We start from the raw sequence: 56,695 nt of genomic DNA on the forward strand, positions 1-56,695 counted from the left end.
GCCCTGTTCAGACGTGCGGACATGGGGGGGTTGGCTCCTTCGGTCTGGGGACGTGAACCGATCGGGGCCCTTCAGGTTAGGTAGACCTCATTATTACTTGCAAGTTCAACATATTCCCAACTGGCTGAAAGTGGTCACCTGTTCGACGTCAGTTCGCGCTCCAGGACCGTCTCCAGCTGCGCGCCTGTGGGCCGTTGTCTGGCCTGAACCAATGTCAGCGCAGCTTTCCGGCCATGCAGAGTGAGGGCCATCAGCTGGTTGCCGAACCAGGGTCCGCCCGTCCTGCGCCAGCGCATCGGCGGCGCTCCCGTCCGGCCGTGGAGCGCCAGCGCGCGTCCCAGCCACCGGCCGGGCGTGCTCCAGCCGAAACGGAACCCGACTCTTATCGTGGCGGGGATCGAGTTGTGCACGGGGGAGCAGGTCAGCTGCAGGATGCGTGCGCCGGGAGTGGCGCCCGGTACGGAATCCGGCCAGTGGGGTTCGGTGATGTACGCATGGTGCACATCGCCCGAGAGCACGCATACCGTGGCAGGGGCGTCCGGCCCGTCGGCCACCTGCCGCAGCAGCTCCGTCAACTCGTTGAAGGATTCGGGGAAGGCCGCCCAGTGTTCCAGGTCAGAGGCGCGGCGCACCTTCTCCCCGAAGCGCGCCCAGCGCCCGTCCGGGCCGCCGCGCTCGCCCCGGCACAGCGCGGCGTTCCAGCTCTCCGCGTCATGGATGAGAGGCGGCAGCAGCCACGGCAGTGAGGTGCCGATCAGTAGATGGTCGTACGCATCCGGGTCGGCCAGGGCCTCGTCGCGCATCCATCGGGCCTCTTCGGCGTCGAGCATCGACCGTTGCTGCTCGCCGAGGACGCGGGCCGCCCGGCTGTCCACCATCAGCAGCCGTACTCGGCCGAAAACACGCCGGTAGCTCCACCGGGTGTGTGTGGGATCGGCGTCGGTCCGGGCGGCATGGTCCCGCAGTACTTCGGTGGCGTCCGGGACGGCGCGCACCGCCGCGTACAGCGGGTCGGCCTCCAGGGCTTCGGGGGAGAGGTTGCCGAGGTGCTGGTACACCCAGTACGACATCAGGCCGCTGACGATTCGTTCGTGCCACCAGGGCGTGCGGCGCATGTCCTCGAGCCAGGCGGCGCTGGTGTTCCAGTCGTCGATGACGTCGTGGTCGTCGAAGATCATGCAGCTGGGGACCGTGGAGAGCAGCCACCGCACGTCCGGGTCGCCCCAGGACTCGTCGTAGAGGTGGGTGTACTCCTCGTAGTCCGCGACCTCCGCGCCGGGCGGCTCGTTCAGATCGCGGCGTGCGGCGATCCGGCGCCGGGTGGCCTTCGACGTCTCGTCCGCGTACACCTGATCGCCGAGCAGGAGGAGCACGTCAGGGCGTACGGCCGTGGGGTCGGCGGCGAGCTCGACGGCCAGGGTGTCGAGGGCGTCCGGGCCGATGGCGTCCCCCCTGTTCGAGTGCAGCCGGGAGCGCGGGTCGCGCTCCTGCTTCGGCGGGGCCGCCCAGCGGCAGGAACCGAAGGCGATCCGGACGGGTCCGGCCTCCTCGGGCTGCGGGACAGGGGGTGTGGTGATGGTGCTCGCGGGGAAGGGGGAGTCCTCGGGCGGCCAGACGCGGCGGCCGTCGAGGAACACGTCGTAGGCCGTGGTCGAGTCGGGCGTCAGGCCCGTGACCACCACCAGCGCGTAGTGATGCCCCTCCACCGCGAAGGTCGGGGTGGAACCCGACGCACCGTCCGCGCAGCGGACCTCGGCCGTGCAGGGTCGGCTCGCCTCGACCCAGACCGTCGCCCGGGAGCCGGACTCCCAATCGACATACCGCAGCAGTGGTCCCAGGCGTAGCCCGGCCATGTGTGCCCTCCTCGCGTCGCCGTGACCGATGGCTCCGTACGGTACGGGTCGCCGTGACCGGCTCCGTACGGTACGGAACGACGGAGGAGGGCGGGTTGGTTCCGCTCCGCGGGTCCGGGGCCCTGCGGCAGCCGGCCGGGGAGCGGCTCCGCGGCCGCTCTGTGTCAGCAGCCGTTCAGTACGGACTGCAGCGCGCTCTTCTCGGTCGAGTCGACGCTCATGCCGTAGTAGTACTTCACGTGCACCCAGGCGCGTGCGTAGGTGCAGCGGTACGCGGTGCGCGACGGCAGCCACTCGCCCGGGTCCTGGTCGCTCTTGGACTGGTTGACGTTGTCCGTGACCGCGATGAGCTGGGGGCGGGTCAGGTCGTTGGCGAAGGCCTGGCGCCGGGCCGTGGTCCAGCTGCTGGCTCCGGATCGCCATGCCTCGGCCAGCGGGACCATGTGGTCGATGTCCAGGTCGGAGGCGGCGGTCCAGGTGGCGCCGTCGTACTGCGAGTACCAACTGCCGCTGGTCGCGGCGCAGGCGGAGTCCTGGACGACGTTCGTGCCGTCGCGCTTCAGGACGACTTCGCGGGTGTTGCAGGCGCCCGACTGGGTGATCCAGTGCGGGAACTTGTCGCGGCTGTAGCCGGTCGAGGAGCCCTCCGCGGAGACGGTGAGCTGGCCGAGGTACGTGCGGGCGGTCGACGCGCTGACCGGGGTGGGCATGGCGGCCTGGGCAGCCGGGGCGGAGAGGAGCCCGGTGGTGGCGGCGAGTGCGGCGGAGGCGGCGACGACGGCTATGCGACGCGCGTAGATACCGGACATAAGAACTCCCTTGATGTGGGGGGTACTCGGGTGGGCGACCTGTGGGCCCGGCCATCGTGACGGCGCCGGGTTTCCAGGGGATGGTTGCCAGGTAACAGAGTGGCGACATGCGCACGTCACATCAAGAGGTTGGACGGCTCGGTCTGACGTCCGGTCCGAAGTCTGTTCGGGGAAGGGATCTGACGGCGGGACGGCTCGGCCGGGCGGGCGCGATTCGCTCCGGGTGGTTCGTGGTGGTGTGAGCAGGTGGGCCGCCCTAGGGTGGCCGGGTGCTGCTTCCGGTCACTCCCGCACTCGGTGTCGCCCTCGCCGTACTTCTGGCGTTCGCCGCCACCGTCGCCGCAGGGGCCTCGCTCGGGCGCGCGAGGGAGATCGTCGTCGCCGGGCTGCGGGCGGCGGTGCAACTCACCGTCGTTTCCCTGCTCATCGGCTGGGTGGTGCGCTCCGCGGGGCCGCTTCTCGGCTTCCTGGCGCTGATGTTCGCGGTGGCGGTGTGGACGGCCGGGCGGCGGATCACCACCAACCGCACCTGGTGGTGGGCGGCGCTGCCGATCGGTGCCGGAGTCGTCCCCGTCGTCGGTGGGCTGCTGCTCACCGGGCTCGTCCCGGTGCGGGGCATCGCGCTGATCCCGGTCGCGGGCATTCTCGTCGGGGGCGCGCTCACCGCGACCGTGCTCGGCGGGCGGCGCGCGCTGGACGAGCTCGGGACCCGGTGGGGGGAGGTCGAGGCCGGGATGGCGCTCGGTCTGCTCGACCGGGACGCGAGGCTGGAGATCGCCCGCCCGGCGGCGTCGGACGCGCTCCTGCCGGGGCTGGACCAGACCCGGACCGTAGGGCTCGTCACGCTACCCGGTGCCTTCGTGGGCATGCTGCTGGGCGGCGCCTCACCCGTGGAGGCGGGCGCCGTGCAACTGTTCGTCCTGGTGGCGCTGATGGCGGTGCAGGTGGTTGCCGTCGCGCTGGTGCTGGAACTGGTGGCGCGGGGGCGCCTGCACCGCGGATGAGGCGTGCGGCGGAGGGGGTGTGCGGGGTGAGGCGCGCCAGTGATGCGGGGGTGCGGGCTATCGGGCCTCGATGTGCAGGCGGATCGAACCGTCGTCGGCCGCTTCCACCCGGAGCTGCGTCAGGTCCTCGACGTGGGCGTCCGGGGAGAGTGCCGCCGCGCGCGGGCCGATGCCCACGATCCGCATGCCGGCCGCCCGGCCGGCGGCGATGCCCGCCTCGGAGTCCTCGAAGACGATGCAGTCCGCCGGGTCGAAGCCCAGCTCGGCCGCACCCTTGAGGAAGCCCTCGGGGTCCGGCTTGCTGGCGCCGACGAGCTCGGCGGTGACGCGGATCTCCGGCATCGGCAGTGCCGCGGCCGTCATCCTGGCCCGGGCGAGCGCCGCGTCGGCCGAGGTCACGAGCGCGTGCGGGAGGCCGGCGAGGGACGCCATGAAGGCGGCGGCGCCCCCGATGGGCACCACGCCGTCGATGTCGGCTGTCTCCTCGGCGAGCATGACCCGGTTCTCCGCGTAGTTCTGCTCCATGGGGCGGTGCGGCAGCAGGGCGGCCATCGTGGCGTACCCCTGGCGTCCGTGGACCACCTTGAGCGCGGCCTCGGGGTCGAGACCCTGCTTCAGCGCCCAGCGCCGCCAGCAGCGCTCCACCACCGCGTCGGAGTTCACGAGGGTGCCGTCCATGTCCAACAGGAGGGCGCGGGCTTCGAGGACGGTGGCCGACATCGGCAGGCTCCAGAGCGCGGGGGGTGCGACCGGCACGGGGCAGGTCAAGAGAACAAGCAGCCCCGCCCGCCGGTCAGGGGAAACGGGCGGAGGCTACTTTGTTCCACCACGATACAAAAACCGTCGGCGGAACGCCAATCCCGCAGGCGGGGCCGCCCTGTCCACCCGGCCCGGTGCCCCTTCCCGTACGGCAGGGCCGGCCTTCCCGTACATCCGCGCGTCAGGACCGCCGCCCGTTGCCGGTCGTCTGCGCCTCCAGTGCGCGACGGGTCTCGGGCCCGTACACACCCGGGGGATCGGTCCGGACCGACACCCAGGTCTGGAATTCGCGGACAGCCCGTTCCACGCGCTCCGAGTACTCCCCGTTGTCCGGCTCCCGGTACACCCAGATCTCCTGCAGCCGGCGCTGGAGCTCGGCGACCTCCGGGCCCTCGTCACCGCGCCGCAGCGTGGGCCCTGCGATCTGGGCGGGCGGCGCCGACGTCTCCTCCGCGGACTGCGTGGCGGTCGCCGAGGGCGACGGTGTCCGGGAGGCGGTGGCGGAAGTGGACGCGGACGGGCTCTTGGACGCGGAGGCCGAGGGGGACGACGACGGCGACGCGGAGGCGGACCGGGAGGGTGTCGCAGAGGGGGACGCGGACGGCGACTCCGACACGGAGCCCGCAGGCCCGTCGCTCGCGTCCGGGACACTCGTCGCGACCTCGGGCAGCGCCTCCTCCCGGCTGTCGTCCCTGTCGAACAGGCCGCCCGCGAAGGCAGCCGTACCCACCACCGCGGCCACAGCCGCTCCCGCGGCGAGGACGGCGAACGGCCGCCGACGGCGCGGTTGAACCGGTTCGGGGCCGCCGCCGGCGTAGGCGGCGGCGGTACGCCGACGGGTCTCGTCCGCCGGGTCGGCGTCGGGCAACGGGCCCGCGGCGCCTCCCGTCACGCCGGCACCCGTCGGACCGGCACCCGCCGCACCGCCCATGAAGATCGGCATCGTCGTGGCCGTCGCGGGTGCGGTGTGCTCCTGCCCGGCGTCGCTCGACAGCGTCACGTACGGCCGGATCCGCAGCGGATCGAAGTCCTCGGCCGCGGCCATCTCGGCCGAGCGTGCGGCCCGGTGCTCCTCACCCGGCAACTGGGCCGAACGGGCCCCACAGGCGCACCGGTGCCCCGTGCTCCCGGGGACCGCGCCCCCGGGTCCCCGTCTCGCGCTCTGCTCGCCGCCGCACTCCGGGCATATATGTCCGGTCATCGTGGGTCCCCTCCCCTTTGAACTGCTGTGATTATGCAGGCCGCCGCCGGGAAGCCCAACGCCCGCACCACTGCTCGGCAGGCCATAACGGGACACAGCGGCCAGGATGGGGGAGAAGCGGACCCGAGGAGACGTTCATGGCCCAGCAGCTGAGCCCGCCGCCCCTTGCACCGGGCGAGGGCAGGTCCCGGCGAAGTGTCCTGGTGGCCATCGGCGCACTGCTCCTCGGCATGCTGCTCGCCGCACTCGATCAGACCATCGTCTCCACCGCACTGCCGACGATCGTCAGCGAGCTGGGCGGCCTGGACCACCTGTCCTGGGTGGTCACCGCCTACATGCTTGCGGCGACGGCGGCGACCCCGCTCTGGGGCAAGCTCGGCGACCAGTACGGCCGCAAGAAGCTCTTCCAGACGGCCATCGTCATCTTCCTCATCGGCTCGGCCCTCTGCGGCATGGCCCAGAACATGCCGCAGCTGATCGGCTTCCGTGCACTCCAGGGACTCGGCGGCGGCGGACTGATGGTGCTGTCCATGGCCATCGTCGGAGACATCGTCGCGCCGCGAGAACGTGGCAAGTACCAGGGCCTGTTCGGCGCGGTCTTCGGTGTGACCAGCGTCCTGGGGCCGCTGCTGGGCGGCTTCTTCACCCAGCACCTCAGCTGGCGCTGGGTCTTCTACATCAACCTGCCCGTCGGGGTCGTCGCGCTGCTCGTCATCGCGGCGGTGCTGCACATTCCGGTCCGCCGCACCAAGCACACCATCGACTACCTGGGCACCCTCCTCATCGCCTCCGTCGCCACCTGCCTGGTCCTCGTCGCCTCACTCGGAGGCACCACCTGGGACTGGGACTCCGTCCAGATCATCGCCCTCGCGGTCCTCGCCGTGGTGCTCCTCGTGGCGTTCATCCGCGTCGAGAGCCGGGCGGCCGAACCCGTGCTGCCCCTGAAGCTGTTCCGGATCAGGACCTTCAGCCTCGTCGCCGTCATCAGCTTCATCATCGGCTTCGCGATGTTCGGCGCGATGACGTATCTGCCGACCTTCCTCCAGGTGGTGCACGGCATCACGCCGACGATGTCCGGTGTCCACATGCTGCCGATGGTCTTCGGCATGCTCATCACCTCGACCGCCTCCGGACAGATCGTCAGCCGGACGGGCCGCTGGAAGGTCTTCCCGCTCGTCGGAACCGCCCTCACCGCAGCCGGTCTGATGCTGCTCCACCAGCTCTCGGAGACCAGCTCCACCTGGCAGATGAGCATCTGCTTCTTCGTCTTCGGCGCCGGGCTCGGTCTGGTGATGCAGGTGCTGGTCCTGGTCGCGCAGAACGCCGTCAGCTACGAGGACCTCGGCGTCGCCACGTCCGGAGCGACCTTCTTCCGTTCCATCGGCGCCTCGTTCGGCGTGGCTGTCTTCGGCACCATCTTCACCACCCGGCTCACCGGCAAACTCGATGACGCGCTCGCCGGGCGCTCCCTGCCGCCCGGGGTCGACGCCGAGGCACTTGCCGCCGACCCACGGGCCATCAGCCTGCTCCCCGCCGACCTTCGCCCCTCGGTCCTCAGCGCGTACTCGACCTCGATCACCGACGTCTTCCTCTACGCGGCCCCCGTCGTGGTCGTCGCCTTCGTCGTCGCCTGGTTCCTCAGGGAGGACCCCCTGCGCGGTTCGGTGAGGGCCCCCGACACCAGCGAGACCCTGGCGTCGAACCCGGTCCAGCGCTCCTCGTACGACGAGTGCGCCCGCGCTCTTTCGGTGCTCGCCACCCGGGAGGGGCGCCGGGAGATCTACGAGAAGATCACCGCCAGGGCCGGATACGACCTGCTGCCCGCGTCCAGCTGGCTGCTGCTGCGGATCAAGCGGCACGGCACCGTCGAACCCGCCAGGCTGGCCGAGGCCGCCCCCGTGCCACTCCACGTGATCCTCGCGGCGGCCCGCCAGGTGGAGGAGCGCGGCCTGGTCCGGCGCGAGGGCCTGGAGATGGTGCTGACCGATCTGGGTGCCGAGGCCGTGGTCAAGCTGTCGAATGCCCGTGAAGAGTCCCTGGCGGAGATGCTGGGGGACTGGTGGGGTCCGGAGCGGCCCACCGACCTGGTGCGCCTCGTCGCGGAGCTGACCGCCGAGGTGAGCGGGTCGAGCAAGGAACGGCCGCACATGCCCGAACCGCCCCGCGACCACCTGGCCTGACCCCGCGCGACCTGCCCGACCCGCCTGACGGCCTCACCGGCCCGAGCGCGGGCGCGTTGCGCGGACGGCGGGCTCACAGCTCCTTGGCGAACCAGTGCTCCGCGTACGGCCCTTGGTTGAACGCCGGGACCTCCCGGTAGCCGTGCTTCGCGTAGAGCCCGCGCGCCTCGACGAGGTCGTTGCGGGTGTCCAGCCGGATCTGCCGCACTCCCAGGGAACGCGCCGCACTCTCGATGGCCGCCAGCAGCAGCCCGCCGCCCCCGGTGGAGCGGAATGCGGGGCGTACGAACACCCGGGTCAGCTCCGCGGTCCCCGCCTCGGCCAGACGCAGGCCCGCGCAGCTCGCCGCCTTGCAGCCGTACCGGCCGACGAGGAACTCGCCGGTGGGCCGCGCGAGGAGTTCGACGCCGTCGCCGGTCAGCCCCTCGTCGATCTCCCCCGTGGTCGCAGGCCGTCCCCAGTAGCGGCTCGCCACCTCGTCGTAGTAGTCCCTGCGCAGGAGCTCCGCGTCGGGCGTGCCGAAGTGTTCGGGGGCAACGATCCAGGTCATTGGTTCATTCTGGCTCCCGTACGAACCGGATGACGAACCCATTAATACGTACAGGGGGCAGCGATGGTGCAGGACTCGGACCCGGCGACGCGGGCGGCAGCGGTGCGGAGGCTCGGCGAGCAGTGGATACGGGAGTTGGCGGGGCCCGGTCCGCGAGAGGGCTTCGTCTGCTCGCCCGCCGGACTGTGGCTGGCGATGGTCGCCGTCGCGACCGGAGCCCGCGGGGCGACGGCCGGTGAACTCCGCTCGGTGCTCGGGGTGGCGGACGAGGAGGCGGCCGCCGTCGTGACGGAGGCGGCGCGGGAGTGGGGGCGTACCGAGGCGCTGCGGGTGGCGACCCGGGTGTGGAGCAGGGTGCCTGTCCGTCAGGAGTACATGGACGCGCTGCCGGACATCGGCTTCGGGCCGGTCGACACGGACGAGATCGACGCCTGGGTGCGCGAGAGGACCGGCGGAATGATCGAACGGCTGCCGTTGCAGCTCGACGGTGTCGCTCTCGCGCTCGTCAACGCGCTGGCTCTGAAGGCGCTCTGGGAGACGCCGTTCGACGTGAACCGCACCCGCGAGGTCCCGTTCACCGACGCGGCGGGCAGGACCCTCCCGGCGGCGACGATGCACGCGTCGGTGCGGCCGCAAGACGTGTGGGCGGTTTCCGGCGCGTACGTCGTGGAGCTCCGCTGCCGTACGGAGCCGGGCGGGGCGGATCCGGCACGGGTCAGGCTCGTCCTCGGCGAGCCCGGCGCGGGGGCGGCGCAGGTCCTGCCGCTCGCGTGGGCACCCCGGGACGAGGGTGCCCCGCTGGATGCCGACCAGGTGACCATCGGGGTTCCTCGATTCACCCTGCGCACGAACGTTCAGGTCACCGAACAGCTGCTCGCGCTCGGTGTGCGGCTTGCGACGAGTGGGGCCGAAGCGGACTTCTCGGGACTGTCGCCCGAGCGCCTCCACATCTCGGAGGTCGTCCAGGAGGCCGTGCTGAAGATCGCCGAGGAGGGCGTGGAGGCCGCGGCGGTCACGGTCGTGGCGATGCGGCGCGCCGCCGCGCCCCGGCCGCAGGTGGTGCGGCACCTCGCGTTCGACCGGCCGTTCGGGATCGTCGTCCTGGACGGCTCCGCGGATGTTCCCCTGTTCGCGGGCTGGCAGGCGGACGCCCCCGCGGACGAGGGCTGACGGGCAACCGGAACGCCCGACTCCGGGCACCGCGCAGGGGCGGCTTTCATGTTCTGAGCATTCTTTCGGGCAAAAGCGTGGTGACAGTCAGGTGAAGAGGGGGTGATTGTGTCTTCGTGACGGGGCAATGCGAGGCTTCATCCGCACCCACCCGGGTCGAGGGGACGGTGCACGAACGGTGGGAGGGGCGGCGCGCGTGGCAGAAGCGGAGCGCAGTGTGCGGGGGAACGCGACGGCGGACCTGGGGGCGAGGACCGGAGCGGCCAGGATTGCGCTCTGGCTGCTCGTGGCCGTGCTGGCCGTACGGCAGATGGCGGTGGTGCTGCGGCAGCCGCCCGGCGAACGCCTCACCGAGCTGGAGACCTGGATCGGTGAGAACGGGGTCCTGCACGTGGCCGGATCCGTGTACGACTCCGGCCGGTTCACCGGCACCCCCTTCGCGGGGCTGGTGCTGAAGCCCTTGACGGCCTCGGCCGAGCAGACCCTCGGCGTCGTGTGGACCTTCGGGTCCCTGCTGCTCGTCGCGGCGCTCGGCCTGGTCGCCGCCCGCGCCCTGCCCACCCCCGTGAGCCATCGCACCACGTTCCTCGCGGCGCCCGTCGCGATCGCCCTGCTCATGCTGTCGCTGCCCGTCCGCAACACCCTGTACCTGGGACAGACCAGCATCCTGCCCGTCCTGCTGGTGCTCGTCGCCTGCTTCGCCGTGCGCGGCGAACGGCTTCCCGGCGTGCTGATCGGCATCGCCGCGGCCCTCCAGCCGACCGTCCTGCTCTTCGCCGGGCTGCTCTGGCTCACCGGCCGGAGGCAGGCCGCCGTGACCGGCGGTGCCGCGTTCGCCGCCTGCACCGCGCTGGCCGCGGCGGCGATGCCGCACGACTCCTGGACCTACTGGGTCCACCACGTAGCGGGCGCCGGACTCGGCGACAGCCCGGACAGCCTGGCCAACCAGTCCCTGCACGGCGCGCTGCTCCGCCTCGGATTCGAAGGCCCCCTGGAGATCGCGCTCTTCCTCGTCCTGGCCGCCGGTGTCACCTTCCTCGGGCTGCGGCGCGCGGTGCGCTACGCCCAGGACGGACAACTGCTCCTCGCCGTCGCCGTCACCGGCTGTGTGGCCGTCGCCGTCTCGCCGACCGCCTGGCAGCACCAGCTGCTCTGGGTGCTCCTCGCCGTCGTCGGACGGGTCGGCACCCGGGCCTCGGACCGGCTGGTGTGGCCGGCCGTCGTGGTGCTCGTCCTCACGCTGCCCGGGAAGATGCTGCTGCCGAACATCGGCGTGCTCCTTCCCGTACGCGACAACGTGCTGCTCATCGCGGCGCTCGGGGCGGCCTGCGTGGCTCCGTTCCTGTCGCGCACCTCGCCGCACTGGCAGCGGCCGGTTCCCACGGACTACGCCGAACCCGTCGCCTCGCGCTTCGGCCACGTGCCGCTGCTGCCGTTCTGGCGGCGGGTGCTCAGCCGGCCCAACCTGCTGCTGGAACTCCTGCTGATCAGGGTCGTCTACTCCGCGTACGCGAAGGTGCGGCTGGCGGCCACCGCGGGCCGCTCGACGGCCGAGGAGCACGGCCGGCAGATCCACTCCCTCGAGCAGTGGCTGCACATCGACATGGAGCACTGGGCCAACCACGCGGTCGTGGAGGTCTCCTGGCTGCGGGACTTCTTCGACTACTACTACTCGACGTTCCACTTCATCGTGCCGCTCGCGATCCTCGGTGTGCTGTACGTACGGCGGCCCACGGACTACCGCTGGGCCCGCAGCTCCATCGGCTTCGCCACGGTCCTCGCCCTGATCGGCTTCTGGCTCTACCCGCTGGCCCCGCCGCGGCTGATGCCGGGCCTCGGCTTCATCGACACCGTCCACGGCGTACAGGATTTCGCCAAGCCGGACTACGGGACGCTGACGTCGATGACCAACCAGTACGCGGCGATGCCGTCGCTGCACTTCGGCTGGTCGCTCTGGTGCGGTGTGGTGATCGTGATGCTCGCACCGAAGGCGTGGATGAAGGCACTCGGCCTGCTGCACCCGCTCTTCACGGTCTCCGCCATCGTCGCCACGGGCAATCACTGGGTGCTGGACGCGGTCGGAGGCGCGGCCGTCGTGGGCATGGGCTTCGGCCTGACGTACGTCCTGTCCGGGCCCCGCACGCTCCGGCCCGAGCCCGCTGCGCCGAAGGGTCCCGCGGCCGAAGTCGGACCCGCGGAGGATGCCGGGAGCCCGGTGGGGGAGCCGGTGGGCAGCAAGCACTGAGTCCACCCGGACGGCGAGGCAGTCCTCGCCGGCGCCGGGGCTCAGTCGGTGGAACAGCACCACCTCAGTGCCTGTCTGCAACACCCCATGGAGCACTGTCGGGGGCGTGTCGTACATCTGGCACACCCCCGGTCCGAGCCTCCGATCGGAATGTGAAGAGAATGTGGATCGAGCGAATCGCTGAGGCCACGCGCTGGGAGCAGGCTCGGCTGGAAATTTCCTGGAACGGCGTTGAGGAAGAGCTCGGTACGGCACTGCCCGAGGACTACAAAGAGCTTGCCGAAACGTTCGGCAAGGGAGAGTTCTCGGAGTTCTTGCGCATTCTCACCGTCGATGCCACACGGCAGTTCGACCTGGTCGGGATCTGGAGGACGTTCCTCGACGGCGGCCCGGAGAGCGGACCCGATCCCGCCCTCATGCCCTACCGGATGTACCGGCCTGGTCAGCGCGGTCTCATTCCCTGGGCGTTAGGTGAGATGAAGTGCAGCTACTTCTGGCTGGCATCCGCCGAGGAGGATCCGGCGAACTGGCCCATCGTGACGCAGGGCGACCCGTATCCCTGGCAAGAAGTGAGTATGTCCACCGGCGAGTTCGTCCACCGCGTACTGACGGATCCCGAGTTCGAGCCGTTCTCGATCGCGAGGCTGATGCCGGAGCCGGACTTCTACTCGATGGATCACTGACAGGATGCCCTGCAGGCAACCACGGTCGTCCAGTGGCAGCCGGCTGGGACGCCGCTGCCTGACCGGCAGCAACGGCTCGATCCGCCTCCACAGGTCAGACGGCACCACCCACGGCGGACCGCCTTCCCCATGACCCGTTCAACAAGCCGGCCAGGAGGGGGATATGGCTACGACCAGGCTTACTGTCGCTGCTCTAAGAACTCCTAACGAAATGACACTTTGGGGTCGACTCCTCGTCGTGGGATGCCGTCGGGCAGCATGGGGCGATGGACTTCGAACAGCCGCTGCCTCGCGAGCTGAAGGCTGTCGATTCGGCCTCGCTGTTCAGGCTGGAGGAGCGGGCGTGTGACCTCGGTCTGAGTCAACGGCTGGACCCGGCGTGGGTGCGCGCGAATGCGGCGCCTGACGGCACCCACTATCTGTGGCCGGCCCTGTGGCACACCTTGTCCCACCGCCCGGACGTACCACGTCACGTGCGGTGGGAACTGCTGATCACTCTGCGTACGGGAGACCGTGTGCTGAGCCTGCTGGATGTGATCCCCGACGACTTCGCCCCGCTGCCGAAAGTGACCTCACGCGAAGAGGGCATGCAGGTCAGGCGGCTCCTTGACCGTGCTCCTTCGGTGCGGGAATGGCTACTGCGGGAGGGCGAGGGCCCGGGCCGCCTGTGACAGGCGTCGCCAGCAGATGAGTGCGCATCCGAGAGTGAGGAAGGCTTCGTGGATGTCGTCGCGGATCTCCCAGCGGATCCGCAGGCTGCGGAACCAGTGCAGGTGGGCGAAGGCGCGCTCGACGACCCAGCGTTGGGTTCCGAGTCCGGAGCCGTGCTCGATGCCGCGTCGTGCGATCAGTGGCTTCACACCGAGCGCGCGGACGAGGCGGCGGTATTTGTCGTGGTCGTAGCCGCGGTCACCGAGCACGACGTCGGGGCGGCGCCGAGGTCGGCCGCGCTTGCCCCGTACGTGCGGCACTGCCTGGAGCAGTGGAATGAGCTGGGTGACGTCGTTGCGGTTGCCGCCGGTCAGGGTGACGGCGAGCGGGATGCCAGTGGCGTCCGTGATGAGGTGGTGCTTGCTGCCCGTCCTGCCCCGGTCAACAGGGCTTCGTCCCGTCTTGGGGCCCCTTTTAACGCCCGGATGTGGGAGCCGTCGACAGCTGCCCGCGAGAAGTCCAGGGCGTCCGCGCTCCGGAGTTTGGCCAAGAGTGCTTCATGAAGCCGGGGCCACACGCCGGCCTCGGTCCACTCGGCCAGGCGGCGCCAGCACGTCATGCCCGAACCGAAGCCGAGTTCCTGCGGCAGGTGTTCCCAGGCGATCCCGGTATGCAGCACGAACAAGATGCCCTGAAACACCTGCCGGTCCGGATGCCGCTTCCGTCCCGGATGCCGGTACCGACGCTCAACCATCGGCAGCAGCGGCTCGATCACCGCCCACAGCTCGTCATCGACATCCCACGGCTTCCGCCGAGCCACTGCGCACCCCCAGATCAACGGCCTTGGAGTGATCCAACCACCTTGAAGATCATTTCGTTAGGAGTTCTAAGGCGCCGGGGCGGCCCGTTTGGTGTACGAGGTGATCAGCACGGTTTCCATGCGGTCGACGCCGTCGAGTGAGCCGATGCGGTCGGCGAGATAGGCGTGAAGGGCGTCGGCGTCCCGGCAGACGGCGATGGCGAACAGGTTGTGGGGGCCGGTCGTGCTTCCGACGAACGCCGCTTCGGGATCGCCGGCCAGCTCCCGGGCGACGCCGCCGGTCCGGGCGGGCGTGACGGTCAGCCAGAGCAGGCACTGCACGGAGAAGCCGAACAGGCGCGAGTCGATCTCGACGTCGAACCGGAGAACGCCCGACCCGCGGAGTTCGTCCAGGCGGCGGCGGACGGCGGATTCCGACCAGCCGACCCGACGGGCGAGATCCGGGTAGGCGGCACGGCCGTCCGCCGCGAGCGCGGGGAGCAGCCGGCGGTCGAGGTCGGTCAGGGGGACGGGAGCGGTGCCCGCGGTCGGGGCCGGCCTCAGCGCGGCGGCCTGCTCCTCGGTGAGCGCCGACGTCCGGCCGGTCCAGGGGTGGTCCATCGCCGGGCGCAGCAGCCGTTGTGCGTCGATCAGTGTGCCCGGCGGAAGACGGCCCAGCGTGCCCAGGGGTGCCGGGCCCTCTTCGGCGACGTGGAAGACGCAGATGACCTCGGTGCCGCTGGAAGCGACGGTCACCCAGGCGGTGTCGGGACGACGGGCCAGCGCACGGGCGAGCGGGACGGTGCCGGAAGGCGGGACGCGCAGGCGGACCAGCCATTCGGCACGGCCGGTGCGGTGGCTGTCGGTCACCCCGGCCACGCGGGCGATCCCGGTGGTCCGGAGCCGGCCGAAGCGGCGGGCCACGGTGCGGTCGGAGACATCGAGGACGTCGGCGATCCTGCTGAAGGCCGCGCGCCCGTCGAGTTGGAGGGCGTGCAGGATCCGCAGATCGAGTGCGTCCAGCGTGACCGAATCCACCGGGTCAGTGTAGGGCGGTGTCGGATGGCGGCGTGGCAGCGGGAGTTGGGGACCCGGAGCTCGCGGACCGTGCAGCATCGAGGCCATGGCGGTGGCCGTGCTGTTCGACCGATGCGCACGGCGGCGGCTGTCACGCCCGAAGTTCACGCGGTGGGCACGCTGTGCCCTTCCCCCGCAGCCCTGTCCGCTCTGCGCATCTCGTCTCTGTCGGAGGACACGCGTGTTCGGAACCCTCATGCTCCTGGCCGGCCCGACGCTGGGATTCCGTCTCCTCGGCCTGCTGGGTGTCGGCCGGTTCGCGAGCCGGCGGACCAGCGCGGCACACGGTCTCGCCGTCATGCTCGTGGCCACCGCGACCGCGCACTTCGCCCCCCGGGGCATGGGCATGATGCCCGGCCACGACGACATGGCAGCCATGGTGCCGCCCTTCGTCCCGTTCCCCCGCGTGACGGTCTACATGACCGGGGTACTGGAACTCGCCGGCGCTGTCGGCCTCGTCCGGACCGCGACACGTACGAGGGCCGGGATCGGCCTGGCGGTGCTCTTCGTGCTGATGTTCCCGGCCAATGTCCACGCTGCCGTCGAGGACATCCCGTTCGACGGCGACCCGGCCACGCCCCTGTGGTTCAGGATTCCCGAGCAGTTGGTCTTCATCGCCGTCGCCCTGTGGGCGGCCACCGGTGCCCGTGACACCACCCGTCGACCGTGGCCGGGTGTGCTCGGGCGTGACACCGACGACACCGCCGCAGCCCGCTGATCACGGGGGCGGAACTCCCGGGGGCCTGCGGGAGTGGCCGAAGGGGTACCGGGGAGACGTCCGCCTCCCCGGTACCCCTTCGGCCGGGATCGCCGCGTCCGACCAGCATCCGCCCGAAACCGCGGGGCCGCCACTCGAACGGCTCAGCCGTGCGACGGTCCCAGCGCCCAGGCCGCCACGGACAGCGTGCCCATCGACACGATCGTGGACGCCACCACCGCATTGCGGGCGAGCGTGGTGTCCAGCCCGTACTGCCCGGCGTAGATGAAGGCGTTCTGGGCGGTCGGCAGCGCGGAGCACAACACGACCGCGAGGAGCTGGTGGCCGGCGAGGTCCAGGAGCAGGGGCCCGCCGACGGTGAAGGCGATCAGGGGCTGCGCGAGCGTCTTGAGAGCCACCACCGTCCCCAGTTCCGCCCGGCTGACCGGGGCCGTGCAGGCCGCCGGTTCCGGACGGGTGTGCAGCGACAGGCCGAGCGTGATCAGGGCCGTGGGAACGGCCGCGGACCCCAGCAGATCGCAGGAGTGGGTGAACGCCTCCGGCAGCCGCAGGCCGGTGGCCGACACGCAGAGGCCGAGCAGCGAGGCCATGATGACCGGGTTGCGGACCGGCATGGTCAGCATGCGGCGTAGCCCCGCACGCCAGTGGGTGTTTCCACGGTCCGTGCCGGAGTCCAGCAGGGTCAGGATCACCGGCGACACCACCAGCACCTGGAACAGGATGACCTGGGCGACGAACGACGCGTCGCCCAGCACCTGGACGGCCACCGGAATGCCGAGGTTGGCCGAGTTCACGTAGCCCGACGCCATCCCACTGATCGAGCCGTCGGCCGTCTTGCGGCCGAAGAAGCGCCGGGCCACCAGCAGGCCGATACCGGAGACGAGTACCGTGCCCGCGGCGAAAGCGATCACCGTCGCGTTCGCGAACGAACCCAGGCGCGCGTCCGAGACCATCATGAACAACGCCGCGGGCATGGCCACATGGAAGACGAAACGGCCGAGCACCGCCTCGGCCTGCTCCCCGAGCAGCCGCCCCCGCCCGGCCGCGTAACCGATGGCGGTCAGCGTCCAGATGGGGGCGAAGGCGGCGAGCAGGTCATGCATGCGGCTCATGATCCCTGCGTGCCGTGGCCCGGCCGTACGGGGGGCCGGGCCACGGCAGGATCAGGCGGGGCGGGGTGGGATCAGACCCCGACGGACATCCCGGCCTTCGGGGCGGCCTCGCCGCTCCGTTCCCCGAGGTGCTCCGTCTCCACATGGGCGGTCTCACGGGCGGTGAGCGCCGCGATGACGGGCGGCAGGCAGAGTGCGGCCGCGAAGAGCGCGACGCCTGCCCAGTCGTCCCCGTCGGGGCCGGCGATCTGTGAGGCGAAGGCCACGGCGAAACCGGCGATGGCGAAGCCGGTCTGGGTGCCGATCGCCATGCCCGAGAGCCTGACCCGGGTGGGGAACATCTCGGCGTAGAACGAGGGCCAGATGCCGTTGGCGGCGCTGTACACGACACCGAAGACGAGGATGCCCAGCCCCAGCACCAGCGGGTAGCTGCCGGTGGAGATCGCCCACAGGTACAGCGGCATCACCGCCGCGCTGCCGATGGCGCCGATCAGGAAGACCGGCCTGCGCCCGATGCGGTCCGAGAGCCGGGCCCACAACGGGATCGTGAACAGGGCGACCAGGTTGGCCAGGGCGCCGACCCACAGCATTCCGGTGCGGCCCATGCCCACGGCGTCGCTGGTCGCGTACGACAGCGCCCAGACGGTGAAGATCGTGCTGACGGTGGCGATCACCGCGCACCCGACGACCCGCAGTACGTCGGCCCAGTGGTCGCGGAGGAGCACGGCGAGCGGCATCTTCGCCACGCCTTCGGTCGCTGCCTGCTTGGCGAAGACGGGTGTCTCCTCCAGGGTGCGGCGGATGACGTAACCCGTCACCGCGACGGCGATGCTCAGCCAGAACGGGATGCGCCAGCCCCAGGAGAGCAGTTGCTCCTCGGGGAGGGCGGCGACGGGGATGAAGGCGAGGGTCGCGATGAGCTGGCCGGCCTGCGTCCCGTTGATGGTGAAGCTGGTGAAGTAGCCGCGCCGGTGCGCCGGCGCGTGTTCCAGGCTCATGGAGTTGGCGCTGGCCTGCTCGCCGGCCGCGGATATGCCCTGGAGGATACGGAGGAGCACGAGCAGGACCGGAGCGGCACCACCGATCTGCTCCCGGGTGGGCAGACAGCCGATGAGGAACGTCGACAGGCCCATCAGGATCAGCGTGAAGACCATGATCTGCTTACGGCCGACCCGGTCTCCGACATGGCCGAGGAAGAGCGCGCCGACGGGGCGGGCGGCGTAGGCGACACCGAAGGTGGCCAGCGACAGCAGCGTCGCGTTCGCGGGATCGGACTCGTCGAAGAAGACCTTCGGGAAGATCAGCGCGGCCGCGCTGCCGTAGATGAAGAAGTCGTAGTACTCCAGGGCGCTGCCGATCCAGGCGGCGAGCGCGGCTTTACGGGGCTGGGCCTGAGGCTGCGGTGGACCGGTGGCGGGGTCGTGAACGGTCACGTCGTACTCCTTCGGGGACGTTCCGTGCGGGGAGGGCGAGCGGGTGGAGCGAGCGGCGCGGCTAATTAACGCACTAGGTAGTTAGTTGCGGATGGCTACGGATGCTGCGAGGAGATGACGCCCCTGTCAAGAGTCCGCGCAGAACTCACCCGGTCCGCGGTGCACCCGGCCCGCTCCCCGGCCGCCCCGGCCGGCCCCGCTCGGGAACCGGCCCCGGTCGAAGGGTCAGGCTGCCCGGTCGGCCGTCAGATAGGCGATGATCATGTCGCCGAGCATGGTCCGGTAGTGCTCCCGCCGGTCCGTGGCGACCAGGTCGCGGCCGAAGAGCGCGCCGAAGGTGTGCCGGTTCGCGATCCGGAAGAAGCAGAAGGAACTGATCATCGCGTGCAGGTCCACGGCGTCGACGTCCGCCGTGAACAGCCCCGATGCGCGGCCCGAGTCCAGGATGCGCCGCAGGACATCGATCGCGGGGGAGCCGATGCGGCTCAACTCGGCGGAGGCGGCGATGTGTTCGGCCTCGTGGATGTTCTCGATGCTGACGAGCCGGATGAAGTCCGGGTGGTCCTCGTGGTGGTCGAAGGTCAGCTCGGCCAGCCGTCGGACCGCGGCCACGGGGTCGAGGTGCTCGACGTCCAGGAGCTGCTCCGCCTCCCGGATCCTGCCGTACGCCCGCTCCAGCACCGCGGTGAACAACTGCTCCTTGCCGCCGAAGTAGTAGTAGATCATCCGCTTCGTGGTGCGGGTGCGGGCCGCGATCTCGTCGACCCTGGCGCCCGCGTAGCCGAGGCGGGCGAACTCCCGCGTGGCCACCGTGAGGATCTCGTCCCGCGTCCGGGCCGCGTCGCGGGTGCGCCCGGCGGGTTGGACGGGTCCTTCGGTGCTGGTCATCCGGATCCTCCGCGGGCAGTCGGTGAGTGCTCGCGATTCTAGAAGCCGGGGGTCGATGCGGCCGATCCGGGCCGGGGTCTTCCCAGGGCGGCCCGCATTCGGTAAGACTAACTAACCAGTCCGTACATTAATGGGAAGTGAGCGATGCCGAACCACGCCGACCCACCCCACGGCGCCCCGGTCCTCGTGCTGAACGGGCCGAACCTCGGCCTCCTCGGTCCGCGCGAACCCGCCGTCTACGGAACGGGCACGCTCGCCGACGTCGAGGAGCTCTGCCGCCGGACCGCACAGGAGCACGGGCTGCGCGCCGACTGCCGTCGGAGCAACCACGAGGGCGTGCTCATCGACGCCGTACACGAGGCCCGCACGGACCACCGGGGCATCGTGATCAACCCCGCCGGGTACAGCCACACCTCGGTGGCCCTGCGCGACGCGCTCGCCGCCGTGGAGCTGCCCGTCGTGGAGGTGCACCTGTCGAACATCCACCGGCGTGAGGCGTTCCGCCACCACAGCTACGTCTCGGCCGTCGCCGACGCCGTCATCTGCGGGGCCGGTGCCCACGGGTACGCCATGGCCCTCGCCCACCTCGCCCAGCTCCTGGAGGAGAACCGTTGAGCCCGGACTCGTACCTCGTCGGCCTCATCGGCTCCGGCATCGGCCCCTCGCTCAGCCCCGCGCTCCACGAACGGGAAGCGGACCGGCAGGGGCTTCGCTACCTCTACCGCCTCATCGACATCGGCACACTCGGTGTCCCACCGGAGCGGACCGGTGAACTCGTGCGCGCAGCGCGCGACATGGGGTACGACGGCCTCAACGTGACCCACCCCTGCAAACAACAGGTCCTGGACCACCTCGACGCGCTCTCCCCACAGGCCGAGGCGCTCGGCGCGGTCAACACCGTCGTCTTCGAGGGGGACAGGGCGACCGGCCACAACACCGACGCCACGGGCTTCGCCGCCTCCTTCGCCCGGGGGCTGCCCGACGCGGCACTGGACCGCGTCGTCCAGCTGGGCGCCGGCGGCGCGGGAGCGGCCGTCGCCCACGCCCTCCTCGCCCTGGGCGCCGGCCGACTCACGGTGCTGGACGCCGTTCCCGAGCGGGCCGCCGCCCTCGCCGGCTCCCTGAACCTGCACTTCGGTCCGGGGCGGGCGGACGCCGCGGACCTCCTCGACATCGCCGCGCGGACCGCCGGCGCCGACGGGCTGGTCAACGCCACCCCCGTCGGGATGGCCGCCCACCCCGGACTCCCGCTCCCCGCAGACCTGTTGCACCCCGGACTGTGGGTGGCGGAGGTCGTCTACCGCCCGCTGGAGACGACCCTCGTACGCACCGCCCGCGCGCTCGGCTGCGCCACCCTCGACGGCGGCGGCATGGCCGCCTACCAGGCCGCCGACTCCTTCCGGCTCTTCACCGGCCGTGAACCCGACACCGCGCGCATGCTCGCCGACATCGCGGATCTCACGTCCACCCGCTGAACCATGGACCCCCTATCCCCGACCCCCGACGCCCCATCCCCGATCCCCGAAGCCCGGAGGACCGACATGCGTACGTCCATCGCCACCGTCTCGCTCAGCGGCCCGCTCACCGAGAAGCTCACCGCTGCCGCGCGCGCCGGCTTCGACGGCGTCGAGATCTTCGAGAACGACCTCATCGGCAGCCCCCTCACACCGGAGGAGATCAGGGAACGGACCGCGGACCTCGGTCTGACGATCGACCTCTATCAGCCCATGCGTGACATCGAGGCCGTCCCCGACGACGTGTTCGCCCGAAACCTGCGGCGAGCCGAGCACAAGTTCCGTCTGATGCGACGGCTCGGCGCCGACACGGTCCTGGTCTGTTCGAGCGTTTCCCCGCAGGCCCTCGACGACGACGCGCTCGCCACCGAGCAGCTCCGCCGACTCGCGGACCTCGCCCAGGAGTACGGCATCCGCATCGCGTACGAGGCGCTGGCCTGGGGCCGCCACGTCAGTACGTACGACCACGCCTGGCGCATCGTCGAAGCCGCGGACCACCCGGCTCTCGGCGTCTGCCTGGACAGCTTCCACATCCTCGCCCGGGGCTCCGACCCCGCAGGGATCGCGGACATCCCCGGCGACAGAATCTTCTTCCTGCAGCTCGCCGACGCCCCGCTGATGGCCCTGGACGTCCTGCAGTGGAGCCGGCACTACCGCTGCTTCCCGGGCCAGGGCGACCTGGACGTCGCCGGGCTGGTCCGGGCCGCTGTGCGGGCCGGCTACGACGGGCCCCTCTCCCTCGAGGTCTTCAACGACGTCTTCCGCCAGGCGGACGCGGGCCGCACCGCGGTGGACGCCCGGCGCTCCCTCGCCCTGCTGCAGGAGTCCGCCGGCCTGACCGCGCCGCCGGCACCGGTCGTCCCCACCGGATTCGCCTTCGTCGAGATCGCCACCGCCGACACGGCCAGAATCACACCCCTGCTGACCGCGCTCGGCTTCTCCCGCACGGCCAGGCACTCCGGCAAGCCGGTGGACCTCTGGGAACAGGGCGAAGCCCGCATCCTCCTCAACACCGATACCGACACCGGCACCGGAAGCCACCGGCCGGACCCGTCGCTCACCGCCATCGGCCTGGAGAACCCCGACCCGGCGGCGGCGTCCGCCCGGGCCGAGTCCCTCCTCGCCCCCGTACTGCCCAGGCGCCGCGCACCCCGGGACGCCCCGCTGGACGCGGTGGCGGCGCCCGACGGCACCGAGTTCTTCTTCTGTGCCACCGGCCGTACCGGGCACCCCAACTGGACCGGCGACTTCGCACCCGCCCCGCACACGCCGGGCGGCATCGGCGTCACCCGCATCGACCACGTCGCGCTGACCCAGCCCTGGCACCAGTTCGACGAGGCGGTCCTCTTCCACCGCAGCGTGCTCGGCCTCCGGCCGCACGCGAGCATCGACCTGGTGGACCCCTACGGCCTTCTCCGCAGCCGGGCCGCCAGCAACTCCGAAGGAACCGTACGCATCGCCCTCGGCGTGGGGGCGTCCCCCACGGACGATCCCGCACGCCCCCAGCACGTGGCCCTGGCCACCGACGACCTCGTCACCGCGGTCCGCCGGGCCCGCGCGGCGGGCGCGCGGCTGCTGCCGGTGCCCGCCAACTACTACGACGACCTGGCCGCGCGCCACGAGTTCGCCCCCGGGGAGCTGGAGACGTACCGCGAACTCGGCATCCTCTACGACCGTGACGAGAAGGGGGAGTTCCGGCACTGCTACACCGTGACGACCGGCAGCCTCTTCTTCGAACTCGTCGAGCGCACCGCCGGATACGACGGATACGGGGCCCAGAACGCCCCCGTCCGGCTCGCCGCCCAGCGGACGTGAACGTGTCCGCACACCACAGGGCCCCGACCGGTGAACCGGTCGGGGCCCTGTGCCATGTGTCTGCTGGATCAGTACCAGCCGTTGGACTGCCAGAAGTCCCAGGCGCCGCACGGGCTGCCGTAGCGGTCCTCCATGTAGTCGACGCCCCACGTGATCTGCGTCTTGGCGTTGGTCTGCCAGTCGGAGCCCGCCGACGCCATCTTCGAGCCGGGCAGGGCCTGGACCAGGCCGTACGCGCCGGAGGAGGCGTTGGAGGCGTGCACGTCCCAGTCGCTCTCGTGGTCCACGATCTTGTCGAAGCACGCGTACTGGGCGCTGTCGTCGATCATCTTCTTCGCCGTGTCCTGCGCGCTCGCCGTGGTCGTCGGAGCGGCGGCGGGGGCAGCAGCCATCGCCGGGGTCACGCCGAGGGCCAGTCCGGTGGCACCCAGCAGCACGGAGGCGCCGGTGACAGCTGCCTTGCGACGGGTGATGCGGGGCTGGGCGAGGATGCGACGGGCGAACGACACGTGGAACCTAACGTCGGGGACGGGGAGGTCGCGGCCGGCCCTGAAGTGCGGGACCGGTTCTCGTGGACCGCGGGCCGTCCGTACGGACGCTGCGGTGCTCGGCGACGTCATCCATCGTCAGCGACGCGGACCGGGCCGCGCAACGACCGCTGTTACGACCCCGCGTAGTACCGGGGGGCCGAAAGCCACGGACGCGCCGCCCGGAACGCGGCCCCGGCCGGGGGTCACGCCCTACGGGGCCGGGTCGTACAGGACCGAGGTCCTGTGGGCGTCCTCACGCCCTCGGGGCCTCGAATGTGACCTGGGCCTCGAAGGCCGCACGCCGGGTGGCCCGTCGCAGCGCCTTCAGCAGGGTGGGCCCGATCGTGAGGGTCAGGACCACGGTGAGGACGGCGCGGCCCAGGTCCCAGCCGAGCGAGGTGGCCACGCAGTAGGCGAGGAAGCGGACCAGGTTCTCGTGCAGCGGGCCGCCCTCGACGAAGGAGATCCCGGAACCGAGCCCCGCCACGAGCGTCCAGCCCTGCAGGTTCATCACGGTGCCGTACGCGAACGCCGCCACACACCCGTACGCCGCGAGCATCAGCACCTCCCCCCTGCCCCGCAGCCGCTCCGGGCCGGGCAGCAGGCCCGCCCCCATCGCGAACCAGCCCATCGCCAGCATCTGGAACGGCATCCACGGGCCCACCCCTCCTGTGAGCAGGGCGGAGGCGAACAAGGTCACCGAGCCGAGCACGAAACCGAAGCCCGGGCCCAGGACCCGTCCGCTCAGCACCATCAGGAAGAACATGGGTTCCAGGCCCGCCGTCCCCGCCCCCAGGGGGCGCAGCGCGGCGCCCACCGCCGCGAGGACGCCGAGCATCGCGACCGCCTTCGCGTCCAGGCCGCCGTCCGCGATCGTCGCGACGAGCACGCCGACGAGCAGCACGAGCAGCGCGGCGAACAGCCACGGCGCGTCCTGGGCGTGGGCGGTGACACCGGAGCCCTCTCCGGCCAGCAGCGGCCAGCCGAAGGCGATCACCCCGATCGCGCTGACCAGGACGAGTGCGGCAGCGGCACGCGGGCCTATACGGACCGGGCGTGCCGTACGGGAGCCGGTCATGTGGTGGGCTCCCCGGGGTCGGACGCTTCCAGAGCCGTACGTACCTGCCCCACGGTCAGCCACTCCTGCGGGGCCAGGATCTTCGCGGTCTGCGGAGCGAACGCGGGCGAGGAGACCACGACCTGCCGGGTCGGGCCGTCGGCGACGACTTCGCCGTCGGCGAGGATCACCACCCGCTGGGCCAGTTCCGCCGCCAGCTCCACATCGTGGGTGGCCAGGACGATGGCGTGGCCGTCGGCGGCCAGCGCGCGAAGCACCGCGACCAGACGGGCCTTCGCCGCGTAGTCGAGGCCGCGCGTCGGCTCGTCCAGGAGCAGCAGCGGGGGCCGGGCGGTGAGCACCAGCGCCAGAGCCAGGGCGAGCCGCTGCCCCTCGGACAGGTCGCGCGGGTGGATGTCGTCCGGCACACCGGGCAGCAGCTCGGAGACCAGGGCACGGCAGCTGCCCGCGGGAGCGCCCGCGTCGGAGTCGGCTGCCGCGCACTCGCCGGCGACCGTGTCGGCGTACAGCAGATCGCGTGGCTCCTGCGGTACGAGCCCGACCCGGCGCACCATGTCGCGCGGGGCCGTACGGGCGGGATCCAGGCCGCCGACGCGTACGGAGCCCGTGGTCGGCTCGATCATTCCGACGAGCGTGGACAGCAGGGTCGACTTGCCCGCACCGTTGCGGCCCATCAGCGCCACGGTCTCGCCGGGTGCGACGGACAGCGTGACCCGGCGCAGCGCCTCGACGCGCCCGCGCCGCACGCCGAGCCTCTCGACCCGGGTGACGGGATCGTCCGCACCGGGTCCGGGCGCGGTGCGCGGGCCACGGCCGAGCAACCGGCCGATCAGCCCCTGGGGCGCGGCGGCCGGAGCAGGGAGGGGAGTGACGCCGAGGGACGGGGAGGCGGGCCCGGGCGGCAGCTGCACCTGCGCCAGCCGCTCCCGGAGCTCCGCGCCCCGGCGCCGGGCATCGCGCACCGACAGCGGCAGCGGATCCCAGCCCACCAGCTGCCCGAGGGCCACCACGGGCGGGCGTACGGGCGAGACGGCCATGATGTCCGCGGGCGCGCCGATGACGGGGGCCGCGCCGGGCGAGGGCAGCAGGACGATCCGGTCGGCGTACTGCACCACGCGCTCCAGCCGGTGCTCCGCCATCAGCACCGTCGTCCCCAGGTCGTGCACCAGACGCTGGAGCACCGCCAGGACCTCCTCGGCCGCCGCCGGGTCCAGTGCGGACGTCGGCTCGTCGAGGACCAGGACCTTGGGATGCGGGGTGAGGACGGAGCCGATCGCGACGCGCTGCTGCTGGCCCCCGGAGAGCGTGGCGATGGGCCGGTCGCGCAGTTCCGCCAGACCCAGCAGGTCCAGCGTCTCCTCGACCCGCCGCCGCATCACATCGGGGGCGAGGCCCAGCGACTCCATGCCGTACGCCAGCTCGTCCTCGACCGTGTCCGTGACGAAGTGGGCGAGCGGGTCCTGGCCCACCGTGCCGACGAGATCCGCGAGTTCACGTGGCTTGTGGGTACGGGTGTCACGGCCGTCGACCGTGACCCGGCCCCTCAGCACACCGCCGGTGAAGTGCGGCACGAGACCCGATACGGCGCCCAGCAGCGTCGACTTGCCGACTCCGGACGGGCCGACGAGCAGCGCCAGCTCACCCTCGGGGACGGTGAGGTCGACGCCCGAGAGCGTGGGACGGTCCGTGCCCTCGTACTGCACCGACACCTGTTCGAACCGGATCACGGCTGCTCCTTGGACGTGCGGGAGTTCGGCGGCGGGACGGGCGCCACCACGGCGGGCAACAGCCCGGCCAGCACCGCGGCGGCGGGCCACAGCGGCAGCACGGGAGCGGTCAGCGGTACGACACCGGGGCGCAGTGCCGCCGGATCGGCGCTCCCCGCCCAGATCATCGCCGCCGCGACCACCGCACCCGAGCCCGCGACCAGCCAGGCCCGTACACCCCACCGGTCCGGGCGGTAGCGGGTACGGACCGAGCGGCGCCCGCCGAGCCTGAGTCCCGCCAAGGCCGCGACCAGCCCGGCGAGCAGCAGCGGCAACCCGTACACCGCGCCCTGCACGGCCAGCAGCCCGTACGTTCCCGCGCACACGCCCAGCAGCCCGCCGAGCGTGAGCGCGTTCGTGGTGAGCCGGACGGCGGGCGGGACCTGGGCCGTGCGCCCGTACCCCCGCGCGTCCATCGACGCCGCCACGGCCACCGAACGCTCCAGCGCGCCCTCCAGCACCGGCAGCCCGATCTGCAGCACCGCCCCGACCCCGCCCGTCGCACGCCCCCGCAGCCTCCGGGCCGTCCGCAGCCGCACCACATCGGCGACCATGTTCGGCGCGAAGGTCATCGCCACGACGACGGCGACTCCCGCCTCGTACAGCGCGCCCGGCAGGGACTTCAGGAGCCGGGCGGGATTGGCCAGCGAGTTCGCCGCCCCCACACAGATCAGCAGGGTGGCCAGCTTCGCCCCGTCGTACAACGCGAAGACCAGCTGCTCCGCGGTGACCCGGCCGCCGATCCTGACCCCCTGCGCCCAGTCGGGCAGCGGAACCTCGGGCAGCGTGAACACCGTGTGCGTCCCGGGGATCGGCGATCCGAGGAACACGGAGAAGACCAGCCGCACACCGACGACGAACAGCCCCAGCTTGATGAACGCACCGTAGGAGCGGGCCCACGGCGCATCCGTCCGGCGGGCCGCCACCACATAGCCCGCCACTCCCACCAGCAGCCCGAGCAGCAGCGGATTGGTCGTACGGGACGCGGCCGTGGCGAGGCCGAGCGCCCACAGCCACCAGGCCCCGGCCGGCAGCGCGTTGCTGCGGGTTGCCTGGGGCGCGAGCAGCGCACGGTGGAGCCGGGCCGTGCCGGTGGAACGCGTCATCGCCGGCGTCGGGCCTGCAGCACCGCGGCGATACCGAGCAGGAGAACCGTGCCGACCCCGGCCAGCACACCGGCGGACGGACCACCGCCGGAGGAGTCGGAGGAGTCGGAGGAGTCGGAGGCGTCGGAGGCGTCGTCCACGGCGGACGCCGTGGCAGGACCGTCGGATTCCGAGGCGCCGGAGTCCTCACCGACCTGCTCACCGCAGCCCGACGCGGGATAGTCCGAGATCGCACAGAGCATCGCGGAACTGTCGTACCGCAGCGGCTTGGCCACCGAGGCCAGCGCGTCGGCGGTGGTCGCGTCCGGCTCCACCCGGGCACACGCGGTACGCAGCGCGGGCGGCTTCTCGCCGTCCGGGGCGTCCGCCGCCGTACCCGGGTCGATGACCAGCGCGATCCGCTTGCTGCCGTCCTTCGCGGGGGTCCCCGCACAGATCGCCCCGAAGTCCGGGGCGCGGCGCGGCTGCGCCGAATCCTGGGAGTCCTCGCTCACCGAGAACCGGAACCCCTGCACCGCGCCGTCGTCCGGCCGGACCAGGGACGGGCCCTGCGTGGCGTACGACCAGTTCTTCCCGCCGTCGCCCTCCCAGAACGACCAGTAGCGGTAACCGGCCGCCTGCGCGCTGCCCGCGCCCAGCACGGTCAGCAGAGCGCCGACGAGGAGGAGGAGCGCCGCGGTGACCGGCGTGCGCCTCACAGGCCCTGGTTCTTCCGGCGTCCGCTGAGCAGGAAGCCGATGCCCGCACCGAAGGCGAGACCGATGCCGACGAGCCACCAGACACCCAGTCCGCCGTCGTCGCTGCTCGTGTCCTTCTGCTGCTGTGCCGACGCGGTCGGCGAGGGCACGGCGGTGGCGGCCGGCTCGGGCCCGGTCGCGTTGAGCTGCTTGACGAGGTCGACGCCGCCGAAGTCACGGGCGTCCGCCCCCGTCGCGTGTGCGGCGAGCACCAGCTGGGCGGTGGCGGCGGGGCCGCCCTCCTTGGCCCATGCCTGAGAGTTCTTCTGCAGATAGGTGACCGCTCCGGCCGCCTTGTCCTTGTGACCGGACGCGGCCAGGGCGACGACCGCGTCGGCGGTGTTGCCGAAGTCCGGCTGCGGCGCGGAGTCCTCGGCACCCGGCATCGGGGGGAGGTCCAGATGGCCCGACTCCGCGAGCGCGCCCGAGAGGTAGTAGGCGCCGTTCTGCGCGGACTGTTCGGCCGTGAGGCCGGTGCCCTCGTGGCAGACGGGGGCCTTCACCGCGTTGGAGTTGCCGGCGGCCAGGCCCTTGCCCATCGAGCCGAGCACCGCTGCCGCCGTGGCGTCCGCGTTGGCGGTGAGCTTGCCGTCCTTGTCCGGCTGGTACGCGAACGCGCCGCCGCCCTCGCCGCCGCACGGCAGGGCGAACGTCTGCAGCGCCGTGTACGGCGTCTTCCCCGATTCGGTCGTGATGTCGGCCAGCGGCACACCCGCGCGGGCCAGCGCTCCGATCACGACGGCGGTGGAGTTGGCGTCGCTCGGGCTGCCCGGGTTGTACCCCCAGCCGCCGTCCTCGTTCTGTACGGACTTGAGGAAGCCGACGCCCTTGTCCACGACCTCGCGGTGCACGGCCAGCTCGACCACGGCCTGGACCGCGGCCGCGGTCGCGTTGGTGTCCGCCACCGTCTTCGCGTCGCAGGGCTTGGAAGCATCGCGGTAGGAGGCGAAGGCGCCGTCGGCGCACTGCTGGCCCACCAGCCAGTCCACCGACTCCGTGGCGGGCGTGACCAGTTCGATCTTCTGGGCGAGGAAGGCCAGCGACTGTCGCCACACACCGTCGTACGTGGGGTCCTTCGTCCCGTACAGCCCGGCCGGCAGGTCCGCCGACGGGGAAGGACTCGGTGCGGCGACCGCTGCGGGGGCGGCTGCGGAACAGAGCACGGCGGTGATCGCGAGTGCTGCCGCGCGGCGGCGTACGGTCATGGCGGGCTGGGCCTCTCCTGCGAGGACCGGGCACAGGCACACGGATGCACCGGGCTCCGGCCCCGTATACCTCGACGGTGCCGGCCACCGGGGTTCCGGTGGCGCGAGCCGGTCACGCTCACGGACGGGGCATTCCGGCTCTCCGCCCCTGAGGCGGATGACGGCTGCGGGTCAGCGCCGGATTCGCACCGGCTTCCCCCCGTACGGGCATGATGACGACCCGCTCACTCTACCGGGGCGCTTCGGAGCCTCTGAGTGCGGACGGCTCCGCCCGCGGCGGACCTGCCGCAGGACGCCGGAGGAAAGGCCTTCCCAGCAGGTCAGAGCGCATGCGAAACTCCCGGCGGGGATCGCACGGGCACCCGCCCGTGGGGAGGAACGACCGGGGCGGGAAGCACCTGTGCGTACGAGAAGAACGGTGGCCGTGACGGCCGCGGTGAGCGCGTTCATGACCATGGCCGCAGGCTGCGGTCTCGTCGGCGGGAGCGAGGGTGCGCCGAAGGCGTCACCCTCGCCCACCGCACCGTTCACCAAGCAGACGGTGGGCGACGAGATAGCGGCCCTCGCCGACGCGGCGGGGCTCCCGCCCGGCGACACCTCCACGGCCGGCATGCCCGAGGGGGCCTGGCAGGACTGCGTGGCGCCCTGGACGGGGGACGCGCCCGCGGCGGACGCGGCCCGCGCCTTCGAGGCCACGGTCAAGGCGTTGCGCGGCCAGGACTGGGAGATCGTCTCCAGCCACGAGGAGCAGGACGTCACCTTCCGCACCCTCGCCAAGCGGGGGTGGAAGGTGTTCGCCCGGCACTACGCGATGGAGGGCTTCGGCACGGAGCAGATCGTGTCGCTCACAGCCGTCGAGGACGGCTGCGAGCTGCCCGAAGCGATCCGCGGCGACTACGAGGACCCGGCCTGACAACCGGAGTCCGCGATCACGAAGTGGCCGGCCGGTGACTCCCTGAGCGTGTGGGTGACGAACACGTTGTACAGCCCCATGTTCTGCGCGGAGCCGTTCGCGTACACGTAACCGCCCGAGGTGTACGCCCGCCCCGCCGTCACATGCGCGTAGTTCGTCGCGGTGAAGCACCGTGCGGGGGCCGAGCCTCCCGAGGTGGTCGCGGTCACCGCGGACGTGACGGCTCCGGCGGTGCCCGACGAGTCGGCCGCCGCCACGGTGTAGCGGTAGGAGACCCCGGCGGACAGCCCGGTGTCGGTGAAGGACGCCGATGCGGGCGAGCCCACCGCGGCGCCGTCGCGGTACACCTTGTACGAGGCCGCTCCCGCGACCGCGTTCCACGACAGCGACGCGGTGCTGTCGGTGACCCCGGTGACCTTCAGCCCGGCGGGGGCGGGCAGCCCTTCCCCACCACCCGGAGTGCCCTGGTCCAGACCCCAGAACACACCCGTGTAGTACGTGGAGCAGATGGTGTTCAGGAAGTACGCGGCCGTCGACCCGCACTGATCGGCACCCGAGCCCGGGCTCACCGGCAGACCGTGCCCCATCCCGGACACGGAGAACATCTCCACGGCCGGGTGTCCGGAGGCGTCGTCGTAGGTGGTCCGCGTGGTGTTGCCGGGCAGGCTCCGGGTGCTGGACGGGGTCTGGCCGATGCCCCAGACGTCGGTCCACTGGTCCCGCAGCGCGGTGGCGTTGGCCGGGTAGACCGTGTAGTCAGAGGTGCCCTGCCAGATCGCGACCCGGGGCCACGGCCCGGTGTGGCCGGGGTAGGAGTTGCGGACCTTGTCGCCCCACTGGGCGGGCGTCAGCTTCTGCGGCCCGGTCTGGCAGCCGGACGCGGCGGCCTGGCTGGTGGCGCACTGCGCGGGCAGCCCGGAGGCCACGGACCCGCCCGCGAACACGTCCGGGTACGCGGCGAGCAGATCCGCCGTCATGCCGCCGCCCGCGGAGAGACCGGTGACGTACACCCGGCGGCCGTCGGAGCCGTACGTCCGCTTCGCGTACTCGACCATCTGCACGATGGACGCGGCCTCGCCCCGGCCCCGGGTGCTCTCCGCCTGGTCGAACCAGCCGAAGCAGGACAGCGGGTTGTTCGCCGACGTCGTCTGCGGGAAGACGACGTCGAAGCCCCAGGCGTCGGCGAACTTCGGCCAGCCCGAGTTGGTGTAGTACGCGTCGGCCGTCTGGGTGCAGCCGTGCAGGGCGACGACCAGCGGTGCTCCGGCCGCCAGGTTGTCCGGGGTGTACGCGAACATCTGCAGATTGCCGGGGTTCGTGCCGAAGCCGGTGACCTGCGTCAGACCGGCGGCGGCCGCGGCCGACGGGGCGGTCACGGCCGTACCGAGGGTCGCGGCGAGAAGACCGAGGACTGCGGTGGAGGCGACGCGGCGGAACAGGCGTCGGAGGATCGGTGGGCGCACGGTGGGGCCTCCCTGGTCGGACGTGCGGACTGCTGCCGGAACCTATGAGCCGGGCAGGGCGCCGCCCATGTGGCAGGGGGACACCCGCTGCACCGTGCTGTGTGCGGCACTCCTCTTGCGTCCGTCTCCCGGCCCCCCGCCGTCCGGCTCCCGGCCCCCCGCCGTCCGGCTCCCGGCCCCCCGCCGTCCGGCTCCCGGCCCCCCGCCGTCCGGCTCCCGGCCCCCCGCCGTCCGGCTCCCGGCCCCCCGCCGTCCGGCTCCCGCCCCGGATCGGCCCGCCCGCCGCTCCGCCCGCCGCTCCGCCCGCACCATGTACGCCGCCACCATGCCGTCGCCCGAGGGTGTGTGCACCGACCCCGTGTGATGCGGGCGGTGACGTCCTTACGGTGACGCTCATGCAGACTTCCCGGACCCCTGATCACGAACCCCCCACGCCCCCCGCAGACCGGTCCCTGGCCGGGCGCACCGCCCTGGTCACCGGTGCGGCGAGCGGCATCGGGCTGGCCTGCGCGCAGGCCCTCGCCGCCGCGGGCGCCCATGTGCACGTGGTGGACAAGGCCGCCGACGCCGTCAAGGAACTGGCCGACCGGATCGGCGGAACGGCCTGGGTGGCCGACCTCTCCGTGGCCGAGGCGGTGGACACACTGCCCGACGGCGCGGACATCGTGGTCAACAACGCGGGGCTGCAGCACGTGGCACCGGTGCACGACTTCCCGCCGGACCGCTTCACACTGATCCACCGGGTGATGGTGGAAGCACCGTTCCGCATCTTGCGCCGTACGCTCCCCGGCATGTACGAACGCGGCTGGGGGCGCGTCGTCAACATCTCGTCCGTACACGGGCTGCGCGCCAGCCCCTACAAATCGGCCTACGTCTCGGCCAAGCACGCACTGGAGGGACTCAGCAAGGTGGTCGCACTCGAAGCGGCGGAGCACGGGGTGACGAGCAACTGCGTCAGCCCCGGCTACGTCCGCACCCCCCTCGTCGAGAACCAGATCGCCGACCAGGCCCGCAGCCACGGCATCTCGGAACAGGACGTGGTGGGCCGGGTGATGCTGGAGCGCAGCGCCGTCAAGCGGCTGATCGAACCCGGTGACGTGGCCGGCGCCGTCCTGTGGCTGTGCGGTCCCGGCACGGGACACATCACCGGAACCTCCCTCGCGATGGACGGCGGCTGGACCGCCAACTGACCTCTCCCCCGCTCCCCGAAGAACGATGGCCGCCCATGTCTGAACCGTCCCCCTCCGCCGCCCCCCTCCTGGCGCGCCTCCTCGACCTGCTGGCCGACGACGCCCCCGCCGAGGAGCTCGGCGTCGTCACCTCGGAGGCCAGGGCCGCCGGGGTGCCCGCAGCCGAACTGGCCGAGGTGGAGCGGGCGGCCGCGACCGCCCTGCGGATCAGGGGAGTCCTGCGCCAGCACCGGCGCCGGGAACTCCAGCTCACCGCCCTCTTCGACACCGCGGGCGACCTGGCGGCCTCCCGGGACCTGGACGATGTGCTGAAGGCCATCGTGCGGCGGGCCAGGATGCTGCTGGGCACCGACACCGCCTACCTCACCCTCCCCGACGAGGAGGCGGGCGACACCTACATGCGGGTCACCGACGGATCGGTCTCCGTCCTCTTCCAGCGGCTGCGCCTCGAACTCGGAGAGGGCCTCGGCGGACTCGTGGCGCAGACCGCGAGCCCGTACGCCACCCCCGACTACCGCACCGACGACCGCTTCCGCCACACCCGCAACATCAACGCCGGTGTGCTGGACGAGGGGCTCGTCGCGATCCTGGGAGTGCCCCTGCTGCTCGGCTCCAGCCGCGGCGGTACGGGAAAGGTCATCGGCGTCCTCTTCGCCGCCGACCGGGCCCCCCGCGTTTTCAGTCCCGAGGAGGTGGCCCTGCTGTGCTCGCTGGCCGCCCACGCCGCGATCGCGATCGACACGGCCCGGGCGCTGGACGACACCAGATCGGCCCTCGCCGAACTCGCCGGGGCGAACGCGGAACTCGCCGAGGCCAACGCCGCCGTACGGGCGCACTCGGCCGCGATGCAACGGGCCGAGGAGGCCCATGACCGGCTCACCGACCTGGTGCTGCGCGGGGGCGACGTCAAGGATGTCGCCGCGTCCGTGGCGGGGCTGCTGGACAGCGCCCTGACCATTCACGATCCGGGCGGGCGGCCGCTGGCCGCCGTATCGCCGGACGGCGGGGTGTTCGCCGTCGACAGCATGGACGCGGGCTGGCTCGCCGGGACCGCCGAGGAGTCCCGGAACGGGGCGCGCGCGGTGCACCGCGACGGCCGGTGGATCTGCGCCGTGCTCGCCGGGCAGGAGCTCCTGGCCAGCCTGGTGCTGCACCGGCCGGACCACCTCGACGACTCCGACCGGCGGCTCTTCGAACGCGCCGCTGTCGTCACCGGTCTGCTCCTGCTGCTGCGCCGCACGGTCGCCGAGACCGAGAACCGCATACGGGGCGAGCTGATCAGTGATCTGCTCAGCGACCCGGAGCGCGACCCGGCGGGACTCGCCGAGCGGGGCAGACGGCTCGGTATCGATCTGGACCGGCCGCATCTGCTGCTGGTGGCGGAGGCGGCGGCCCGGGAGAAGCTCGGCGGCGCGGCGATGCGGTACCTGTTCGGTGGCGACATCCACGGAGTGAGCGCCGAACACGCGGGCACCGTGGTGCTGCTGATCGACTGCGGCGGCCGGACACCGGTGTCCGCCGCGGCCGCCGGCGAGGCCGCGCGGGCGGCGGCCACGCAGCTCGGGCACCTGGTCCAGGCACCCGTCACCGTCGCGGGCACGGGCCCTGCCCGCGGCCCGCGCGAACTGGCCGCCGCCCACGCGGAGGCCGCGCGCTGTCTGCGGGCGATGCGGGTGCTGGGACGTACGGGCGAGGGCGCCTGTGTCGACGAACTCGGCTTCCTCGGTGTGGTGCTGGGCAACGCGAAGGACGTGGACGGCTTCGTCACGGCGGTGCTGGGCCCGCTGCTGCGGTACGACGAGCGGCGCGGCACGCACCTGGTCCGGACGCTGCGGGCGTACTTCGCGGCCGGGGGCAGCCTGATCCGGGCCAAGGACGAGCTGCACGTCCATGTGAACACGGTGGTGCAGCGGCTGGACCGCATCCAGGTGTTGCTGGGCCGCGACTGGAACGAGCCGGACCGGGCGCTGGAGCTTCAGCTGGCACTGCGGCTCCATCTGCTGTCGGGCGGCCTGGACGAGTGATCCGGGCCGCCCGGGGTGCGGGACCCGCTCTCAACGGCCGGACGTTTCCTGTCCGTCCGGTCCGGACGCCGCCAGCAGACTCTCGGCGATCCGGGTGGCCCCCGGCTCGCCCGTGAGCACCGTGTAGTGGTTGACGCCGTCGATCCGTACCGCCCGGACCCCCGTGCCGGAGAGTCCCGCCGCTGCGAGTCGCGTCGCGTCGTACAGGCCCTGCTCCTCGTTCATCAGGCCGCGCTCCGCCCACAACAGCGTGGCGGGCTCCTGGAGTTCGTGTACCGCCGACAGCACCTCGTCCTCGAAGAGGCCCATGCCGTCCGTGCGGACCGCCTCCAGCAGGCAGCCGGAGCGCAGCGCGGGCTCCTCGCCCGTCAGGTCCCGCTGGATGTACGCGTCCACCTCGGGCGACCAGGCGTCTCCCCGGAACGCCGGGTGGGCCTGCCAGAAGGCCCGGTACGCGGCGCGGTCGGTGAACGTCATCGACAGACGGTCCATGGCCGGGCCGATCACGGCCGTCAGCAGCTCGTCCGCGGACAGGTGCGTGGGGGCGGGGAAGCCGAATCCGCCGTCCACGAGCACCAGCGGACCGAAGCGGCCCGGGTGCCGTACGGCGGCCAGCGCCGCCACGAACGCGCCCATCGAGTGGCCGGCCAGCACCACCCGGCCCGGGCCGAGAGTCCCGGCCAGCGCGGCGGCGTCGTCCGCGTGCGCGGCGATGCCGTACGGGCCGGGCAGCTCGGCACTCGCGCCGCGGCCGCGCAGATCGGGGGCGACCAGGGTGGCGCGGCCCGCGAGCACCCCCGCCACGGCGCCCCAGGAGAGCGCGTTGGCGGTGATGCCGTGCAGGGCCACGACCACCGGCGCGCCGGGGTCCCGGGCGGGCCAGCGCAGCGCCGCCAGTTCGCCGCCGGTCACGGGGACACGAATCTCCTCGTACGGTGTCACGGGTTCTCCCTACGGGGTCGGCGCAGACGGGACGGCAGGCGGGCCAGGCCGCCGGGCAGCAGGTGTACCACGGCCACGAACAGCACCCCGAGAAGGAACAGCGGCTGGGAGAGCGGCACCCGCAGCACGGCGGGCAGGTCGGCGACCGCTCCCGATCCGGCGAGGTCGCCGAGCCGGTGGTCCGCCCAGGTGTAGAGGATGCCGCCGACCATCGGCCCCCAGCGGGTGCCGGATCCGCCCAGGACCACCATCACCAGCAGCGAGAGCGTGAAGTCGGAGGTGGTCGTCTGCGGGGTGGAGCCGCCGGTGAGCAGGAGGTGGACGAGGCCGCCGACCGCCGCCAGCGCCCCCGCCAGCACGAAGGCCGTCAGCTTGAATCCGTACGGCTTCAGGCCCAGGACCTCCACCCGGCGTTCGTTCTCCTTGACGCCCTCCCAGACCCGGCCGGTGGGGGAGCGGACCGCCCAGTGGACGACGCCGAGGGTGAGGACGAGGTAGGCGAGCGCGATCCAGTAGAGGTTCGCGGTGTTGTCGATGCCGACCAGCGAGGACGGCAGCAGCTCCGCCGGTGCCGCCCGGCCCTCCTCGCCGCCGGTGAAGCCACCGGGGTTCCGGGAGACCAGGATCGAGCCGGCCTGGGCGAAGGCGAGCGTCACCATCGAGAAGCCGATGCCCGTGACCCGCAGGCTCACCGACCCCAGCACCAGGGCGAGCGCGATGCCGAAGCACAGCCCCAGCACGGCGGCGACGGCGAACGGCAGGCCCGCCTCCAGAAGGAACATGTTGGTGGCGTAGCTGCCCGCTGCGAAGTACAGGGCGTGCCCGAAGGAGAGCAGACCCGTACGGCCGAGCAGCAGGTCGTAACCCGTGGCCAGTGCCCCGAACAGGAGGCAGGTGGCGAGAAGTTGGAGGCTTCCCGGGCTGCCGACCGGCCCGTCCAGCAGGCCCGGGAGGGGAAGCGCGCTGAACGGCGCGACGATCAGGAGCACCAGCACGGCGGCGGGCCACCGGCGCAGCAGCCGGGTGGCCCTCCCGGATGCCGGGGGCGCGGTGGGCGCCGGTCCGCCGTCCGTACGGTCGGGTGTCTGGGTGGCGGTACTCACGCGAGCCTCCCGGTCAGTCCGCGCGGCCGGACGAGCAGCAGCGCGGCGAGCAGGACGACGACGGCCAGGTCGCCGAGGCCCGCTGCGGTGTAGTAGTTGGCGAACTGCTGGACCAGGCCGATGACCACGGCTGCCACTGCGGCACCGGTCACCGACCCCATGCCTCCGGTGACCACCACGACGAACGCGAAGATCAGCAGCGAGGTGCCCTGACGGGGGTCGACCGAGCCGAAGTACAGCCCACCGAGCGCCCCGCCGAGCGCGGCGGCGCAGCCGCCGATCGCGAAGACGAGCGTGAACGCCCTGCGGACGTCGATGCCGAGGGCGGTCACCATCGCCCGGTCCTCCACCCCGGCCCGTACGACCAGACCGTGCCGGGTCCGGCCGAGGAAGAGGCGCAGCGCCACCAGGACGAGCACCGCCGCCGCGATGAGGACGAGCCGGTTGACCGGGACCTCGGCGCCCATCAGCCCGAAGGTGCCGGACAGTGCCTGCGGTGCGGGGAAGGTCCGGGCGTCCGAGCCCCAGATGCCCGACAGGAGGGCGGGGACGGCGAGTCCCACGCCGACCGTGGCGAGCACCTGCTCGCGCGGCCGGGTGTAGAGGGGCCGTACGACGGCCAGTTCGAGCAGTACGGCCGCGAGGGTGCCCACCGCCGTACCGAACAGCACGGCGAGGACGAAGCCCCAGCCGCCGGCGTCCGCGCCGGGCAGATTACCGGAGGCCGCCCACCAGGTGCCGTAGGCGCCGAGGGAAAGGAGCGCGCCGTGGGCGAAGTTGAGCACGTCCATCAAGCCGAAGATCAGCGAGAGCCCGGACGCGATGAGGAAGTAGAGCGCACCCAGACCGAGCCCGGTCATGGTGAGCAGCACGATGGTGGACATCAGGAATCCGCCTCCGCGGGGTGGGTGGTGAGCGGGCCCGACCCGACGCCGAGCAGCCGGCGGGTCGCCTCCGCGTCGCCGAGCAGACCGTCCGCCGTGCCCCGGTGGGCCGTCCGGCCGTCGGCGAGCACCACGCAGTGCTCGGCGAGGCGCCGTACGACGGCGAGGTTCTGCTCCACGAGCAGGACGGGCACGGCCTCCGCCGCCCGTTCCAGCACCCCGGCCACCTCGGTGACCACCTTCGGCGCCAGGCCCTTGGTGGGCTCGTCGGCGATGATCAGCCGGTTGCCGTTGAGCAGGGTGCGGCCGATGGCAACCATCTGCTGCTGGCCGCCGGACAGTGTCCCGGCCAACTGCCTTTCGCGGAGCTTCAGTTCCGGGAAGAGTTCATGCACCAGGGGATAGGCGGGCTCGCCCGCGCCGCGGCGCTCGGCAAGCCGCAGGTTCTCCGCCACGCTCAGCCCGGCGAAGATCCCGCGGTCCTCGGGGGCGTATCCGATGCCCCGCCGGACCAGGGTGTGGGTGGGCATCGCGACGGTCTCCTCGCCGTCGAGCCGCACGCTCCCGGCGCGCGGGACGAGACCGAGGATGCCGCGCACGGTCGTGGTCTTCCCCGCACCGTTGCGGCCGAGCAGCGCGGTCACCCCGTGGCGTGCCACGTCCAGGTCCACGCCGTGCAGGATGTGCCGGCCGCCGATGAGGACCCGCAGGTCCCGCACGGCGAGCAGCACCTTCGGGTCGGACGTCACAGCCCCTCCCCGAGATAGGCCTGCTGGACGACCGGGTCGGCGGTCACGGCCTGAGGGGTGTCCAGCGCCAGCAGCCGGCCGTGGTGCATCACGGCGAGCCGGTCGGCGAGACCCAGCAGGACGTCCATGTGGTGCTCGACCATGAGGACGGTGCGGCCCTCGTCCCGGTGCAGTGTGCGGATCAGTTCGGTGAGCGCGGGGACCTCCTCCGCGCTCACCCCGGCCATCGGCTCGTCGAGCAGCATCAGCCGGGGCTCACCCACCAGCAGGACCGCCAGTTCCAGCTTGCGCTTCTCGCCGTGGGACAGCTCCGCGGCCGTCGCCCGGGCGCGGTGGCCGAGACCGGTGCGCTCCAGTACGCCGGTCACCTCGGCGGTGTAGGGGGAAGCGCGCCGCCACAGCCGGTACGAGCCGCCGTGGCGGGCCTGTGCGGCCAGCCTGATGTGCTCGGCCACCGTCATCTGCGGCCAGAGGCTGGAGGTCTGGAACGTCCGGCCGATCCCGCGCCGGGCGCGGGTGTGCACGGGCAGTCCCGTGATGTCCGCACCGTCCAGCGCGAGGGTGCCCCCGGTCGGCGGGTTCAGCCCGCTGATCAGGTTGAACAGGGAGGTCTTTCCCGCCCCGTTGGGGCCGATGAAGGCGAGGAACTCGCCTTCGCGGACGCTCAGCGTGATGTCCTGGAGGATGGTCGCCCCGCCGACGCTCCAGCCGAGACCGTCCAGTCGAAGTACGGGAGCACTCGTACGCGCTCCCCCGTCGTGCGCGGTGATGGCGCCGGGTGCCGTCACCGATCAGCCCGCCGAGGGCTTCGCGGGCGGTGCGACGGCGTCCTTGGGCTGCGTACTCAGCAGCTCGGGTTCGGCGGTGGCGCCCTTCCCGTTCAGCCTGGCCACGAACATCGGCTGAACCAGCGCGTGGTCCTCGGCGCGGATCTGCTCCTGGCCCTTCACACCGTCGAACGTCCAGCCCTCCAGGGCCTTCACCATGGCGGCGGTGTCGGTCGCGCTGCCCTCCTTGACGGCCTGCACGATCATCTGCGCCGCGGTGAAACCGTCCGGGGTGAACAGGTCGGGGGTGCCGCCCGCCTTCGTGACCCCGTCGAGCATGGCCTTCTCCACGGCGTTCCCGCCGCCCGCGCCGGGGAAGTAGTGCGCAAGGAAGGAGACCTTGGCCCCGGCGGCTCCGAAGACCGGGTACGAGGCCGTTCCCGCGAGTCCGGTGACGACCTTGCTCGCGGTCAGCACCCCCTGCTGGTCGAGGGCGGTCCACAGGGCCGGGGCGGTCGCTCCGGCCCAGGCGACGAAGACCAGATCGGGGCCGCCCGCCTTGACCTGCCGGGCGAACGGGGTCAGATCCGTGGCACTGGGCGGGGCCAGGACGGAGCCGACCTTCGCGCCCTTCGCGCCGAGCACCGCCTTGACCGCGGCGACATTGGCCTGGCCGAAGGTGGAGTCCTGAGCCAGGACGGTGACCTTCTTGCCCGCGGCGTCGCCGAGCATCGTGCCCGCGGTGAGGATGTCCTGGTAGGACTGCCGGCCCGAGCGGAAGGTGTACTCGTTGATCCCGGTCACGGCGTCCGTGGCGGCAGGGCCGTTCACGTACAGCACCTTGTTCTGGGCGGCCAGCGGGGCCATCTGGAGGGCGACGCCGGAGTCGGTGGTGCCGGCCAGGATCTTGTAGCCCTTGCCGATCAGGTTCTTCGCGGCCGAGACCGCCTTGCCGGGGTCGCCCGCGTCGTCCTGCTCGGTGACCTCGATGGTGTGACCGTCGACCTTGCCGGTGCCCCCGGTGGCGTGGTCGAGGCCCGCCATGAACCCGTCGCGGTACTGCTTCCCGTACGCGGCGAGCAGTCCGGTACGGGAGTAGACCAGGCCCACCTTGACGGCTTCGTCCTCGCCCCCGGCGGAGTCGCTGCCCGCCTGCCCCGCGGCGGTGCACCCCACCAGGAGCAGGCCGGCGACCGCCAGCGTGGCCGCGGTCAGGGTTCTGTGCTGGACGGTGCCTACGGCTCTGCGACGCATGGGGACCGGCTCCTCGGCATGGTTCGGGTGATGTCGGCCGAACCGTATGAACACCGTGGCGCCGTCGACATGGTGCAGGGCACCTCACCTGACGGGGGCACCGTGTGGGTGCCGTACATGGAACGCCGGGCCGTGCCGTTCAGCGCCCGGCGGTGCCGGGTTCCGCAGCCGGCGGGCCGACCAGCCGGCACACCGTCTCGATGTCCCCCCTCACCTGCGCGATCGAGGCCCGCCCCGACAGCCAGGTGATCAGCGCCGAGTGCCAGGTGTGCTCGATGACGCGGACCACGGCCAGCTGCTCCTGGGTGGGATTCTCCAGCCCCATCGCGTCCACGACGATCGCCGTCGTCAGACGTGTCACGGCATCCACCTCCGTGCTCGCACTGCGGTCGGCGAAGGTCAGCGCCCGCACCATCGCATCCGCCAGGTTCGGTTCTCGCTGGAGCGCCCGGAAGGCCCGCATCAGGGTCTCGGCGACCCGCTCGGCGGCGTCGTCCCCGGCGGGCGGCCGCTTACGGAGCGTGAGGTGGAGATGCTGGAGCCGGTCCTGCATGACGGCGACCAGCAGATGGATCTTGGAGGGGAAGTAGCGGTAGAGCGTTCCCAGGGCGACCCCGGCGGCCTCCGCCACCTCGCGCATCTGCACGGCCTCGAAACCGCCCCGGCCGGCGAGCTGGGCGCCCGCCTGCAGAATGCGGCGGCGGCGTGCCTCCTGGCGTTCCGTCAGGGGAGGCGCTGCCGGTCCGGGTTCCGCTGTCATCTGTCCCCATCCAAGGCTTCCGTCCGCACCGGAGGGCGGCACGCTGGTTCGCACCGCCGGTCCGGGCCGTGGACCGGCGCCGCTGTCAACGCCGCTGACCTGCGAAGCCGGTCGGTCCGCGGAGAAGGGAACCGGTTCCCTGTCCGGCGGGCACCGGCATCCGGGGGCGCACAGCGTGCCAGGCGCCCGCCGTGGCGCGAATCACCTGATCCGGCCGTCACGCCGACGCTACCTGCCGGTAGATTCGGTGCTTGTTGAACGAACGAGTCTGAAACTTGTTCTAGATTAACGCGACCGGTTACGCTCCGGCGAAAACGCAGTGAGAAGGGGGCCGAGTGTGACCGCTGAGGCCATAGAGTCAGGCCCCTTCGCGGGCAGCGGCGCGTCGGACACCGACAGTGACCGTCCGTTGCGCATCGCCCTCCTGACCTACAAGGGCAACCCCTTCTGCGGCGGCCAGGGCGTGTACGTGCGCCACCTCGGCCGCGAACTGGCCCGGCTCGGCCACAGCGTCGAAGTGATCGGCGCCCAGCCCTACCCCGTGCTCGACGAAGGCGTTCCGCTCACCGAGCTGCCCAGCCTCGACCTGTACCGGCAGCCCGACCCGTTCCGCACCCCGGGACGAGGCGAGTACCGCGACTGGGTCGACCTCGCCGAGGTCGCCACCATGTGGACCGGCGGCTTCCCCGAACCTCTCACCTTCAGCCTGCGCGCCCGACGCCATCTCCTGGCCCGGCGCGGCGACTTCGACGTCGTGCACGACAACCAGACGCTCGGCTACGGCCTGCTCGGCGACCTCGGCGCCCCCCTCGTCACGACGATCCACCACCCCATCACCGTCGACCGTCAACTCGACCTGGACGCTGCGGAATCCGGCCTCCGCCGGCTCTCCGTACGCCGCTGGTACGCCTTCACGCGTATGCAGAAGCGCGTCGCCCGCCGGCTGCCGTCCGTCCTCACCGTCTCCGGCTCCTCCCAGCAGGAGATCGTCGAGCACCTCGGGGTACGCCCGGACCGCGTCCGGGTCGTGCACATCGGTGCCGACACCGACCTGTGGTCGCCCGACCCCTCGGTCGCCGAGGTGCCCGGCCGGATCGTCACCACCTCCAGCGCCGACGTCCCGCTCAAGGGCCTCGTCCATCTCGTCGAGGCGCTCGCCAAGCTCCGTACCGAGAACCCGCACGCGCATCTCGTGGTCGTGGGGAAGCGGGCCGAGGACGGACCGGTCGCCCAGGCCATCGAGCGCTACGGACTCCAGGACGCCGTCGAGTTCGTCAAGGGCATCAGCGACGCCGAACTGGTCGGCCTCGTCCGCAGCGCCCAGATCTCCTGCGTCCCGTCGCTGTACGAGGGCTTCTCCCTCCCCGCCGCCGAGGCCATGGCCACCGGCACCCCGCTCGTCGCCACGACCGGCGGCGCCATCCCCGAGGTCGCGGGCCCCGACGGGGAGACCTGCCTCGCCGTGCCTCCCGGCGACGCGGGGGCCCTGGCCGCCGCACTCGGCCGGCTGCTCGGCGACCCGGAGCTGCGCGCCCGCCTGGGCACGGCAGGCCGTGCACGGGTGCTCGCCAACTTCACCTGGGCCAGGGCGGCCCTCGGCACCGCCGAGCTGTACCGTCAGGCGATCGCCGCCAGGGGAGCCCGCAGGTGACCTCCCCCGTGGCCCCCGGACCCCGTACCTCCGACCTCGAAGGCAGGCCCCCGTGCTGACCGTCGACTTCACCCGCTTCCCGCTCGCCGCAGGCGACCGGGTGCTCGATCTGGGCTGCGGCGCCGGCCGTCACGCCTTCGAGTGCTACCGGCGCGGCGCCCAGGTGGTGGCACTCGACCAGAACGGCGAGGAGATCCGCGAGGTCGCGAAGTGGTTCGCCGCGATGAAGGAGGCCGGGGAGGCCCCCGAGGGCGCCACGGCCACCGCCATGGAGGGCGACGCGCTCAACCTGCCGTTCCCCGACGACTCCTTCGACGTCGTGATCATCTCCGAGGTGATGGAGCACATCCCCGACGACAAGGGTGTGCTCGCCGAGATGGTCCGCGTGCTGAAGCCCGGCGGCCGGATCGCGATCACCGTGCCCCGCTACGGCCCCGAGAAGATCTGCTGGACGCTCTCCAACGCGTACCACGAGGTCGAGGGCGGGCACATCCGGATCTACAAGGCCGACGAACTGCTCGGCAGGATCCGCGAGGCCGGGCTCAAGCCCTACGGCACCCACCACGCGCACGCGCTGCACAGCCCCTACTGGTGGCTCAAGTGCGCCTTCGGCGTCGACAACGACAAGGCGCTGCCGGTGCGGGCCTACCACAAGCTGCTGGTCTGGGACATCATGAAGAAGCCGATGGCCACCCGGGTCGCCGAGCACCTGCTCAACCCCGTAGTCGGCAAGAGTTTCGTGGCATACGCGACCAAGCCGCACCTCCCGAAGGCCGAGGCGTGAGCACACCCGAGCGGACCGAACACCTCGTCCTGCCCGGAGTCCTCACCGCCGAGCAGGCCGCCGAGTCCGTGGCCGCGCTGCGCGCCGTACAGCGCGAGGACGGGGCCCTGCCCTGGTTCCGCGGCCACCACCTCGACCCGTGGGACCACACCGAGGCCGCCATGGCCCTCGACGCGGCCGGTGAGCACGAGGCGGCGGCACGCGCCTACGCCTGGCTGGCCCGTCACCAGAACGAGGACGGTTCCTGGTACGCCGCCTACCACGACGGCGACCCCGAACAGCCCACCGACCTCGGCCGTGAGACCAACTTCTGCGCGTACGTGGCCGTCGGCGTCTGGCACCACTACCTCGCCACCGGTGACGACGCGTTCGCCGACCGGATGTGGCCGACGGTCTACGCCGCCATCGAGTTCGTGCTGCGACTGCAGCAGCCCGGCGGCCAGATCGGCTGGAAGCGCGAAGCCGACGGCACCCCCGTCACCGACGCGCTGCTGACCGGTTCCTCCTCCATCCACCAGGCGCTGCGCTGCGCCCTCGCCCTCGCCGAACAGCGCGAGGAGCCGCAGCCCGACTGGGAGCTGGCGGCCGGAGCGCTCGGCCACGCGATCCGCAGCCACCCCGAGCGTTTCCTGGACAAGGACCGCTACTCCATGGACTGGTACTACCCGGTCCTCGGCGGCGCGCTCACCGGGCCTGCCGCGACCAAGCGGATCCAGGAGGGCTGGGACCGCTTCGTCGTGCCCGGCCTCGGGGTGCGCTGTGTGCTGCCCAACCCCTGGGTGACGGGCGGCGAGAGCTGTGAACTGGCGCTGGCGCTCTGGGTGACCGGGGAGTCCGACCGGGCGCTGGAGATCCTGCAGTCCGTCCAGCACCTGCGCACCGAGGGCGGCATGTACTGGACGGGGTACGTCTTCGAGGGCGAGCGGGCCTTCTGGCCCGAGGAGCTCACCACCTGGACCGTGGGTTCACTGCTGCTGGCGGTGGCCGCGCTCGGTGGGGACGAGGCGACCACCGCGGTCTTCAGCGGCGAACGGCTGCCGACGGGACTGGAACCCGACTGCTGCGGCTAGGGTCTTCCGTTTCGGATCAGGCCGGCTAGAACCGGCGGACCCGGCCCGCCACGGCGTGCCCGATGAAGAGGTAGACGACTGCGGCCAGACCGTAGCCCGTGACGACCCGCGCCCACGCTTCGTCGAAGGTGAACAGGTCGTACGACCACCCGGCCAGCCAGCGGGCCGAGTCCTGGACGAACTCCACCAGGTCGTTGGCCCGGTTGGCGTCGAGCAGGTACATCAGGATCCACAGAATGATGATGAACGCCATGATGTCCGCGACGACGGCGATGAGTCGTGCGGCGGTACTGCTTCCTGTGCCTGTTCTGGGAGACATGCTCTACGGGTTGCCGCTTTACGGTGGGTGAAACCCGTACGGCGTGTGCCGAGTGGCGGGCCGCCTCCGCACGGGCGAGCCTGGCGGCGAGTGCCGAGCCGCGCCACTCACCGTGAGACGCCCGGTCAGGGAGGCCCGCCGTGCCCCGTTCCGTCCCGCTCCGCCGGCTGCTCGTGGCGTTGCTGCTGTCCTGCACCGTGCTCGTGGGCGGCACCGCATGCGGCGACGGCGACACCGGCACGAGCAGCAGCGCGACGGCGAGCGGCGACGCGACGGCGAGCCGCAGCACGACGGCGAGCCCCACGACCTCGGCCGAGGCCCAGAAGTACGCCAAGGCCCGGTTCGTGGCCAACGCGGGACTGGCGGCCGGAGCCGCGTACCAGTGGATCGTGAAGCCCTACCGCGCGGGCAGGTTCGAGAAGGGCGCCGAAGGGCGCACGCTCGCGGTGGTCAAGGCGAGCCTCGCGGGCGCGTTCGCGTACAACAGGCTCAAGGCGGCGGCGGACAACGCGAAGGGCGACCCGCTCCTGGCGAAGGCCGTGGCCCCGCTGACCGCGGGGATCGAATCGCTCAAGGGGATGGCCGCGAAGCTCGCCAGGGGCGAGGCGGGTGCCGGAGACGTCGGCGCGTTCGAGAGCGTCATCGACAGCATCAAGGACGCCGGACAGAGCGCCGGCGCCGCGGTGGAGGACAAGGTGCCGTCCGCCTCCCAACTGGTTGGATAAAAGCAGGTGAGAGCCTCTGGACGAGTGGCTGCACATCGTCGCCTTCTCCCAGGCGGAGGGCGACCCCGAGGTGGCCGAACTGTGCGGCGTGGGGCGCTCCTTGCACCTGCACGCCACAGACGTGCCGGGTGCCGAGTGGCTGATCGAGTGCGGCGAGAAGGACTTCACCTGGCGCCGGGCCCACGGGAAGGCGACGGTGGCCCTGTGCGGACCGCTGACCGAGCTGATGCCGGCGTTCACCCGGCGGCAGAAGCCGGACGAAGGTGGACTCGAAGTACTGGAGGACAGGGACCTGCTGGACTTCTGGCCGGACCGCTCGTCGTTCGGCTGAGCGGCCACCCTGATCCCCGTACGACAGCGGCCCCCGCCCGGAAGGGCGGGGGCCGCTGACCGTCTGCGGGACAACTCAGCCCCGCTGGATGCCCGTCGTGTCCTGCAGCACACCGCGACGGCCGTCCTGCGTCTGGGCGATGAGGCCCGGACCGCGCTGCTCGACCGCGAGGTACCAGGTACCGGGCGCGAGTTCGGCGATCGGGTTCGGGGCGCCGTCCTCGCCGTACAGCGGACGGGCCACCGGCACCGCGAACCAGAACGGCGTGAAGTCACCGGCCGGTGCTCCACCGCCCTGCGGAGCCTGCTGGGGGTCCGGCTGACCGGGCTGGCCCGGCTGCGCACCGTACGGCTGGGGCTGACCGGGCTGCGCACCGTAGGGCTGCGGCTGGCCACCGGGGTAGCCGTAGCCCTGGCCGGGCTGCGGCTGGGCGCCGTACGGCGCCTGCACGGCCTGAGCGGGGCGCGGGGCGCCCAGGAGCGGGGCCTTGAGGGCGGGAACCAACGGAGTGGCCACCGCGCCGCCGGCCAGCACGATGGTCGCCAGCAGTCCGAGGATCAGGCCGGCGCCCGCGTTGCTGGCGTCGATGATCGTCCAGAACATGGTCCACAGGGCGAACACCGTGAAGGCGGCGCCGAACTGACCGAGGTCGAGCCCCACGACCTTGCGGCCCGGCATCGCGCGGCTCACGATCAGCAGTGCCGCGCCGATGATGCCGGCCAGGTAGATGCCCATCAGGAGCGAGAGCGTGTCCCAGGCGTTCGAGCTGAAGCCGGAGCAGTCGACGCCGGAGGGGCAGTCGACGCCGAAGAGGTCGAGGAAAGAGGCGATGAACAGCACGACCGCTGCTCCGATCACCACGCCGTCGCCTCGAGTGAGGGAGCGGATATTCACGTGAAGGTCCTTAGTCGGTCGTCTCGTCGGGGCGGTCGTCGATGCCGCCTGAACGGCGGGTACGGCGCGAAGCTCGGGGGCGGCTCCCCATCGTACGGATGAATCTATCGTCTGCCCGGGCGGGTTGTGTGCCTGGCCGGACCTCGGACGGACCATCCCCCCAATGTCTCGCCACTATCACCGCAGTTCTACCGCTTGAGGTAGCTGCTGATGCCCTCGGCGATACCGAGGGCCGCCTTCTGACGCCAGTCCGCGCTCATGAGCAGAGCGGCGTCCTTCGGGTCACGCATATTGCCGCATTCGACGAAGACTTTGGGCACGGTCGACAGATTCAGGCCGCCGAGATCCTTGCGGGTGTCCAACCCCGTATTGCCGCCGATGTAATTGGAGGGCGCGCTTCCGGTGATGCGGACGAACTTTCCCGCGATCCGTTCGCCGAGATCGCGTGAGGGGGCCACGATTTCCGCCGTGTCCGCGGCGCCGCCGCGTACCGCTGCGGGAAGGATCACGTGGAAACCACGGTTGCCGACCGCGGAACCGTCCGCGTGGACCGAGACGACGGCATCGGCGTGGGCCTCGTTGCCGATGCGGGCCCTCTCGTCGACGCACGGGCCGAACGGGCGGTCGTCGTCCTGGGTGAGGACGACCTTCGCGCCCTCGGCCTCCAGCAGCGTGCGCAGCCGGCGCGAGACGTCGAGGGTGAACCGGGCTTCCGCGTAACCGGAGTTGGTGGCTGTGCCCGTGGTGTCGCACTCCTTGTGCCCGGTACCGATGTCCACCTGGCGGTTGATCTCGCCCGTGCGGTCGCGGTTGCGCGGGTTGTGCCCCGGGTCGACCACCACGGTCATGCCCGTGAGCGGCCCCTTCGGCAGCGGCTTCGGCGGCTTCACGGAAGCGGACGGGGAGGCCGGAGGGGAGGGGCTCTTCGACGCCGCCGAGGTCGGCGAGGAGGACGCGGACGCCGCGCTGCCGCCGGACAGGGGCTGTGCCTGCCCGGGAGCGGGACCACCGTCGCCCCCGCACCCCGCCGCGGTCAGACAGACGGACGCCAGCACCACGGCGGCGAGCACGGGCCTGCGCGGCGCGGTCGCGCGCAGTGCGGCGGCAACGCGTGGGGTGGGGGGACTGCTGTCGTCGTAGCGCACGTCGCGATGCTATCCGTGAGCTTCAGATCCCCGGTCCGGTACGCCGCAGTACACGCAGGGAGTCCGTCACCGAGATCTCCGTGAACGCACCGGAGGACAGAGCCCGTTGGTGGACGCGGTACGGGGCCTGGCCGCCGTCCGCCGGGTCGGGGAACACATCGTGGATCACGAGCAGCCCGCCGTCGGCGACATGAGGGGCCCAGCCCTCGTAGTCACCGTTCGCGTGCTCGTCGGTGTGCCCGCCGTCGATGAAGACGAAGCCGAGCTTGCCGCCCCAGACGGCCGCGACCTGAGGCGACCGCCCGACGAGCGCCACCACGTGCTCCTCCAGACCCGCCCTGTACAGGGTCCTGCGGAAGGACGGGAGCGTGTCCATCAGGCCGATCTCCGGGTCCACGACCGTCGGGTCGTGGTACTCCCAGCCGGGCTGCTGCTCCTCGCTGCCCCGGTGGTGGTCGACCGTGAGCACGGTCACGCCGGCCGCGCGGGCGGCGTCGGCGAGCAGGATCGTGGAGCGCCCGCAGTACGTGCCCACCTCGAGCAGCGGGAGCCCGAGCGCGGCCGCCCCGGCCGCCGCGGCGTACAGCGCGAGACCCTCGCGCAGCGGCATGAAGCCCTTGGCGGCCTCGAAGGCGGCGAGGACCTCCGGCTCGGGTGCGACGGCGGACTCGGCGGTCACGGGCTTCCTCCAGATGGTGCGGCATCGATCGGCGCCCCATCGTGCCGCACGCCCCCGCCGGTGCCGTCGGCGGGGGCGTGCGTGCGGCTGCGCGGGTCCTGGCAGGTCAGGGGCGCACGGGCGCCGGGGCCGGGACGCCGTCGGCGGCCGCCGCGGCGAGCGCGTCGCCCGCACTGCTCGCCAGCAGGACCGGGCGCGCGGGCCGCTGCGACGGCAGGAACGCGGCCAGCAGCAGCCCGATCAGCACGGCACCCGTCGCGATCATGAACGAGGTCCGGAAGCCCTCCATGGTGGGCACCTCCACCGACCCCACGTGTACCGAGGTGTTCGCGAGCACCATGCCGATGACCGCACTCGACAGGGACGTACCGATCGACCGCATCAGCGTGTTCAGGCCGTTGGCCGCGCCCGTCTCGGACGCGTCGACGGCCCCGATGATCAGCGCGGGGAGCGAGGAGTACGCGAGCCCGATGCCGGCCCCGATCACCACCGCGATCACCACGGTCTGCCAGGCGGCGCTCATCAGGCCGAGCCCCGCCCCGTAGCCGACCGCGATGATCAGCAGGCCGAGCATCAGAGAGGCCTTCGGGCCGCGGCGGGCGGAGAGCCGGGCGTACAGCGGGGCCACGAACATCATCGTCAGGCCCAGCGGCGCCACGCAGAGCCCCGCGACCACCATCGACTGCCCGAGCCCGTAGCCGGTCGACGCGGGCAGCTGCAACAGCTGGGGCAGGACCAGCGAGACCGCGTAGAAGGCGACCCCGACCATGATCGAGGCGAGGTTGGTGAGCAGCACCTCGCGGCGGGCGCTGGTACGCAGATCGACCAGCGGAGCCGGGCTGCGCAGCTCGAAGATCCCCCACAGCACCAGGATCACCAGGGAAGCGGCGATCAGCCCGAGCGTGACGGGCGAGGTCCAGCCCCAGTCGCCGCCCTTGGTGACGGGGAGCAGCAGACAGACCAGGCCGAGCGAGATACCCAGCGCACCGACGAGGTCGAAGCGCCCGGCCGCGCGCAGCGAGGGCTCGGGCACGACGAGGACGGTGAGGACCATGGCCGCCACCCCGAGCACGGCCGAGCCGAGGAAGAGCGTGTGCCAGTCGGCGTGCTGGGCCGTCAGCGCCGCGGCGGGCAGGGCGAGCCCGCCGCCCACCCCGATCGAGGAGCTCATCAGTGCCATCGCCGAGCCGAGCTTCTCGCGGGGCAGCACATCACGCATGATGCCGATGCCGAGCGGGATGGCGCCCATGGCGAAGCCCTGGAGCGCACGGCCGACGATCATGACCACGAGGTCGTCGGTGGTCGCGCAGACCAGGGAGCCGATCACCATCACGGCGAGACTGGCGAGCAGCATCCGCCGCTTGCCGTAGAGATCACCGAGCCGTCCCATGATCGGCGTCGAGACGGCTCCGGCGAGCAGTGTGGCCGTCATCACCCAGGTCGCGTCGGCCGGGTCGGTGTCGAGGAGGGCCGGCAGGTCCTTGATGACGGGGACGAGCAGGGTCTGCATCACCGCGACGGTGATCCCCGCGAACGCCAGCACGGGTACGACGCCGCCCGACCGGCCCCTGCGCGGGTCGGGAAGCTCCCCGGCGTGCTGTTCGGTTGTCGTCCGTTGCATACGTGGGGCCTCCGGGCAGGGGGAAGTCAGGGGAAGGGCGGGGGTGAGCGTGCGGCAGCGCGCCCGAGGGCAGCACCGACCACCAAGTGGGTGCACACTGAACGCTTTCGTGACTCCGCTGTATTCCGCAGCTGCATTCCGGTGAACGGAGGAGGCCGGTGGCGTCACCGGAGAGCGGGCCGGCGCCGCCGTGTCCACCTCGGCACCGGAACCGTCGCAGCGTTCACTACCGGGCTTCGTCCAGCCTGGCACGTGCAGCATCGGGGCCGGTACCCAGGGACGCGTCGAGGTTGGCGGCCTGATCGACGAGCCACGCACCGTCTTCGCCGGGTACGAGCCGGAGTGCCGTGTCTATCCGGTTGCCCGTCGCAGGGTCCAGGTAGAGGGTCACGCGCACACCCACACCGGCCGCGTGGGGGCCGTCCGCCTCCATGTCGAACGGCTTACCTGTGGTCACACGGGCTTCCGGGTAGCTGCCGATGCTGGGGATGTTCCTCTCCTCGACGCACGCGGCGACCGTCCCTCTCCTTAGCCGCTGGGTCACGGCCTCGCAGGCAACCTTCCATTCTTTATCCAGTTGGGCCTGCTGATAGCGGCGGGCGGCCTCGACCGCAGAGGCTCTCCGCTCCTCACCCCCGGCACCGTGGCCGCCGCAGCCGGCCAACGGCACCGCCACCATGACCGTGAGCAATCCAGCCGTGCGTACGAGCCGCGCAGTCATGTGCCGTTCCCCCAGGAAGTGACCGGCCCTCACACCGGCGCCGTTGCGTGGATTACAGCACGGCCCCGAAGGCTCCCCGCCGACAGCCGCCGACAGCCGCTGAACGCCGATGGCGGACCGGACCGACGCCTCTCCGAAACGCGCCGACGAACGCGCGTCAGTGGTGGTCGCCCTGCCGGCCGAGGGTCTTCACGGGGGTCGCGCCGGGGCGGGTCCACTGCGGTACCGGCCGGCTGGTCGGTCCCCAGGTGGCGACCCCGTCGGCGTCCGAGCGCCAGGTCCAGCAGGACCGGCCGGCCACGGACGGGTACCCGTCGCGGACATCGCCCACCACGGGCCGGCCCGCGGGCCTGTCCTCCCACGCCTCGCCGCGGCCGTAGGGCGTCATGTCGAGCAGGCCCATGGACCCGTTGACCCGCTCGTTGCCGCGGCCCGTCGTGGAGTAGGTGAGGAACGTGCGGTCGCCGTCGCGCAGGAAGCAGGCGAGGTACCCCATCTCTCCGCCGACCGGAGCCTCCACGCCCCGCACCGAGTACCAGGGCTGGGTGTACCCCATGAACTCGACATAGGAGGCCACCTCTTCCCACGGACCCGAGGTCAGGACCGCGAACGAGACGCCCCGGGCGTTGAGGTAGACGGCGTCCTTCAGGTGCCAGGCCGCGGTCGTGCAGCCCTCGCACTGGCCCTGGTGCGGGGCGCCGTCGTGCCACATGTGCTGGTAGACCACGAGCTCGTCGCGGCCCTGGAACAGGTCGAGGAACGGCACCGGCCCGTCGGCGCCGGTGACCTCGACCGTGCCGTCGAACTCGACCATCGGCAGCCGCCGCCGAGCCGCGGCGATCGCATCGCCCTCACGGGTGTGCGCCTTCTCGCGGACGAGCAGTTCCTCGCGCGCCGCCTGCCAGGTGGCCAGGTCGACGACCGGCGGCCTGCCGGGGAGGTCGCTGCTCGCGTTGCCGGGCGTGGTGGTCATGGTGTCCTCCGTGGTGTCCTGTGCCGGGCAGCGCCGCAGGACGTTCTGCGAACGCTCGACGGAACAGACTCCCGGGCCGGCCGGAACTCATCGCCGGGGCCGATGTGCCCCGCGGCGGCCTGCGGCCTCTCGTTCACCGGCTCGGTGCGGCACACGGGTCGCCGTGAGGAGTCGACGGCGTGTCCACGGGCAGCTCCGCGGCCACGGTGAAGCCGCCCTGTGCGCCGGGGCCCGACTCCAGGGAGCCGCCCGCGGCGGCGAGCCGTTCGGTCAGGCCCTTCAGACCGGTGCCACCGGCCGGCCCCGTGCCCCGCTCCTCGCCCGGGCCGCGGCCGTCGTCCGTCACGGTCAGCCGGACCCGTTCGGACGTGGACTCGACCACGAACACGCAGCGGGTCGCGCCGCTGTGCCGTACGACGTTGGTGACGGCCTCCCGCACCACCCAGCCGAGGAGCGCCTCCGTCTGCGGGGTGAGCGGCGGTCCCGAGCGGCGTACCTCCGGCTCGATACCGGCGGCGGTCAGCGCGGACCTCGCCCGGGCCAGCTCGGTGGCGAGGCTTCCCTCGCGGTACCCCGTCACCGCCTCACGGATCTCGGCGAGCGCCTGACGGCCGACGGACTCGATGTCGGTGACCTGAGCGAGTGCGGCGTCGATGTCGCGGGGCGCGAGCCTGCGCGCGGCCTCCGACTTGATGACGATGACCGACAGCGTGTGCCCCAGCAGATCGTGCAGGTCGCGCGAGAAGCGCAACCGTTCCTTCTCCACCGCGCTGCGGGCCAGTTCCTGCCGGGTCGCCCGCAGTTCCGTCACCGTCTCCGACAGGGTGAGGATCGCGGCCGTCACAGCACCCGAGAGGAACGTGCCGTAGCCGATCGTCCACGGCTCCGAGACGTGGTCGCCGCGCCACACCGCGACGGCCACCGCACCGGCGGCGAGGAAGGCCAGCGCCGGCACGAGCCGCCTGCCCCGCAGGATCGTTCCGCAGGCCAGGGAGAGCAGCGGGAAGAACAGCAGCCAACTGCCGCCGTACCCGATCGCCAGACCGAAGGTGACCACGGCCATCGCGGCCAGAAGCGCGTACGAGGTGGGGCTGTCCCGCCTGTTGCTGTCGAAGCCGCGGAACACCACCGAGATGTAGAGGGAGTTGAAGGCGAGGAGCCCGAGGCCGCCGACCCAGGGGTTCGGTGACTCGCCCTGCCACAGGTTGGAGAACGCGCCGAGCCCCATCAGCAGCCAGGGCACCAGGGCGTAGGGACCGGGCGGCCCGGGGCGCCGGGGCCTCTTTCCTGCGCGCGCCATCGTCGCTCCCCTCACACGGTCCTCGCGGACCGACGGTAGGAAATCATGGCGTATCCGCCGAACAGCAGCAGCCAAGCGGCGAGTACGGTGACCGACCCGGCGCCCGGCGCGTGGCCGGCAATCGTCGCCCAGCCCAGGTCCGCGAATCCGTGGGCGGGGGTGAACTCACCGATGGTGCGCACCCATCCGGGGAACTCGGAGAGCGGGAACCACAGTCCGCCGACGATCGCGAAGCCCATCAGACAGGCCACGTTGACCACACCCGTGCCCTGCGGTGTGAGCCGGTAGCCGTTGCCGATGCCGAGCAGGGTGAACGGCAGCGCGCCGATCCACAGCGTCAGCACCAGTGCGACCCACTGCCAGGCCGCCAGCCGCACCCCGTTGACCAGCGCACCCGCGAGCAGAACAGCCAGGACGGTCGGCAGTACCGTCACCGAGCCACTGATCGCGCGGCCCGCCACGGCACGGCCCGGATCCAGCGGCGTGATCCGCAACTGCTGCAGCCAGCCGAGGGACTTGTCGGACGCGATGCCCGTACCGATGGCCATGGCCGACCCGAGCGCCCCGTACGCGGCCATGCCGACCATCGACGCGGCCTTCCAGTCGCCGTAGTCGCCGGCCCCGCCTAGGTTGGTGAAGAGGAGGTACATCATCACGGGCATGCCGGTCCCGAAGGCGAGGAACACGCTGTCGCGCAGGGTCCGCCGGATCTCGAGCACGATGTACGGGAACATCACACGGTCTCCTCGTGGTGGTCGGCGACGCGGTCCGCAGGCGCGGTCAGGGCGAGGAACGCGTCCTGAAGCGTGGCCCCGGTGACCTGGAGACCGCGTACGGCCCCGATCCTGGCCAGTTCGACGACGGTCGCGTCCGAGTCCTCCGTACGCAGCAGCGCCCGGTCCCCGCGCACCTCGACGCCCACGACTCCCGGCAGCGACTCCAGCCCTGCGGCCGTCCGGCCGGCCAGGTCGAAGGAGACCAGGCTGCCGCCCGCGGAACGCCTGATCAGGTCGCCGCTGCCGTCCGCGACGATCCGGCCGTGGTCGATGACCACGATCCGGTCGGCGTTCTCGTCGGCCTCCTCCAAGTAGTGCGTGGAGAACAGGACGGTGTTACCGCGTCCTGCGAAGGACCGCATCGAGGCCCAGAACGCCCGGCGCGCCTCCACGTCCAGGGCGGCGGTCGGTTCGTCCAGCACGATCAGTTCCGGACTGCCGGCCAGCGCGACGGCGAAACGGACGCGCTGGGTCTGGCCGCCGGAGAGCTTGTCGATGCGCCGGTCCGCGTATGCAGCGACTCCCGAAAGGGCGAGCGCCTCGGTCACGGGCATCGGATGCGGATAGGTGGACGCGACGAAGGTGATCAGCTCGCGCACGGTCACCCGGGGGATCGGGCGCCCGTCCTGGAGCATCGCGCCGACCAGTCCGGCCCGCACCGCCCGGTCGGGACTGCGGCCGAGGAGCTGAACCGTGCCGGAGTCGGGGTCGTCGAGCCCGAGCAGGAGGCCGATGGTCGTGGACTTGCCCGCACCGTTACGGCCCAGCAGGGCGACGGTCTCACCCCGTCCTACGGCCAGATCGATGCCGTCCACGGCCCGGACGGTGCGTTCCGCCCTGCCGAACGTCTTGACCACCGCGGCGAAGACCACCGCGGGTCCGCTCGTCGTGGTCCCCGTCGTCTGCGTCATGACCACGACGCTACGGAGCACGGCGTGCGGACGGCAGGGGCCGCGTGTACGGAGTCCGCGATGACACATGTCATGGAAGAGCGCGGTGTCGGTCCGGGTGAAGGCGGTGGGGCAGAACAGAGGCAGAACAGAGGGCCGCCGCAGCCGCGAGGCTGTGACGGCCCTCTTCCCGTGCGGCGCGGATCAGGCCGCCGCTCCGCCACCCCCTTCGGAGGGACGGCGGTGACGGCCGTGCGGCTGCACGCTCGTGTTCTCCGCCGACGCACCCCCTCGGTGCTTTCCGGAGCCGCCGGCTTCGGCCCGTGCGGCGTCCGCCCCCGGCGAACGCGTCCGGGTCGTGTCGGTTCGGGCTTCAGACATGTGGGAAGTCACCCCGTTGCTCTCGCTTACGTGTGTGTCGCAAGCCCCGCCACCGCCAGCCGACGTGGTCACCGTCGGCACCCACGCGGAACGGCTGCGTAGCCCTGGTCGGAGTTTATCCAGGCACCGGGCGCCCGGTGAGAGGCGCCCGGCCCAGGGGAACGGGCTTGCACACGCCAGGAGGCACAGCCTCCACGGATGGTTGCGTTCCGTTCGCGCCCACTCCGTGAACGTCGTCGGCCGGGGCGTCCAGCAGGGCCACGGCGCACGGCGCGCCGGTCTGCTCGTACGGCAGGTGGAGCACCCCCTCCCGGCTCCAGAAGCCGGCACCGGTCAACCAGCCCGCCGGTGGCGCGAGATGGTGCAGCCGCCGTCCCGCCGGACGCCAGACGCCCACCCAGCTGCCCGCGGCTCCGTCGATCCGCAGAGCCACCGCGCAGCTCTCCGGCATCAGCACCTGGCCCGGCTGGACGGCGAACGGCGTCACGGCCACGTCCGCCGGGCGCAGGCACTCCGGGAAACGCACCGGCAGGCAGCTGCCCAGCACACCCCAGCCGAGCCGGTCATGGCCGGGCGCGTCCGAACGGAGCAGCAGCAGCCCGCTGTCGGCATCGGCGAGCAGCAGCCGGTCGTTGCTCTCCGGCGTGATCTGCAGCAGCGGCGTCACCTCGCCGCCCCGCCCCAGATCCACGGCCACGGCCTTCACCGGCCCGCCGCCGGGCATCTGCCGGTCCAGCGAGAGCAGTCGCCCCTCACGGTCGAGCCAGGTCCCGCCCGCACAGTGGCCCGGCACATCGGCGACGTGCTCGGGACCGAAGGCACCGCCCGCCACCAGCCATACGCCGGTGCTGCGTTCGCCGGGGAGCAGGGCGTAGGCGCTCATGCCGTCCGGTGACGGCGGCAGGAGCGACAGGTCCGCGCATGCGATGGCGCCCAGCGGTAGTTCGCCGGTGCCCGGACCGGTCGGATAGAGCAGCGAGAACGTGTGCCGGTCCGCCACCCGCCGCCGGATCAGCACCCGCCCGTCGGAGAGCGGCAGCACATCGGAGTCCGCCTCCTCCGGCTGGCCGAGGGGCAGGGGAACGGCATAGGGCTCGGGTCCGTCGAGCGTCCAGCGTTCCGGGAACCAGGCGGGATCGGAGGTGCCGACGGCGGTGGTGAGCCTCGCCGCGTACGTGTGGTCCGCGGCGATGGTGAGGACGGGCGGCAGGCAGCGTACGAACGTTTCCGCACGGGCCGGCGCGGTGCGTGGTTCGGCCGGAGCGGCACGGTGGCCGGATGCGGCCGGTGCGGTGTCCCGGGGTGGTGCCGGGGGAGTGGCGGGCTCACCTCTCCTGGCCGCGGCGTCGGCGCCTCCGGGCGTCCCGGCCGGGCCGTGCCCGTCGCCCGTGCCGGAGGTGGCGGCGCTCCGGGTGCCCTCGGTGTGCCTGACGCTCTGGGTGCTGTCCGTGCCACCGGGCGTCAGGGACACACCGGTCCCGAGGGTCGCGTACGTTCCGGGGG

52 protein-coding genes, 2 pseudogenes and 1 riboswitch (2 of these 55 running past the window's edge) are annotated in these 56,695 nt (G+C 72.1%); of the genes and pseudogenes, 18 read left to right on the plus strand and 36 right to left on the minus strand.

Features of this window, described 5'->3' with window-relative positions; translation table 11 throughout:
• From OG844_RS34690 to OG844_RS34700, 3 genes and pseudogenes are all read right to left on the minus strand, one after another.
• Positions 1-23: pseudogene (locus tag OG844_RS34690) on the minus strand (DoxX family protein) (it extends 435 nt beyond the left edge of the window).
• A gap of 111 nt (positions 24-134) precedes the next feature.
• Complete coding sequence (locus OG844_RS34695) at positions 135-1,853, minus strand: alkaline phosphatase D family protein (protein ID WP_406395729.1); 1,719 nt, start codon at positions 1,851-1,853, stop codon at positions 135-137.
• A 164-nt stretch (positions 1,854-2,017) separates the two neighbouring features.
• Positions 2,018-2,662, minus strand: coding sequence for an HNH endonuclease family protein (locus OG844_RS34700; protein ID WP_406395730.1), 645 nt, complete (start codon positions 2,660-2,662; stop codon positions 2,018-2,020).
• A gap of 269 nt (positions 2,663-2,931) precedes the next feature.
• Here OG844_RS34700 and OG844_RS34705 point away from each other — a divergent pair, with 269 nt between their 5' ends.
• Positions 2,932-3,666 (plus strand): ABC transporter permease, encoded by a 735-nt coding sequence (locus OG844_RS34705; protein WP_406395731.1) that lies wholly within the window; start codon positions 2,932-2,934, stop codon positions 3,664-3,666.
• Between the two features lie 57 nt (positions 3,667-3,723).
• Here the strand turns inward: OG844_RS34705 and OG844_RS34710 are convergent, their stop codons facing one another.
• Together OG844_RS34710 and OG844_RS34715 are read right to left on the minus strand one after the other, a co-directional pair.
• Positions 3,724-4,386, minus strand: a complete 663-nt coding sequence (locus OG844_RS34710; protein ID WP_406395733.1) for an HAD-IA family hydrolase — start codon at positions 4,384-4,386, stop codon at positions 3,724-3,726.
• Between the two features lie 220 nt (positions 4,387-4,606).
• Positions 4,607-5,626 (minus strand): peptidoglycan-binding protein, encoded by a 1,020-nt coding sequence (locus OG844_RS34715; protein WP_406395734.1) that lies wholly within the window; start codon positions 5,624-5,626, stop codon positions 4,607-4,609.
• Positions 5,627-5,763: 137 nt separating this feature from the next.
• Here OG844_RS34715 and OG844_RS34720 point away from each other — a divergent pair, with 137 nt between their 5' ends.
• A complete protein-coding gene (locus tag OG844_RS34720; protein WP_406395735.1) occupies positions 5,764-7,806 on the plus strand; it encodes a DHA2 family efflux MFS transporter permease subunit in 2,043 nt (680 codons plus the stop codon).
• A 73-nt stretch (positions 7,807-7,879) separates the two neighbouring features.
• Here the strand turns inward: OG844_RS34720 and OG844_RS34725 are convergent, their stop codons facing one another.
• Positions 7,880-8,356 carry a GNAT family N-acetyltransferase gene (locus OG844_RS34725; protein ID WP_406395736.1) on the minus strand — a complete coding sequence of 159 codons (477 nt, stop codon included), beginning with the start codon at positions 8,354-8,356 and terminating at the stop codon, positions 7,880-7,882.
• Between the two features lie 63 nt (positions 8,357-8,419).
• Between OG844_RS34725 and OG844_RS34730 the strand changes: the two genes are divergently transcribed.
• The 4 genes from OG844_RS34730 to OG844_RS34745 all read left to right on the plus strand — a co-directional run bounded on the left by OG844_RS34730 (position 8,420) and on the right by OG844_RS34745 (position 13,125).
• Positions 8,420-9,526 (plus strand): serpin family protein, encoded by a 1,107-nt coding sequence (locus tag OG844_RS34730; protein WP_406395738.1) that lies wholly within the window; start codon positions 8,420-8,422, stop codon positions 9,524-9,526.
• A gap of 196 nt (positions 9,527-9,722) precedes the next feature.
• Entirely contained in the window at positions 9,723-11,771 is a 2,049-nt protein-coding gene (locus OG844_RS34735; RefSeq protein ID WP_406395740.1) for a bifunctional glycosyltransferase 87/phosphatase PAP2 family protein, read from the plus strand.
• A gap of 161 nt (positions 11,772-11,932) precedes the next feature.
• The gene (locus OG844_RS34740) at positions 11,933-12,454 is read left to right on the plus strand and encodes a hypothetical protein (protein WP_406395742.1); all 522 of its coding nucleotides are present in this window, start codon (positions 11,933-11,935) and stop codon (positions 12,452-12,454) included.
• Between the two features lie 266 nt (positions 12,455-12,720).
• Positions 12,721-13,125 (plus strand): hypothetical protein, encoded by a 405-nt coding sequence (locus OG844_RS34745; RefSeq protein ID WP_266933299.1) that lies wholly within the window; start codon positions 12,721-12,723, stop codon positions 13,123-13,125.
• Here OG844_RS34745 and OG844_RS34750 read toward each other — a convergent pair.
• Both OG844_RS34750 and OG844_RS34755 read right to left on the minus strand, forming a co-directional pair.
• A protein-coding gene (locus OG844_RS34750) for an IS5 family transposase (RefSeq protein ID WP_406396363.1) occupies positions 13,090-13,859 on the minus strand; the annotation gives its coding sequence in 2 pieces (ribosomal slippage) (positions 13,090-13,580 and positions 13,580-13,859; 771 coding nt in all). The two genes, OG844_RS34745 and OG844_RS34750, sit on opposite strands and share 36 nt — an antisense overlap.
• Before the next feature lie 132 nt (positions 13,860-13,991).
• The gene (locus OG844_RS34755; RefSeq protein WP_406395744.1) at positions 13,992-14,942 is read right to left on the minus strand and encodes an Lrp/AsnC family transcriptional regulator; all 951 of its coding nucleotides are present in this window, start codon (positions 14,940-14,942) and stop codon (positions 13,992-13,994) included.
• Between the two features lie 220 nt (positions 14,943-15,162).
• Between OG844_RS34755 and OG844_RS34760 the strand changes: the two genes are divergently transcribed.
• Positions 15,163-15,699 carry a hypothetical protein gene (locus OG844_RS34760; protein WP_406395746.1) on the plus strand — a complete coding sequence of 179 codons (537 nt, stop codon included), beginning with the start codon at positions 15,163-15,165 and terminating at the stop codon, positions 15,697-15,699.
• Between the two features lie 143 nt (positions 15,700-15,842).
• On the opposite strand, the gene OG844_RS34765 is transcribed toward OG844_RS34760, so the two are convergent.
• From OG844_RS34765 to OG844_RS34775, 3 genes are all read right to left on the minus strand, one after another.
• A complete protein-coding gene (locus OG844_RS34765) occupies positions 15,843-16,811 on the minus strand; it encodes an AEC family transporter (protein WP_406395748.1) in 969 nt (322 codons plus the stop codon).
• Between the two features lie 71 nt (positions 16,812-16,882).
• Positions 16,883-18,244, minus strand: coding sequence for an MFS transporter (locus tag OG844_RS34770; protein WP_406395749.1), 1,362 nt, complete (start codon positions 18,242-18,244; stop codon positions 16,883-16,885).
• 225 nt (positions 18,245-18,469) lie between these two features.
• Positions 18,470-19,132, minus strand: a complete 663-nt coding sequence (locus OG844_RS34775) for a TetR family transcriptional regulator (protein ID WP_406395750.1) — start codon at positions 19,130-19,132, stop codon at positions 18,470-18,472.
• 144 nt (positions 19,133-19,276) lie between these two features.
• Here OG844_RS34775 and aroQ point away from each other — a divergent pair, with 144 nt between their 5' ends.
• From aroQ to OG844_RS34790, 3 genes are all read left to right on the plus strand, one after another.
• Positions 19,277-19,747, plus strand: a complete 471-nt coding sequence (aroQ, locus tag OG844_RS34780; protein WP_406395751.1) for a type II 3-dehydroquinate dehydratase — start codon at positions 19,277-19,279, stop codon at positions 19,745-19,747.
• A complete protein-coding gene (locus OG844_RS34785) occupies positions 19,744-20,607 on the plus strand; it encodes a shikimate dehydrogenase (RefSeq protein WP_406395753.1) in 864 nt (287 codons plus the stop codon). The genes aroQ and OG844_RS34785 overlap by 4 nt, the downstream gene beginning before the upstream one ends.
• A gap of 66 nt (positions 20,608-20,673) precedes the next feature.
• On the plus strand, positions 20,674-22,461 hold the full coding sequence (locus OG844_RS34790; RefSeq protein ID WP_406395754.1) for a bifunctional sugar phosphate isomerase/epimerase/4-hydroxyphenylpyruvate dioxygenase family protein: 1,788 nt from the start codon (positions 20,674-20,676) through the stop codon (positions 22,459-22,461).
• Between the two features lie 68 nt (positions 22,462-22,529).
• On the opposite strand, the gene OG844_RS34795 is transcribed toward OG844_RS34790, so the two are convergent.
• The 6 genes from OG844_RS34795 to OG844_RS34820 all read right to left on the minus strand — a co-directional run bounded on the left by OG844_RS34795 (position 22,530) and on the right by OG844_RS34820 (position 28,883).
• The gene (locus tag OG844_RS34795; RefSeq protein WP_406395755.1) at positions 22,530-22,970 is read right to left on the minus strand and encodes a lytic transglycosylase domain-containing protein; all 441 of its coding nucleotides are present in this window, start codon (positions 22,968-22,970) and stop codon (positions 22,530-22,532) included.
• A 274-nt stretch (positions 22,971-23,244) separates the two neighbouring features.
• Positions 23,245-24,069, minus strand: coding sequence for an ECF transporter S component (locus OG844_RS34800; protein ID WP_406395756.1), 825 nt, complete (start codon positions 24,067-24,069; stop codon positions 23,245-23,247).
• On the minus strand, positions 24,066-25,796 hold the full coding sequence (locus OG844_RS34805; RefSeq protein ID WP_406395758.1) for an ABC transporter ATP-binding protein: 1,731 nt from the start codon (positions 25,794-25,796) through the stop codon (positions 24,066-24,068). Before OG844_RS34805 ends, OG844_RS34800 begins: the two co-directional genes overlap by 4 nt.
• Positions 25,793-26,941 (minus strand): energy-coupling factor transporter transmembrane component T, encoded by a 1,149-nt coding sequence (locus tag OG844_RS34810; protein ID WP_406395760.1) that lies wholly within the window; start codon positions 26,939-26,941, stop codon positions 25,793-25,795. The genes OG844_RS34805 and OG844_RS34810 overlap by 4 nt, the downstream gene beginning before the upstream one ends.
• Complete coding sequence (locus OG844_RS34815) at positions 26,938-27,639, minus strand: SCO2322 family protein (protein ID WP_406395762.1); 702 nt, start codon at positions 27,637-27,639, stop codon at positions 26,938-26,940. The genes OG844_RS34810 and OG844_RS34815 overlap by 4 nt, the downstream gene beginning before the upstream one ends.
• Positions 27,636-28,883 carry a prenyltransferase/squalene oxidase repeat-containing protein gene (locus OG844_RS34820; RefSeq protein WP_406395764.1) on the minus strand — a complete coding sequence of 416 codons (1,248 nt, stop codon included), beginning with the start codon at positions 28,881-28,883 and terminating at the stop codon, positions 27,636-27,638. Before OG844_RS34820 ends, OG844_RS34815 begins: the two co-directional genes overlap by 4 nt.
• 105 nt (positions 28,884-28,988) lie before the next feature.
• A riboswitch (cobalamin riboswitch) is annotated at positions 28,989-29,122 on the minus strand.
• A gap of 161 nt (positions 29,123-29,283) precedes the next feature.
• Between OG844_RS34820 and OG844_RS34825 the strand changes: the two genes are divergently transcribed.
• Positions 29,284-29,796: a hypothetical protein gene (locus OG844_RS34825; protein ID WP_406395766.1), complete on the plus strand. Its 513-nt coding sequence runs from the start codon at positions 29,284-29,286 to the stop codon at positions 29,794-29,796.
• Here OG844_RS34825 and OG844_RS34830 read toward each other — a convergent pair.
• Positions 29,778-31,259 (minus strand): PHB depolymerase family esterase, encoded by a 1,482-nt coding sequence (locus OG844_RS34830; RefSeq protein WP_406395767.1) that lies wholly within the window; start codon positions 31,257-31,259, stop codon positions 29,778-29,780. The genes OG844_RS34825 and OG844_RS34830 overlap by 19 nt on opposite strands.
• A 395-nt stretch (positions 31,260-31,654) precedes the next feature.
• On the opposite strand from OG844_RS34830, the gene OG844_RS34835 reads away from it, so the two are divergent.
• Both OG844_RS34835 and OG844_RS34840 read left to right on the plus strand, forming a co-directional pair.
• Entirely contained in the window at positions 31,655-32,449 is a 795-nt protein-coding gene (locus OG844_RS34835; protein ID WP_406395769.1) for a 3-hydroxybutyrate dehydrogenase, read from the plus strand.
• A gap of 35 nt (positions 32,450-32,484) precedes the next feature.
• Positions 32,485-34,473 (plus strand): helix-turn-helix domain-containing protein, encoded by a 1,989-nt coding sequence (locus OG844_RS34840; RefSeq protein WP_406395771.1) that lies wholly within the window; start codon positions 32,485-32,487, stop codon positions 34,471-34,473.
• A gap of 30 nt (positions 34,474-34,503) precedes the next feature.
• Here the strand turns inward: OG844_RS34840 and OG844_RS34845 are convergent, their stop codons facing one another.
• From OG844_RS34845 to OG844_RS34875, 7 genes are all read right to left on the minus strand, one after another.
• Positions 34,504-35,415 (minus strand): alpha/beta fold hydrolase, encoded by a 912-nt coding sequence (locus tag OG844_RS34845; protein ID WP_406395772.1) that lies wholly within the window; start codon positions 35,413-35,415, stop codon positions 34,504-34,506.
• Positions 35,412-36,518, minus strand: a complete 1,107-nt coding sequence (locus tag OG844_RS34850; protein ID WP_406395773.1) for a branched-chain amino acid ABC transporter permease — start codon at positions 36,516-36,518, stop codon at positions 35,412-35,414. Before OG844_RS34850 ends, OG844_RS34845 begins: the two co-directional genes overlap by 4 nt.
• A complete protein-coding gene (locus OG844_RS34855; RefSeq protein ID WP_406395775.1) occupies positions 36,515-37,402 on the minus strand; it encodes a branched-chain amino acid ABC transporter permease in 888 nt (295 codons plus the stop codon). Before OG844_RS34855 ends, OG844_RS34850 begins: the two co-directional genes overlap by 4 nt.
• Positions 37,402-38,151 carry an ABC transporter ATP-binding protein gene (locus OG844_RS34860; RefSeq protein ID WP_406395777.1) on the minus strand — a complete coding sequence of 250 codons (750 nt, stop codon included), beginning with the start codon at positions 38,149-38,151 and terminating at the stop codon, positions 37,402-37,404. Before OG844_RS34860 ends, OG844_RS34855 begins: the two co-directional genes overlap by 1 nt.
• Positions 38,148-38,939 carry an ABC transporter ATP-binding protein gene (locus tag OG844_RS34865; RefSeq protein ID WP_406395779.1) on the minus strand — a complete coding sequence of 264 codons (792 nt, stop codon included), beginning with the start codon at positions 38,937-38,939 and terminating at the stop codon, positions 38,148-38,150. The genes OG844_RS34860 and OG844_RS34865 overlap by 4 nt, the downstream gene beginning before the upstream one ends.
• A gap of 3 nt (positions 38,940-38,942) precedes the next feature.
• Positions 38,943-40,172, minus strand: a complete 1,230-nt coding sequence (locus tag OG844_RS34870; protein WP_406395780.1) for a substrate-binding domain-containing protein — start codon at positions 40,170-40,172, stop codon at positions 38,943-38,945.
• Positions 40,173-40,311: 139 nt separating this feature from the next.
• Positions 40,312-40,932: a TetR family transcriptional regulator gene (locus OG844_RS34875; protein WP_406395782.1), complete on the minus strand. Its 621-nt coding sequence runs from the start codon at positions 40,930-40,932 to the stop codon at positions 40,312-40,314.
• Positions 40,933-41,269: 337 nt separating this feature from the next.
• Between OG844_RS34875 and OG844_RS34880 the strand changes: the two genes are divergently transcribed.
• Genes OG844_RS34880 through OG844_RS34890 form a run of 3 tightly spaced genes read left to right on the plus strand, consistent with a single transcriptional unit; the run spans position 41,270 to position 44,437 of the window.
• On the plus strand, positions 41,270-42,583 hold the full coding sequence (locus tag OG844_RS34880) for a glycosyltransferase family 4 protein (RefSeq protein WP_406395783.1): 1,314 nt from the start codon (positions 41,270-41,272) through the stop codon (positions 42,581-42,583).
• Positions 42,584-42,635: 52 nt separating this feature from the next.
• Entirely contained in the window at positions 42,636-43,367 is a 732-nt protein-coding gene (locus tag OG844_RS34885) for a class I SAM-dependent methyltransferase (RefSeq protein ID WP_406395784.1), read from the plus strand.
• On the plus strand, positions 43,364-44,437 hold the full coding sequence (locus OG844_RS34890; RefSeq protein WP_406395786.1) for a prenyltransferase: 1,074 nt from the start codon (positions 43,364-43,366) through the stop codon (positions 44,435-44,437). Before OG844_RS34885 ends, OG844_RS34890 begins: the two co-directional genes overlap by 4 nt.
• A gap of 25 nt (positions 44,438-44,462) precedes the next feature.
• On the opposite strand, the gene OG844_RS34895 is transcribed toward OG844_RS34890, so the two are convergent.
• The gene (locus tag OG844_RS34895) at positions 44,463-44,756 is read right to left on the minus strand and encodes a hypothetical protein (RefSeq protein ID WP_329211578.1); all 294 of its coding nucleotides are present in this window, start codon (positions 44,754-44,756) and stop codon (positions 44,463-44,465) included.
• 140 nt (positions 44,757-44,896) lie between these two features.
• On the opposite strand from OG844_RS34895, the gene OG844_RS34900 reads away from it, so the two are divergent.
• Both OG844_RS34900 and OG844_RS34905 read left to right on the plus strand, forming a co-directional pair.
• Positions 44,897-45,481 (plus strand): hypothetical protein, encoded by a 585-nt coding sequence (locus OG844_RS34900; RefSeq protein WP_406395788.1) that lies wholly within the window; start codon positions 44,897-44,899, stop codon positions 45,479-45,481.
• 10 nt (positions 45,482-45,491) lie between these two features.
• Positions 45,492-45,812, plus strand: a pseudogene (locus tag OG844_RS34905) (hypothetical protein); the annotation flags it as partial.
• Positions 45,813-45,887: 75 nt separating this feature from the next.
• Here OG844_RS34905 and OG844_RS34910 read toward each other — a convergent pair.
• The 10 genes from OG844_RS34910 to OG844_RS34955 all read right to left on the minus strand — a co-directional run.
• On the minus strand, positions 45,888-46,706 hold the full coding sequence (locus OG844_RS34910) for a hypothetical protein (RefSeq protein WP_406395789.1): 819 nt from the start codon (positions 46,704-46,706) through the stop codon (positions 45,888-45,890).
• A gap of 188 nt (positions 46,707-46,894) precedes the next feature.
• Complete coding sequence (locus tag OG844_RS34915; RefSeq protein WP_406395790.1) at positions 46,895-47,851, minus strand: N-acetylmuramoyl-L-alanine amidase; 957 nt, start codon at positions 47,849-47,851, stop codon at positions 46,895-46,897.
• 22 nt (positions 47,852-47,873) lie between these two features.
• Positions 47,874-48,530: a class I SAM-dependent methyltransferase gene (locus OG844_RS34920; RefSeq protein WP_406395792.1), complete on the minus strand. Its 657-nt coding sequence runs from the start codon at positions 48,528-48,530 to the stop codon at positions 47,874-47,876.
• A 106-nt stretch (positions 48,531-48,636) separates the two neighbouring features.
• A complete protein-coding gene (locus OG844_RS34925) occupies positions 48,637-50,151 on the minus strand; it encodes an MFS transporter (protein WP_406395794.1) in 1,515 nt (504 codons plus the stop codon).
• A gap of 226 nt (positions 50,152-50,377) precedes the next feature.
• Positions 50,378-50,872 carry a hypothetical protein gene (locus tag OG844_RS34930; protein ID WP_406395796.1) on the minus strand — a complete coding sequence of 165 codons (495 nt, stop codon included), beginning with the start codon at positions 50,870-50,872 and terminating at the stop codon, positions 50,378-50,380.
• 157 nt (positions 50,873-51,029) lie between these two features.
• Positions 51,030-51,845 carry a DUF899 family protein gene (locus OG844_RS34935; RefSeq protein ID WP_406395798.1) on the minus strand — a complete coding sequence of 272 codons (816 nt, stop codon included), beginning with the start codon at positions 51,843-51,845 and terminating at the stop codon, positions 51,030-51,032.
• Between the two features lie 133 nt (positions 51,846-51,978).
• The gene (locus OG844_RS34940; RefSeq protein ID WP_406395800.1) at positions 51,979-53,145 is read right to left on the minus strand and encodes a sensor histidine kinase; all 1,167 of its coding nucleotides are present in this window, start codon (positions 53,143-53,145) and stop codon (positions 51,979-51,981) included.
• An 11-nt stretch (positions 53,146-53,156) separates the two neighbouring features.
• The gene (locus tag OG844_RS34945) at positions 53,157-53,879 is read right to left on the minus strand and encodes an ABC transporter permease (protein ID WP_406395802.1); all 723 of its coding nucleotides are present in this window, start codon (positions 53,877-53,879) and stop codon (positions 53,157-53,159) included.
• The gene (locus OG844_RS34950) at positions 53,879-54,832 is read right to left on the minus strand and encodes an ABC transporter ATP-binding protein (protein WP_406395804.1); all 954 of its coding nucleotides are present in this window, start codon (positions 54,830-54,832) and stop codon (positions 53,879-53,881) included. Before OG844_RS34950 ends, OG844_RS34945 begins: the two co-directional genes overlap by 1 nt.
• Positions 54,833-55,307: 475 nt before the next feature.
• Positions 55,308-56,695, minus strand: the 3' portion of a protein-coding gene (locus tag OG844_RS34955; RefSeq protein ID WP_406395806.1) for a hypothetical protein. Its footprint extends 448 nt past the window's final position; only the last 1,388 of its 1,836 coding nucleotides appear in the window; the start codon falls outside the window, past its right edge; it ends in the stop codon at positions 55,308-55,310.

It is taken from the genome of Streptomyces sp. NBC_00887 (assembly GCF_045207585.1).

Bases quoted from the DNA above. Each gene is read 5' to 3' on its own strand.
- OG844_RS34745 (WP_266933299.1), top strand. From the start codon at position 12,721: ATGGACTTCGAACAGCCGCTGCCTCGCGAGCTGAAGGCTGTCGATTCG.
- OG844_RS34855 (WP_406395775.1), bottom strand. From the start codon at position 37,402: ATGTCCACCATCGTGCTGCTCACCATGACCGGGCTCGGTCTGGGTGCG.
- OG844_RS34925 (WP_406395794.1), bottom strand. From the start codon at position 50,151: ATGCAACGGACGACAACCGAACAGCACGCCGGGGAGCTTCCCGACCCG.
- OG844_RS34945 (WP_406395802.1), bottom strand. From the start codon at position 53,879: ATGTTCCCGTACATCGTGCTCGAGATCCGGCGGACCCTGCGCGACAGC.
- OG844_RS34790 (WP_406395754.1), top strand. From the start codon at position 20,674: ATGCGTACGTCCATCGCCACCGTCTCGCTCAGCGGCCCGCTCACCGAG.
- OG844_RS34740 (WP_406395742.1), top strand. From the start codon at position 11,933: ATGTGGATCGAGCGAATCGCTGAGGCCACGCGCTGGGAGCAGGCTCGG.
- OG844_RS34935 (WP_406395798.1), bottom strand. From the start codon at position 51,845: ATGACCACCACGCCCGGCAACGCGAGCAGCGACCTCCCCGGCAGGCCG.
- OG844_RS34800 (WP_406395756.1), bottom strand. From the start codon at position 24,069: ATGACCGGCTCCCGTACGGCACGCCCGGTCCGTATAGGCCCGCGTGCC.
- OG844_RS34765 (WP_406395748.1), bottom strand. From the start codon at position 16,811: ATGAGCCGCATGCATGACCTGCTCGCCGCCTTCGCCCCCATCTGGACG.
- OG844_RS34895 (WP_329211578.1), bottom strand. From the start codon at position 44,756: ATGTCTCCCAGAACAGGCACAGGAAGCAGTACCGCCGCACGACTCATC.
- OG844_RS34950 (WP_406395804.1), bottom strand. From the start codon at position 54,832: ATGACGCAGACGACGGGGACCACGACGAGCGGACCCGCGGTGGTCTTC.
- OG844_RS34820 (WP_406395764.1), bottom strand. From the start codon at position 28,883: ATGACCGTACGCCGCCGCGCGGCAGCACTCGCGATCACCGCCGTGCTC.
- OG844_RS34930 (WP_406395796.1), bottom strand. From the start codon at position 50,872: ATGACTGCGCGGCTCGTACGCACGGCTGGATTGCTCACGGTCATGGTG.
- aroQ (WP_406395751.1), top strand. From the start codon at position 19,277: ATGCCGAACCACGCCGACCCACCCCACGGCGCCCCGGTCCTCGTGCTG.
- OG844_RS34725 (WP_406395736.1), bottom strand. From the start codon at position 8,356: ATGACCTGGATCGTTGCCCCCGAACACTTCGGCACGCCCGACGCGGAG.
- OG844_RS34720 (WP_406395735.1), top strand. From the start codon at position 5,764: ATGGCCCAGCAGCTGAGCCCGCCGCCCCTTGCACCGGGCGAGGGCAGG.
- OG844_RS34700 (WP_406395730.1), bottom strand. From the start codon at position 2,662: ATGTCCGGTATCTACGCGCGTCGCATAGCCGTCGTCGCCGCCTCCGCC.
- OG844_RS34870 (WP_406395780.1), bottom strand. From the start codon at position 40,172: ATGCGTCGCAGAGCCGTAGGCACCGTCCAGCACAGAACCCTGACCGCG.
- OG844_RS34835 (WP_406395769.1), top strand. From the start codon at position 31,655: ATGCAGACTTCCCGGACCCCTGATCACGAACCCCCCACGCCCCCCGCA.
- OG844_RS34775 (WP_406395750.1), bottom strand. From the start codon at position 19,132: ATGACCAGCACCGAAGGACCCGTCCAACCCGCCGGGCGCACCCGCGAC.
- OG844_RS34940 (WP_406395800.1), bottom strand. From the start codon at position 53,145: ATGGCGCGCGCAGGAAAGAGGCCCCGGCGCCCCGGGCCGCCCGGTCCC.
- OG844_RS34875 (WP_406395782.1), bottom strand. From the start codon at position 40,932: ATGACAGCGGAACCCGGACCGGCAGCGCCTCCCCTGACGGAACGCCAG.
- OG844_RS34710 (WP_406395733.1), bottom strand. From the start codon at position 4,386: ATGTCGGCCACCGTCCTCGAAGCCCGCGCCCTCCTGTTGGACATGGAC.
- OG844_RS34715 (WP_406395734.1), bottom strand. From the start codon at position 5,626: ATGACCGGACATATATGCCCGGAGTGCGGCGGCGAGCAGAGCGCGAGA.
- OG844_RS34695 (WP_406395729.1), bottom strand. From the start codon at position 1,853: ATGGCCGGGCTACGCCTGGGACCACTGCTGCGGTATGTCGATTGGGAG.
- OG844_RS34730 (WP_406395738.1), top strand. From the start codon at position 8,420: ATGGTGCAGGACTCGGACCCGGCGACGCGGGCGGCAGCGGTGCGGAGG.
- OG844_RS34810 (WP_406395760.1), bottom strand. From the start codon at position 26,941: ATGACGCGTTCCACCGGCACGGCCCGGCTCCACCGTGCGCTGCTCGCG.
- OG844_RS34840 (WP_406395771.1), top strand. From the start codon at position 32,485: ATGTCTGAACCGTCCCCCTCCGCCGCCCCCCTCCTGGCGCGCCTCCTC.